This window comes from Brevundimonas sp. GW822-FHT03E11 (genome assembly GCF_058801445.1).
In genome coordinates this window covers 333,800-390,376 of the sequence record NZ_JBXANG010000004.1, presented here as the reverse complement: position 1 = coordinate 390,376, position 56,577 = coordinate 333,800, and the positions used below count along the sequence as shown (strand labels likewise).

The following is a 56,577-nucleotide window of genomic DNA, read 5'->3' as shown; positions in this document are numbered from 1 at the left end:
TTAGTGCACATTTTGGCGGGAGCTCCCCGAGGCGCTGAATTGTCGAAGACCTGTTCACGACCTTACCACGCCAGTGGAAAGCGCCGGGTTCAGGGTGGTTTGACGCTCTCAACAGGCTGAAAAGGCGGGCGTCTTCCGTCAAGATTACGAGCGTCGGCCAAGCGTCGCATGATTCAGCCGAACAGCTCCAACTGTGGCCGGGCGTCGGCGGGGATGCGGAACTGGGTTTCGTCGAGCGGTCGCAGCGGCGCATCCAGGCCGTAGCGTTTGACGGCGGCTTTGAAGCGGGCGCCGATCAGTTCGGCGACGGGGCCGGTTCCCTTCATCCGCTGGGACCAGTCGGCGTCATAATCCCTGCCCCCGCGCGTCTGGCGGATCAGGGACATGACGCGGGCGGCGCGGTCCGGGCGGGCGTCGGCCAGCCATTCGCGAAACAGATCCTTGATCTCCAGCGGCAGGCGCAGGGTGACATACATGGCCCGGGTCGCTCCGGCCTTGGCCGCCGCCTCGAGCACCGACTCCAACTCGTGGTCGTTCAGGCCGGGAATGACCGGGGCGAAGCCGACCCCGACGGGACAGCCGGCGTCGGCGAGACGACGGATCGCCTCCAGCCGTTTGGCGGGGGTCGAGGCGCGGGGCTCCATGGCGCGGGCCAGACCCCGATCCAGGGTGGTGATGGAGACGAAGGCCGAGGCCAGGCCGGCCTGACCCATGGGCCCCAGGATGTCGGCGTCGCGCGCGATCAGTACCGACTTGGTGATGATGCAGAAGGGGTGGTTGAAACGCCGCATGACCTCCAGGATCGAGCGGGTCGATTTCAGCTCGCGCTCGACCGGCTGATAGGGGTCGGTATTGCCGCCTATGTGGATGCGTTTGCACCGGTATCGGGGGGCGAGGAAGGCCTGTTCCAGCAGACGTGCGCCCTCGGGCTTGAAGAAGATCCGGCTCTCGAAATCCAGGCCCGGGGATAGGCCCATCCAGGCATGGGACGGACGGGCGTAGCAGTAGATACAGCCATGTTCGCAACCTTTGTACGGGTTGATGGAGCGGTCGAAACCGATGTCGGGACTGTCGTTCCGGGCGATGATGGTGCGGGCGTGTTCGGGCGTGAGGGTGGTGCGCAGCGGCGCGGCCTGGGCGTCGTCGGTCGTCCAGCCGTCGTCGAACGACTCATGCTGCTCGGGCTCGTAACGGCCTGTCGCATTCGAACGCGCGCCTCTTCCCTTGGCGGTTTGCATGAAAGGGAAGGTGGATCAAAAAAGAGAACATAGCAAGAACATTTGTTCTCCATCTTCGAGGCTCCGCTCACGATGAGATCTAAACGATACAGTGTCTGTTGCGAAAGCCGCCGTTGCGGGTGTAGACGGCTGTTTTGCTTCATCGCACGGCGATGACCGAGGCGGCGGGGGCTGCTTGCGTCCTAATCCGGAGAGCCCGATGGCCGCCCGCCGCTATTCAGCCGTCGCCGTCGCCCTACACTGGGCGATCGCGCTCTGCATCCTGTCCATGATCCCGATGGGTTGGTGGATGACCGCCGCTATCGAACAGCCGGGGAGCCAGGCCGCAGCCTACCGCGTGTTCCAGCTCCACAAGTCGATCGGCTTTCTGATTCTGGCCCTGACCCTGGTGCGGATCGTCTGGCGACTGACGCATCGGCCGCCGGCCCAGCCTGCGGCGATGAAGCGATGGGAGGTCTTCGCCGCCCATGCGACCCATGCGGCCTTCTACGCCCTGATGCTGGGGCTGCCGCTGACGGGGTGGCTGTATGTTTCGGTCGGTTGGGCCGTGTCGCAGGACCGGGCGCTGGAGGTGGCGACCCGCTGGTTCGGCCTGTTTCCCGTCCCGCACCTGCCGGGGGTGGCCGGACTGGCGACGGAGGCGCGGCGGGCAATGGCCTTTTCGGCCATGGGCGCGCACGCCGCCATGGCCTGGGGCGCGGTCGTCCTGATGATCCTGCACGTCGGGGCGGCGCTGAAACACCAGTTTCTCGACCGCGACAGCGTCCTGGCGCGCATGGTTCCAGGTCTGAGGCCGGGCGGGGAGGATTCCGAGGAAGGCGTGGAGCCGGACGCGCGCGCGGCCTGGGCGGAACGCGGTCTCGGCCTGGCCCTGATCCTCGTCGTGGCGACGGCCGGGGCGATAGCCGCGCAGCCTGCCCCCAGGACTGAACCGACGCCTCGACCTGAAATCGCGCCCGTTCCGGCGCCCGAGCCCGATATCCCGGCCGAACCGACGGACGTCCAGGCGGCGGAGGTCGAAGTCGCCGAACCGGCTGCGGCGGCGGAGGCGTCGCAAAAGGCCGTCGACTGGACCATAGACCGCGAGGCCTCCGAGATCGCCTTCGCCGGGAGCCAGTCGGGCGCCGCCTTAAACGGCCGGTTCGAACGCTGGAGCGGCCAGATCCGGTTCGACCCTGCCGATCTGGCGGGGTCGAAGGCGGTGATCACCGTCCAGACCGGCTCGGCGCGGACAGTGGACTCGACGCAGGAGGCTTCGATCCAGGGGGCTGAATGGTTCGACGTCGGCCAATATCCGACCGCCCGGTTCGAGACGACGGGCTTCCGGTCGCTCGGCGGGGATCGATACCAGGCGACGGGCCGCTTGCGGATCAAGACGACCAGTCTGCGAGTTGTCCTGCCCTTCACCTATCGTGAGGCCGGCGGCGTCGCGACGGTGGAGGGTCGGCTGCAACTGGACCGGACCGCGTTGAACCTGGGCCTGGAATCCGACGCGACCGGCGACTGGGTCTCTAAGATGGTCGATGTCCGGATCAAGGTCAGAGCGCGGCGGGCCGAATAGGCGCCGACTTGCCCTGACGGAAGTCTGGCCTTAGGGGTCCGCGCTCTTGATCAATGATTCAGGGAGCGGTCGATGACCCTCGCACTTCTGTTTCCGGGACAGGGCAGCCAGGCCGTCGGCATGGGCGCGCAACTGGCCGACGCCTTCGCCTCCGCCCGCGACGTCTTCGCCGAGGTGGACGAGGCCCTGGGCCAGAAGCTGTCGGTGCTGATGCGCGAAGGCCCCGAGGATCAGCTGACCCTGACCGAGAACGCCCAGCCGGCCCTGATGGCGGTGTCGGTCGCGGTCATCCGGGCGCTGAAGGTCGAGTTTGATTTCGACGTGGCCAAGGCGGCCTATGTGGCCGGTCACTCTCTGGGCGAATATTCGGCCCTGGCGGCGGCCGGGGCGATCTCGCTGTCGGATACGGCGCGGCTGCTGAAACTGCGCGGCCAGGCCATGCAGCGGGCGGTTCCGGTCGGGCAGGGGGCGATGGCTTCGCTGATCGGGCCCAAGACCGATCTGGCCCTGGCCGAGGCCGCAGCGGCGGCCGGCGCTGAAGTCGGCGTCTGCGTGGTCGCCAATGACAACAACGCCGGCAACATCGTCATCTCGGGCGAGAAGGCGGCTGTGGACCGGGCCATCGAAAAGGCCAAGGAACTGGGGGCGCGGGCGATTCCGCTGAACGTCTCGGCGCCCTTCCACTGCCCGCTGATGCAGCCGGCGGCGGACGAGATGGCGGCGGCCCTGGCCTCGGCGACCATTCTGGCGCCGGCGGTTCCCGTGGTGGCCAATGTGCTGGCGCGGCCGGAGAACGATCCTGAAGTCATCCGGCGCCTGCTGGTCGAGCAGGTGACCGGCCGGGTGCGCTGGCGCGAGAGCATGGAGTGGATGGCGAGCGAAGGGCGGGTGACCCGCTTCGTCGAGGTCGGTTCCGGCAAGGTGCTGACCGGCATGGCCAAGCGGATCGCGCCTGACGCCGAGAGTCTGCCTCTGAACACGCCGGAAGAGCTGGAAGCCTTTGCGAGGGGAGTGACGAGTGGCGAGTGACGAGTGGCGAGACTATCGCCGCCCCACTTTGCTTTTCCTCGTCACTCGCCACTAATCACTCGCCACTTCGGAGAGACATAAATGTTCAATCTTGCAGGCAAGACCGCGCTGGTGACCGGCGCGACGGGCGGGATCGGCGGCGCGGTGGCGCGGGCGCTGCACGCCCAGGGCGCGACCGTGGTGCTGTCGGGCACACGCGAGGCGGTGCTGGCGGATCTGGCCAAAGAACTGGGCGAGCGGGCGCATTTCGCGACGGCGAACCTGTCGGACCCCGAGTCGGTCGATAATCTGGTGAACGCGGCCGAGACGGCGGCGGGCTCAGCCCTGGACATCCTGGTGGCCAACGCCGGCATCACCAAGGACGGCCTCCTGATGCGGATGAAGGACGAGGATTTCCAGTCGGTCATCCAGATCAATCTGGAGAGCTATTTCCGCCTGACCCGCGCGGCGGTGAAGGGGATGATGAAGCGCCGGTCGGGCCGGATCATCGGCGTGACCTCGGTCGTCGGCGTCACCGGCAATCCGGGCCAGACCAATTATTCGGCGTCCAAGGCCGGGATGATCGGCTTTTCCAAGTCGCTGGCGCAGGAGGTCGGATCGCGCGGGATCACAGTCAATTGCATCGCGCCGGGCTTCATCGCCTCGCCCATGACCGACGTGCTGAACGACCAGCAACGCGAGACCATTCTGGGCCGGATTCCGGCGGGCCGGCTGGGCACGGGCGACGAGATCGCGGCCGCCGCCGTCTATCTGTCGTCGGACGAGGCGGCCTATGTCACGGGCCAGACGCTGCACGTGAACGGCGGCATGGCGATGATCTGATCACGATCACGACACGCTACACCCTATTTCCTGCCCGAAAGCCTGTGCTAAAGGGCAGGAACGCATCGGCGGTTCAGGCTTTCGGGCTTGCATCGCCTTCGCTGCCGTGAGACGGCGATTTCTGAAGCTACCCCCGCCTCTACGGCGATTTTAAACAGGCAGAGAGACACTCATGTCCGACACCCTCGAGCGCGTTCGCAAGATCGTCATCGACCACCTGGACGCCGATCCGGACAAGGTCACGGAAAAGGCCAGCTTCATCGACGACCTGGGCGCCGACTCGCTCGACAACGTCGAGCTGGTGATGGCCTTCGAAGAAGAATTCGACATCGAGATCCCGGATGACGCCGCCGAGCACATCCAGACGGTCGGCGATGCGGTCAAGTTCATCGACGAAAAGTCGGCGGGCTGATCCAGCCCCGACTGGCGGCCGACAGGCTGACAGATCACAGGGCCGCCCGGCGCTCCTAGCGGAGACGCCCGGCGGCCTTTACTGTTTCTGACCCACGCGAATCCGCAGTGATTCCCCGGGACAGGATTGGAGTTGAAGGAGCACGCACCATGCGCCGCGTCGTCGTTACGGGCATCGGTCTGCTGACCCCCCTGGGCTGGGGCGTCGACAAGAGCTGGAAGGGCATCGTCGAGGGACGGTCGGGCATCGGTCCGATCACGGCCTTCGACACCGAGGGCTATGGCTGCACCATCGCCGGCGAGGTGCCGAGCGTCGATGGGCGCGGCGGCGGCGGCGAAGGCGACTTCGACCCCGAGAAAATCATGTCCGCCAAGGATCGCAAGCGCGTCGACGACTTCATCCTGTACGCCATAGCGGCGGCGGACGAGGCCCTGCACGACGCCGGTTGGAAGCCCGAGACGGACGAGGACAAGGAGCGGACCGGGGTCATGGTCGGCTCCGGCATCGGCGGCCTGGGTCCCATCGCCGAGACGGCCCTGGTGCTGAAGGAACAGGGGCCGCGCCGCGTCAGCCCCTTCTTCATCCCCAGCGCCCTGATCAATTTGGCCGGCGGGCAGATTTCGATCCGCCACGGACTGAAGGGGCCGAACCATGCGGCGGTGACCGCCTGCGCTACCGGCGCCCACGCCATCGGCGATGCGGCCCGGATGATCGCCCTGGATGACGCCGACGTCATGGTGGCGGGCGGGGCCGAAAGCTCGATCGTGCCGATCGGCATCGCCGGCTTTTTGGCCTGCAAGGCGCTTTGCACCGCCTATAACGATACGCCGGAGAAGGCTTCGCGTCCCTATGACCGCGGCCACGCCGGCTTCGTCATGGGCGAGGGCGCAGGGATCCTGGTGCTGGAGGAGTACGAACACGCCAAGGCGCGCGGCGCCAAGATCTACGCCGAGATCGTCGGCTACGGCATGAGCGGCGACGCCTATCACATCACCGCCCCGTCCGAGGACGGCGAGGGCGGGGCGCGCGCCATGAAGGCGGCGCTGAAGCGGGCGGGCCTGCAACCGTCCGACCTGGACTACGTCAACGCCCACGGCACCTCGACCATGGCTGACTGGATCGAGCTGAAGGCCATCGAAGGCCTGGTCGGAGACCATGCGAAGAACCTGGCCGTCAGTTCGACAAAGTCGATGACGGGCCACCTGCTGGGCGCTGCAGGCGCCATCGAAGCGGCCTTCTGCGTCCTGGCCATCCGGGATCAGGTCGCGCCGCCGACGATCAATCTGGACGATCCGGAGATGGAGACCCCGATCGACCTGGTGCCGAACAAGGCCAAGCCGATGAAGATCGACGTCGCCATGTCCAACAGTTTCGGCTTCGGGGGCACCAACGCCTCGGTGATCTTCAAGAAGGTCGACTGACATGTTCGGACGGGGGCGGGGTGACAGGCGTGTGGAGAAGCAGTCGGGGCTGACGGTCAGTCTGCTGACCGCCTCAGCGACCTTCAGCCTGTTCCTGATCGCCGCCCTCGCCATCGTCTGGGGCGTCTATTATGGGCCGGGCCCGGGCGCACGGCAGGGGGACCGGACGGTCGTGACCCTGGCCAGCGGCTCGGGCGTCTCCGCCATCGCCGCCCAGTTGAAGGCGGCGGGGGTGATCCGTTCGACCGACCTGTTCAAGGCGGCGGCCACCTTCACCGGGGCGGACCGCAAGCTGCGGGCCGGCGAATATGAGGTGCCGTCGGGGACCTCGCTGGCCGGAGTGCTGAACCTGCTGGTCGAGGGGCGGGTGGTGCGCCATTTCGTGACCTTGCCGGAAGGCTGGTCCTCGGCCCAGGCGCTGGACATCCTGGCCAAGGAGCCGGTGCTGACCGGAACCGTCGAGGCGACGCCTGAGGAAGGCAGTCTGTGGCCCGACACCTATGAGGTGTCACGCGGCGACACCCGCCAGTCGGTCATCGACCGGATGCAGCGCGCCGCCAAGGAGAACCTGCGGCTGCTGTGGGCCCGGCGCGGACCGGGAACCGTGGTGCGCAACCCCGAAGAGGCGGTGATCCTGGCCTCCATCGTCGAGAAGGAGACCGGGCTGGCGGCTGAGCGGCCGCGCGTGGCGGCGGTCTTCTCCAATCGACTGCGTCAGGGGATGCGGCTGGAGAGCGATCCGACCATCGTCTACGGCCTGACCCAGGGGCGGCCGCTGGGGCGCGGCATCCGTCGATCCGAGCTGCAGCGCCAGACGCCCTGGAACACCTATCAGATCGACGGCCTGCCGCCGACGCCCATCGCCAATCCGGGCAAGGAGGCGCTGAAGGCCGTGCTGAACCCGCCGGCGGATCCGGCCCTGTTCTTCGTCGCCGACGGATCAGGCGGCCACGTCTTCGCCGTCACCTATGAAGAGCATCTGCGCAATGTGGCGCGCTGGCGTCAGATCGAGCGACAGAAGGCCGGCCTGCCGCCCGAGACGCAGGCGCCGGTCGCGCCTGAGGCCAGCCCTGCGCCCATGACCGATCCGAACGCGGAGGGCGGACAGGCCACCCTCACCCTGCCTGCCGGCGCGACCCAGGGTCTGAGATGAGCCTGATTTCTGGAATGACGGGCTTTGGCCGGGCCGAGGGCGCCGGTGAGGGCTGGACCTGGGCGGTCGAGGTGCGGTCGGTCAATGGGCGCAATCTGGAGGTTCGGTATCGAGGGCCGAACGGATTCGACACCTTGGAGAGGGCTGCGAAGACAGCCGCCCAGGCGCGATTCGTCCGCGGACAGATCTCCGTCGGCGTACAGGCCAAACGAACGGTGGGGGCGGAGGCGGCCGTTACGATCAATGCGCCCTTGCTGGCCCGCTATTTGACCCTGGCCAATGAGTTGGCCGAGGACGGGGCGACGCCGCCGTCCGCCGACGGCCTCCTGGCCCTGCGCGGCGTCATAGAGGCGCCGGAGGAGGTGGAGGATCCGCAGGCGCGCGCCGCGCTGGAGGTCGAGATGGCGCGAACAGTCGAGGCCGCCCTGGACGCCTTGAAGGGCGCGCGAAACGCCGAAGGCGCCCAGCTGGCGCCGCTACTGGCGGACTTCATCGCCCGGATCGAAGGGCTGGTCGCTTCGGCCGAAGGCGAGGCTCAAGCCCAGGTCGCGGCCATCCGCGACCGGTTCAGCCGCCGTATGGCCGAACTGGCGCCGGATGCGCCGGGCCTGGAAGAGCGAATCTTTCTGGAAGCTGCGTCGCTGGCGGCCAAGGCCGACGTGCGCGAGGAACTGGACCGGCTGTCGGCCCATGTCGCTGCGGCGCGCCAGCTGATGACCGCGCCGCCGGCCGGACGGAAACTGGACTTCCTGCTGCAGGAATTCATGCGCGAGGCCAACACCCTCTGCTCGAAATCGGCTACGACGGCGCTCACTGGAATCGGCCTCGAGCTGAAGGCCGTCATCGAACAGTTGCGTGAACAGGTTCAGAATGTCGAATGAACGCTCGCCCCGCCGGGGCGTCCTCCTCATCGTCGCCAGCCCGTCGGGCGCCGGCAAGACGTCGCTGTGCCGCCGGCTGATGGCGGACCACGGGGGGCTGGAACTGTCGGTGTCGATGACGACGCGGGGCATCCGTCCCGGCGAGGTCGACGGTCGCGACTATAATTTCGTGGATCGCGAGCGGTTCCAGAAGCTGATCGACGCCGACGCCTTCCTAGAATGGGCCGATGTCCACGGCAATCTGTACGGCAGCCCACGCGGGCCGGTCGATCGGGCCCTCGCTGAGGGACGTGACGTCCTGTTCGACATCGACTGGCAGGGCGCGCGCGACGTAGCCGAGAAATGCCCGGAGGACGCGGTGCGGGTCTTCATCCTGCCGCCCAGCCTGGAAGAGCTGCGCCGACGACTGGTCACCCGGTCGCAGGACTCGGACGATGTCATTGAGCGCCGCGTCGCCAACGCCAAGGGTGAGATCGAACACTGCGACGCCTTCGACTATGTGATCGTCAACGAGGATTTTGACCGGTCCTACGCCGAGCTGGCGCACATCTATCACGCCGAGCGATCGCGCCGGTTCCGCAATCTGTGGGTGGGGGATTACAAGGCCGCCCTGCTACGCGAGCCTGTCTGAACGAACAACGACACCGCGGCTGGCGGGAGGGGGGAGAGGCCGCCGCAGTGTCGTCTTCGGCTGTGAAGCGGCGACGACATCGCGCCGGCGGGGGCGTCCTACGCGATGTCGTCCTATGCGCTACGCAACTGCACTCCTTTTCCCACAAGGCAGGTTCCAGAGGGTAAATATCGGCCTAGGGGCGATTGCTTAGGTACGACCCACCATGGGCCTGCCGCCTTTTTGCGGATCGGCTCAGCCTGGATTTCGAGCGGCGAACCAGGGCGTGATTCGTTCCAACGCGGCCTTGATCTCTCCTGTCGAGACCGCGAAGCTGAAGCGGATGTAGCGTCTACCATCGACGGGGTCGAAATCCACGCCCGGCGCGGTGGCCACGCCGGTATCGCGCAGCAGTTGTTCGCAGAAGGCCACGCTGTCGCCCGTCAGGTGGCCGATGTCGGCCCAGATGTAGAAGGCGCCGTCAGGCGGCGCGATCTTCCTCAATCCAAGCGCCGGCAGGGCCGCCAGCATCAGCTCGCGATTGCGGGCGTAGGTCTGGATATGGCCCTCAAGCTCTTCGATCGCGTCCATGGCGACCAGGCCCGCGTGCTGGCTGAGGCTGGGCGGGGTCAGGAACATGTTCCCGATATAGGCGCGAGCGGCGTCGATCAGGGCCTCGGGGACCAGCAACCAGCCCAGCCGCCAGCCGGCCATGCTCCAGTATTTGGAGAAGCTGTTGATCACCAGGGCGTCGGGGGCGAACTGCAGCATCGACGGGGTCGGGCCCACGTAGGACAGGCCGTGATAGATTTCGTCCGAAAGGATGGCGATGTTTCGCGCGCGGCAGACCTCGGCGATGGCGGCGAGTTCGGCCTCTGGGATGATGGTCCCGGTCGGATTGGCCGGGCTGGCGATGATGACGCCGGCCGGAGCGGGATCGAGCGCCTCCAGCTGAGCGGCGGTCAGCTGGAAACGGGTCTCGGGACCGCAGGCGATCTCCACCGGCTCCAGATGCAGGGCGCGCAGGCTGTTGCGATAGGCGACATAGCCGGGACGGGCCAGGGCGATGCGCTCGCCCGGCTTGAACCGGACGCTGAGCGCCAGGACCAGGGCGGGCGAGGCCCCGCAGGTCAGCAGGATGTTGGCGGGATCGACCGTTACGCCGTACCGATCCTGGTACAGGCGAGCGATGCGGGCGCGCAGGTCGGGGCTTTCCCAATAGCCCATGGCGTCGGCGTCCAGCACCTGATGCGCGCGGGCGACGGCGGCGGCGGGGGCGCCGGTGGAGGGCTGGCCGAACTCCATATGGATGATCGACCGGCCTTCGGCTTTCAGCTGGTGCGCCAGACGGCTGACGGTGATGGCGCGGAAGGGTTCGACGGTCATAGGAAATCTTTATCCATGCGCTCATCCCGGCGAAAGCCGGGACCCAGCGCTTTCGCATCACCAGCGCGTTGGATGAGCACCTGTGCGCGCCTTACCTAGCTTGCGCCCAAAGATCTGGGTCCCGGCTTTCGCCGGGATGAGCGGATCCTATTAGGCCAGGGCGTCCGCAAGGCGTAGAAAACCCTCAACATCCACCGTCTCAGCCCGCACGTCGGGTTCGATGCCGGCGGCCTCGCACAGGGCGGCGCCGCCCAGCTGTTTCAGGCTGGAGCGGAGCATCTTGCGGCGCTGGCCGAAGGCGGCGGCGGTGATGCGTTCCAGCTTCTTCAGGCGTTCAGGCGACGGGCGCTCGTCCAGCGGGACCAGATGGACCACGGCGGAGGCCACTTTAGGCGGCGGAGTGAAGGCGGCGGCGGGGAGGTGCATGACGATGCGGGCGGTGCAGACGGCCTGGGCGATGACGGCGAGGCGGCCGTAGGCGTCCTCGCCGGGCCCTGCGGCCACCCGCTCGGCGACTTCCTTCTGGAACATCAGGGTCAGGCTGTGGGGCAACCAGGGGCCGGTCAGCCATTTGATCAGCAGGGCGGTGCCGACGTTGTAGGGCAGGTTGGAGACCAGGTGGGCGGGGCCGGAGACCAAGTCCGCCTCCTTCACCTTCAGGGCGTCGGCCTCAACGATGGTCAGCCGGCCCGAGCCGTCGTCCAGTTCTGACAGCAGGGGAATGAAGCGCGGGTCCTTCTCGACGAGGACCACGGGGCCGGCGTCGGAGTCCACCAGGGCGCGGGTCAGGCCGCCGGGGCCGGGGCCGACCTCGATCACGGCGCGGCCCTCGAACGGGCCGGCCAGGCGGACGATCTTGCGCGTCACATTGAGATCCAGCAGGAAATGCTGGCCGAAGCTCTTCTTCGCCGACAGGCCGTGGGCGTCGAGGGTTTCGCGGAGGGAGGGAAGGTCGGTCACACGCCCTGTTAGCGCGCGGCGCGGGCCGCCGCCATCTCCGATGCCAGACGAACGGCGGCGATCAGACTGTCGGGGCGCGCGATCCCCTTGCCGGCGATGTCGAAACCCGTGCCGTGATCGGGCGAGGTGCGGATGACGGGCAGGCCCAGGGAGACATTGACCCCGCCCCAGAAGTACAGGGTCTTGACCGGGATCAGGGCCTGGTCGTGGTACATGCAGATCACCGCATCATAGGTTGCGCGGGCGTCGTCGTGGAACAGGGTGTCGGCGGGTTTGGGGTCGGTGATGTCGATCCCTTCGCCGCGCAGCTGTTCTGCGACGGGGATCAGGGTCTCGATCTCCTGCAGCCCCAGGGCGCCGCCTTCGCCCGCGTGGGGGTTCAGGGCGGCCATGGCCAGGCGCGGGCGGGCGATGGCGAAGTCGCGCTTCAGGCTTTCGTGGACGACGCGGGCGGTGCGGGCGACCCGCTCGGCCGTGATCAGCTCGGGAACCTGATCCAGGGCGACGTGGATGGTGACCAGACAGGCGCGCAGGTCGCGGGCGGCCAGCATCATCACGGGCCCCCGCGTGCCGGCGTAGGGGGCGTCGGCGGTCAGTTCGGCGATGAACTCGGTGTGACCCGGAAAGCGGAAACCCGAGGCGTACATGGGCGCCTTGGCGATGGGGGCGGTGACCAGACCCGAGGCTTCGCCCGACAGAGCGAAACTGACGGCTTCTTCGATGCCGTCGGCGACCGAGGGCGCATTGACCGGGTCGGGAAGGCCGACTGTCACCGGCGCAGGCAGGGCGCGGTGAATGACCGGGAGGGCCCGCTCGAAATGCTGGGCGGCCTCGCCGGGCGTGAAGACGTCGGCGACGGCTATGCCTTGCGCCTCAAGCAGGGCGGCGTCGCCGATTACGGCGAACGGCAGCATGTCGGCCGAGCGCGCCCGCCAGGCGGCGGCTACGATCTCCGGCCCGACGCCGGCGGGTTCGCCCAGCGTCAGGACCAGAGGCCGGGTCATTTGAACTCGATCAGGGCGTCGTTGCGCAGATCGCGGATATAGCGACGCTCCAGCACCGCCAGGTTCTGGCCGCGCAGGCGGTTCTCGACCTGCTGACGATTGGGGGCCTCAGGACCGCCGACGCGACGGCCGCAGACGGCGACCAGATGCAGGCCGAGCGGCGTACGAATCGGGGTCGAGACCGAGCCGATCTCTCCGGTGCGGGCGAACTGCTGGAACTGGGGCGCCAGATTGGCCACGTCCGATTCGCCCAGGTCGGCGCCGATTACGCCCTGGGTCGCTCGCGCCTGGGACAGGATGTTGTCGCAGTTCAGTCCCTGGCGCAGGCCTTCCAAAGTCCGGGTGGCCGCTGCGAGCTCGGCCTCGGACGCCGATTCCGGCAGTTCGACCATCATCTGTTTCAACGAAACCAGGCTGGTCGCCGCGCCGTCACGCTTGTCTCGCATATAGATGATGTACACGCCGCCATCGACCGGGACGGGGTTCGACAGCTGGCCGGGCTGGAGCTGGTCGAAGATGGTCTGAAGGGCCGGCTGCACCGTGCCCTTGACCACCCAGCCTGCGTCGCCGGGGACGCGGGCCGAGGCGGACGGGGCGGAGGAGAACTGTTGGGCGACCGCCTGGAAGGGCGCGCCCTGAATGATCTGCTGCACCAGCTGGCGGGCGCCGTTCATCGCAGCCTCTTGGCCGCCGACCCGTGCCGCTTCGATGTAGATCTCACCGATCAGATACTGGGGCTGGGCCGCCGCCTCGTTCAGGCGGCGCAGTTCCTGCTCGACTTGAAGCGTGCTGGGCCGGGCGCGGCTGTTGAAGCGGCCGGGCACCAGCTGGCTCCAGCCGATTTCCGTGCGCAGGTTTTCGCGGAAGGCGCTGGGCTGAATGCCGCCTTGCTGGAGAAACTCCATATAGGCGGCGGGCGTGACGCCGGCCTGGCGCGCCATCTGGGCGATTTCCTCGTCGATCTCCTGGTCGGTGACCTTCAAGGTCTCGAACTTGGTGATTTCCTGGGCCTTCAGCCGTTCTTCGATCAGACGGTTCAGCGCCGCCTGCTGAATCGCCGGCAGATTCTGTTCGGTCGGCTGAACCTGGGACGAGGCGATCAGCATCAGCATCTGCTGGCGCAGGTCATAGCCGGTGATGATCTTGTCATTGACCGTAGCGACAATGCCGTCGGCCAGTTCGAACTGAGGCGCGGCGCGGGCCGCAACCGGTCCGTCTCCGGCCGCCGGGTTAGGCGCGCCTGCGGCCGTCGGCTGCTGGGCGGCCGGAGCGGGCGCCGTCTGACCATAGGCCGAACCGGCGAGGAGGAGCGCCGCGAGCGCAGCCCCCGTCGAATAACGCATCAAACCCATTGGTCGTCCTGATTCCTCACAGCGGTCCACCGGCCGGGCCGGCAGGCGGTCGCGCCCCGTACAGCGTCATGCTCAACGCAATCCGCCCTGTCCATAACCTGAACCTCCGAAAGTGGCGAGGTTTAGGCGTAGATACACCCCGTCCGACGGACCACTGGCCCGAACCCGCGTATTGTCGCGGCGATAACCGATCTCGACCCTAAAACAATCGTCGTCGAACAGGAGGCCGACCTCCTGGCGGGTGATGACGTTGCGCTCCAGATCGGCGATGCCGGCTACGGCCACGCCCCAGTGGCCGTAGACGAACTGCTGACCCGCCAGCTGGACGAATTCATAGTTCCGATTGAGCGGCCCTGACAGCGGATTGGACCGATCGACGATGTAGCTGAAGCTGGCGAGGTTGCGCCGGCCCCAGCGTCCGTCCAGCGCGGCCTCGGCGCGCCGGATGTCGCCGGATCCGTCAAAGGTGGCGTGGCCCCAGCTGCGGATACGGTCCGACGGTGAGAAGCTGCCTTGAACCACCCAGTCTGAGGCGGAGGACGCCAGGCCGGTGGGGTCGTAAAGGGCGCCGGTCGTGCTGTCCGGTATGGTGGTGCGGAAGGCGTCTTCGTCGTCGGCGCGGTAGCTGCGGCCCACGAAAAGGCTGGCGCTGCGGCCTTCGGACCAGCGGATCGTAGCCCGGGCGCCGGCGGTGAAACGGGCGCCGCCTTCCACCAGGTCATAGCCCGAGAAGCGGTCTGTGCGGAACAGGGAGGATTCATCCAATTCGATGACCTGTGAATCCTCATTGGGAATGCGGGGGTCGATGTCGGACTTGTTGGAGACCGACAGCTGGGCGACCGGCTCCAGAATGATGTCGCCGCGCGGCGTGCGACGCACCAGGGGGTAACTGAGGTCCACCCCGGCGCTCGCGCGCGTGCGGCTCAGCGTCTCGTCGCTTTCGACGCCCATCATCGGCGGCAGGTCGAACAAGGCGTAGAAGTCCACGCGGCCGTCGACGAAAGGCTCGATACGCAGGCCGTTGGACGTGATGAAGACGCGACGCCACTCCACCTGACCTGTGATCCGTCGGCTGTCCACGCCCGAAAGCCCCGCTGGGTCCCCCGGCACGATGTCCGGATTGAGCACCGGCGCGCCGACGAAAACGTCGCGATACAGGGATACGGCGGACCCCTTCAGCCGCAGCCGGCCGCCGCCGATCAGGCCCGACGGCTCCCAGCGGGCGTCGATCAGGGGGGCGACGATCGGCAGGGCGCCGTCGTTTTCAAAGACCTTGAACCCTTCCGCGTCGCGGAAATCGGTGTCGGCGAAGCGGTTGTCCAGTCTCAGGCTCTGGATCGAAAAGGCTGCGATCGAAACATAGGAGCGGTCGGTCTGCCGCTCGGCGTAGACCTGACTGATCAGACGGCGACGGTCGCCGTAATAGAGGCCGTTGTCCTGATAGGGGTTCTGAACGTCGTAGCGGTCGAACAGGGTCTTGTCGGACGTCCGCTCGGCCGTGAAGCCGAGGCGCCAGGGGCCCGACAGATCGAACGCGCCATGGGACAGCAGATAGCTGCGGTGCTCCTTGTCCCCAAAGCGGACATTGCTTTCGTAATCCCCGTCGCCGTTCCTGTCGAAGTCGCCGAAGGTGCGCTCATAGGTGTAGCCGCCGCGGGCGACGATCGCTCCGTTGACGAAGCGGCGGCGCCACTGAAGGTTCAGCAGGGGCGACACCCGCGTGTTGAACTGCGGGCTGATCAGCCAGTCTTCCGACGGCGAAACGACATGCAGATAGGGGGTTTCGATCGAGACGCCGCGGCCTTCGTCATAGTTGACGATCGGCACCAGGAAGCCGGACGCGCGTTCGACGGTGGGATCCGGGTGGGCGAAAAAGGGGGTGTAGAAGACGGGCACCCCGCCGATGCGGAACATCGCATTGCGGTAGATGACGGCGCGCAGGGCCTCATCCTGAACCACCTTCTCGGCCTGGATCGAGAGGCTTGGGGTCTTGGGGCCCTTGTCGTCGCAGATGGGGCAGGGGGTGAAGACGGCGTAGTTCAGCTCATTGACCCGTTCGCTGCGGCGAACCGCCGTCGCGGCCATCAGGCTGGCGCCGTTGCTGAAACGGGTGGCGAAATCGACGGCCACCGCCGCCTTCAACTCGCCGTCGGCCTCCAGATGGCTGGCGTAGACGACCGTGCCGTCCGGCGCGACGGCCTCGACGCGGCCGTCGGCCGTGGCCGCGCCGGTGGACAGATCATAGGTCAGGTTCTCGCCCCGAAGCACATGACCGTCAGCACGCAGATAGACCCGGCGCGCGCCGTCGCTCTGGGCGACGATCGTGTCGCCGACACGGCCGGCGCTGTCGGCGTCCACATAGACGGCGCCCTGGGGCAGGACGTCGGGAACCGCCGATTGATCCGGCACTGGCTGTGCCTGGGCAAGCGCCTCGTCCGCGAAGGGCAGACACGCCAGGAGCGCCGCGCCAGCCAGAAGCCTGGCCCGCAAGGCCCTTGAACCCCGATCGCGATCACCTTGCATGAAGCATCCGTCTGTCTTGAGCGAGGCGCTCGCTTAGCCGTCTTCGGTATAGAACAGCAAGGTGAAGGCGGCGAGGGCCGTCAACAAGGGCGGCAGCCATGCCGCCACCAGGGGCGGCACCACCTCGGCCGAACCCATGGCCGAGCTGAATTGGTTCAGGAAGAAGAAGGCGAAGCCCAGCACGACCGCTGCCACGCTCATCCTCGCCAGGTCCCCAAGACGCATCAGACGTAGAGAGAAAGCCGCCGCCAGTATGGACATGGCCGCAAAGACCAGGGGCGTCGCCAGCAGCTGCTGAAGCCGAAGGCGATAGGCGGTTGAGGCGAAGCCGGCGTCCTCGATCCGCTGGATCTGATTCGGCAGGGACCAGAAGGGCGTCGATTGGGGACGGGCGAATCGCTCGAACGCCTCTTCGTCCGCCAGGCTGGAGAGCAGATCGAGGCTTGAATAGGCGACAGCCCTCTGGCCGATGCTGGCGCCGACGGCGTTGGTCAGACGCCAGCGGCCGGCGCTGAGCGCGGCCGACTGGGCGTCGATCCGTTCGGAAAAGTCGCGATTTCCTTCCGCATCCGTGACGTAGATGAAGAAGGTGACGTCCAGAAGCCGGGCGTTGGCGCGGTCCTGACGTCCCGCTCGGATGATCATCTGACGCTGATCGTCGCCTTCGCGCAGCCAAATGGGGGCGTCCGTCCGGTCATCGTTGGCGGCGCCGGAAATGCGGGCGCGTTCGCGCTGCCACAGACCGTCGCCGGCTGAGGCCAAGGGCCCCAGAACGGTCACGGTAAGAACGCCCAGGGCGAAGGCCATCCCGGCCGCCGGAAGGACGAAACGCCAGGCCGACACCCCCGCCGCCCGCATGGCGACCAGTTCGCTACGTCGGTTCAGGCCGATATAGGCGCCCAAGGTGCCGAACAGGAAGACGAAGGGCAGCAGCTGGACGATCACCGCCGGCGACTTCAGCGCCACCAGACCCAGGATGCGCAGGGCCGAGAGATCCTGATCCGATCCTACGCCGCGCGACACCTCGACGAAGTCGATCAGCATGACCAGGGCGGAGATCACCGCCAGGGCCACGCCCAAGGCGCGCAACTGTTGAATCAGTACATAGATTTCGATGCGGCCCAGACGGGGAAGGCGCGAACGCAAGGACCGGGCGGGAAGGGACAGAGACCTCATGGTCACCCCGTCCTAGCCGGAGACAGGGGCCGCAGCCGCTCAACGATCGCCCAGGACCGGCGCTTTCGCGGCTTAAGTGCGCGAAACAGAAGCCGGAGCGCCAAGGCGGTCGCGGCGAGGGGCGCGATATATTGGAGCAGGTTCATCCAGGGGTTCCAGGCGCTGGCCGCGACCAGGCCATAGCCGATCACCCGCACGAGCAGAAACAGACCGGCCGCCTTAGCGATGCGAAGCGAATAGCCGGTGCGGCTGAAGGCGCCGCCCAGGATCGCCGCCAGGGCCATGGCCATGGCGGTCAAGGCGTAAAGCGGCGCTGATATCCGCGCATGGGCCTCCGCCAGAAGTTCTCCCCGCGAGCCCGCCGTTTCGAGCACGCGCGGGGTCGGGTTGAGCAGTTGACGCAGATAGAGGTCGGCCGGCTTGTAGCGAATCTGCTCGGTCACGGCCGAGAACTGTCCCAGCGGAAAGTCGTAGCGGTCGAAAGACAGGGTTTCGAGTACGCCGCGCGAGGAATATTTCTGCCAGGAGCCGTCGATCATGGTCAGGACTGGCTCATTGGCGGCGTCACGCCCGAAGCGGGCCTCGGCCGCGCTCCAGTTCTGGCTGGACTTGCCGTCGTCCAGATAGACGAAAAGGTTCTTCAGAAGACCGTTCTGCTCAATCTGCTGGACATAGACGGTCAGCCCGTCCGGCCCCTGAACGAACTGGCCTTCCTCGACAAGCAGGGCCGCCAGATCGGTGCGGATGGCGAAGGCCTGGTTGCGGGCCTCCCGCTGGGCCCAGGGCTGGGCGAACAGAGTCATGATCAGGTTCAGGATCAGCACGAGGACCGCGAGCCGAGCCGCCGGCGATATGACCTGCCAACGGGTCATGCCTCCGGCGAAGGCGGCGGTCAGTTCCTGCTCGCGCTGCATCCGGGTCAGGGCGATCAGGGCGCCGACGAACAGGCCTATGGGCAGGATGACGGCCAGCAACTGAGGCAGGGCCAGAAGCGTCAGCTTGACCATCACCCATACGCTCTGACCCCGTTCCACGATGACCTCGAGCTGGTCGAGGCTCTGACTCAAAATTCCGATTCCAGCCAGGGACGCGCACGCCGCGACCACGGGTAGGGAGAGCTGGCGAAAAAGGTATCTTTGGATCAGGGTCATGGGCGGATGGACTTCGCCCGGTTGCAGGCGGCGGCGATGAGGCGCATCTAGTAGCACAGGAGGGCGCGTCCGCGACATGCAGACGCGCCGTTTGTCTTTTTCTTCTGTTGTGAGCGCCGGGTGGGGCCCGGCTGGAGTCGTTGAATGAAGATCGAGTTCGTCGCTGCCGTTGACGCCGCTGAAATCCTGGCCGTGCCTGTTCATGAAGATCGCGTCCTCGCCGGCTCCGGGTCGGAGCTGGACGAACAGTCCGGCGGCGCCCTGACCCGCGCGATGAGCAAGGGGCGGTTCGTCGGCAAGGCTGGCCAGACCCTGATGGTTGCGGCCGTCTCGGGCGCAAAGGCGGAGTCCATCCTGCTGGTCGGCGCTGGGTCGGCGGACAAAATCGACGACCTGGCGGTCGAGGCGTTCGGCGGCAACGCCTATGCGGCGGTGAAACTGTCGGGCGCCGAGGTTCTGACCATCGACGCCTCCAACCTGAGCCCTGAACAGGCCGCGCGCGTCGGCTTCGCGGTGCGACTGGCCGCCTACCGGTTCGACAAATACCGGACGACCCAGAAGCCGGACAAGATTCCGTCGATCAACACGGTGCGCGTCGTGACGTCCGACCTGCGCGCCGCCGAGGCCGCCCTGGAGCCGCTGACCGCTGTGGCTGACGGCGTGATCTTCGCCCGCGATCTGGTGTCCGAGCCCGCCAACGTCCTCTATCCCGCCGAGTTCGCGCGCCGCGTCAAGGCGCTCGAGAGCCTGGGCCTGGAGGTCGAAATCCTCGGCGAGGCCGAGATGGAGAAGCTGGGCATGCGCACCCTGCTGGGCGTCGGCCAGGGCAGCCGTCGCGAAAGCCAGCTGGCGATCATGAAGTGGAACGGCGGCGAGGCGGGCGCCCAACCCCTGGCCTTCGTCGGCAAGGGCGTCTGCTTCGACACCGGCGGCATCTCGATCAAGCCGGCCGAAGGCATGGAGGACATGAAGTGGGACATGGGCGGCGCCGCCGCCGTGACCGGAACCATGATCGCCCTGGCCGGCCGCAAGGCCAAGGTCAACGCCGTGGGCGTGCTGGGCCTGGTCGAGAACATGCCGGACGGCAACGCCCAGCGTCCGGGCGACGTGGTCGTGTCCATGTCGGGCCAGACGGTCGAGGTGATCAACACCGACGCCGAGGGCCGCCTCGTCCTGGCTGACGCCCTTTGGTACACGCAGGAGCGGTTCAAGCCGAAGTTCATGATCGACCTGGCCACCCTCACCGGCGCCATGATCGTGGCGCTGGGCCTGGACTACGCCGGCGTCTTCTCGAACTCGGACGAGGTCGCCGAGCCGATCCTGGCCGCCTCAAAGAAGGTCGGCGAGAACTTCTGGCGCATGCCGATCCCGGCCATCTACGAGCAGCACATCGATTCGAAGATCGCCGATGTGAAGAACACCGGCAACGGCCGCGCCGGCGGCTCGATCACCGCCGCCCTGTTCCTGCAGCGCTTCACCAACGGCGTGCCGTGGGCGCACCTGGACATCGCCCCGACCGCCTGGGCCAATAAGAGCCCCAGCCCCACCGTGCCGGAAGGCGGCGTCGGCTTCGCCGTGCGCACCCTGGACCGGATGGTGGCCGACACCTACGAAGCCTGAGCCCTGGACGGTAGAGCCGGATGAGCGGCAAGCCCGAAATCTGGTTCTACCACCTGGAACGGTCCTCCCTGGACCAGGTGCTGCCGACCCTGCTCGAGAAGACCCTCGAGCGGGGCTGGCGCGCCCTGATCAAATCGTCTCATGCCCATCGGCTGGATGATCTGGACGAGCGGCTGTGGACCTTCCACGAAGAGAGTTTTCTGCCGCACGGTCGGGCGGATCAGCCCCATGCCGATCGCCAGCCGGTGCTTCTCAGCGAATCGGGAGAGAACCTGAACGGCGCTCAGGCGCTGTTCATCGTCGATGACGCAGAACTGGGCGCCACGGAAGGGATCGAAAGATGCTTCATCATTTTCGACGGTCGGGACGCAACGGCGCTTCAGCAGGCGCGCGGCCGCTGGAAGGCGCTGAAGGCCCAGGGCGCGGAGCTGGCCTATTGGCGGCAGACGGACGCAGGGCGCTGGGAAAAGGCGGCCTGATCGTCTTGGCGGCCTTAGCCGGCTGTTCCACGCCCGTCGCAGAAAAGCCGGCCCCGCGAACCGTGGAACAGGCGCAGGTCACGCCGCCCGTAGGCAGCCGCATGCCGACCGCCCAGACGACCGATGTCTGCAAGGCGGGGGAACTTCAGTATCTGGTGGGGCGGCCCAAGACCGAAATCCCGGTGCCTGTGGATGTCGTCAACCGGCGCGTGACCTGCACCACCTGCCCGGTCACCCATGATTTTTCGGCCTACCGGCTGAACATATTCTACGACGCCCAGACAGGGATCATCGAACAGGTCCGCTGCGGCTGACGCTGGCTTTTGGAGAGACGACCATGAAGACCGCCTTCATCCTGACGACCCTGATGTCGGCGGGCCTGGCCCTGTCGGCCTGCGCCCCGACCGAGACGCCCGCCGCCGGCGCCGCCCCGGGGGGCGACACCGCGTTCAAAGCCTGCAAGGTCGAGGACTATCAGGCCTATGTTGGCCGGAACCGTTCGACGGTGCCCAGCGCGCCGGAAGGTCAGACCTTCCGCGTCCTGTGCACGACCTGCGCGGCGACCATGGACTATCGCGAGAACCGGGTGAACTTCGTCTATGACGAGGCGACCGGCGTGATCCAGCAGGTCAAGTGCGGCTGAGGCTCAGCGACCGACCGTGTCGCCGGGCCAGAGCGGGGCGCTGAAGGTCTTCGCCAGATAATCCATCAGAGCCGACACGCGCGCCGGGCGCGGTCCGCCGCTGGGCGCAACCAGATGCAGGGCGATGGGGGGCAGGCGCCAGTCGGTCATGACCGTTTCCAGCCGCCCTTCGGCGACGTCCCTCCAATAGATGAAGTCCGGCTGGGGGAAGAGGCCCAGGCCCGCGCAGAGGGAGGCGGTCAGGGCGTCGGAATTGTTGGCTCGCAACGGCCCGCGCGGCCGCACCACGACCTCTTCGCCGGCGTCATTGATGAAGCGCCAGGCGTCCGGGGTCGGCATATAGGCGTAGCCGAGGCAGGAATGCCGCTCCAGATCGTTCGGATGGATCGGCCGCCCGCGCTGGGCCAGATAGTCAGGCGAGGCCACGAGGAACCGCTCAACCGGCCGCAGACGACGCGCCGTGAGCGATGAGTCGGGCAGGGCGGCGATGCGCAGGGCGCAGTCGAAGCCGCCGCCCACCAGATCGACCACCTCGTCCGACAGATGCAGATCGACGGAAACATCCGGATGGGTCGCCAGGAACTGCGGCAGGGCCGGGGCGACATAGGCCATGCCGAACGACATGGGCGCGGCCAGCCGCACGAGGCCGCGCGGCGTCACGGACATGTCCAGGGCCTCGGACACCGCCCCTTCCGCCTCAGCCAACATCTGGCCCGCGCGCGCCGCCAGATTGCGCCCCGCGTCGGTCAGGGCGAAACGGCGCGAGGTCCGATGGAGCAGGGTGGTCTTCAGTTGTTGTTCCAGCCGCGTCACCGCCTTGGACACCGTCGCCTTGGACAGGCCCAGGGCGTCAGCCGCGCCGGAGAAAGACTGGGCCTCCGCCACCTTGGCGAAGATGGCCATGGCCTCGAGGTCAGGCAGGCGGGACATGGCGACCTCCAAGTCGGAAACGATGAGTTTCAGGGGTTTCTATTTCTGTTCGGTCGTCGATCTCTATCTTGGCGTCAAGTCAATGACGCCGGGACGGCCCGGCCTGAGGACAGACCGATGATTGAACGCAGACCCTTTGAATCTCTCGGCGGCGCCAACCATGGTTGGCTGAACGCCAAACATCACTTCTCCTTCGCCAACTACTATGATCCCAAGCGGATGAGCTGGGGCAATCTTCGGGTCTGGAACGACGACGAGATCGCCGCCGGAACGGGCTTCCCGCCTCACCCGCACGCCGACATGGAGATCATCACCTATGTCCGCGACGGGGCCATCACCCATGAGGACAGTCTGGGCAACAAGGGCCGCACTGTCGCCGGCGATGTTCAGGTCATGAGCGCCGGCACGGGCATTCGTCACGCCGAATATAACGCCGAGCCGGAACTGACCCGGATCTTCCAGATCTGGATCGAGCCGACCCGGCGGGGCGAGGCGCCCAGCTGGGGCTCCAAACCCTTCCCCAAGGGCGAGCGCGCGGGGCAATTCGTCGTCCTCGCTTCCGGCTTCGACGGCGATAAGGACGCCCTGCCGATCCGCACCGATGCACGGATCGTCGCTGCGACCCTGAAGGCCGGCGACAGCGCCGACTATGCTCTGGGCGCCGCGCGACGCGGGTATTTGGTCCCCGCCAAGGGGGAGATTGAGGTCAATGGAGTGCGGTTGAACGCCCGTGACGGCGCCGCCATTGCCCAGGAGGACATCGTGACGGTGAAGGCCCTTTCGGACGCCGAGGTGGTCTTGGTGGACGCGGCCTGACGGCCAAAAGGCGCCGGGCGGGACCGATCCCGCCCGGCGTCGCTTCAGAGATTCGCCGCCCAGTCCGTTGCGCGGATCAGGCTGTCGACGACGCCAGGTTCGGACGAGGCGTGGCCGGCGTCACCGACGATGTCCAGCTTCGCCTCGGGCCAGGCGCGGTGCAGGGCCCAGGCGCCGGCGATCGGCGTCACGACGTCAAACCGGCCTTGGGCGATCCAGCAGGGAATGTGGCGCATCCGGTCCACATTCTTCAGAATCCAGCCGTCTTCAGGAAAGAAGCCGGCGTTGGTGAAGAACCAGTTTTCAATCCGCGCGAAGGCGACCGCGAAGGTCGGGTCGGCGAACTTGTCCGGCTTGGCGCTGGGCCCTTCCACGCTGACGGTCTCGCCTTCCCAGCAGGACCAGGCGACGGCGCAGCGCTCCCGCTCGCCCTGATCCTCGCCGATCAGCCGCTTGTGATAGGCCCCCATCAGATCGTCGCGCTCAGCGACGGGAATCGGCTCGACAAAGCGTTCCCAGGCGTCGGGGAAGATCATCGAGGCGCCGTCCTGATAGAACCAGTGCAACTCCTTCTTGGTCAGAAGGAAGATGCCGCGCAGCACCAGGGCCATGACCCGTTCAGGATGGGTGATGGCGTAGGCCATCGAGAGGGTGGAGCCCCACGATCCCCCGAACACCACCCATTTGTCGACGCCGCAGCGCTCGCGCAGCCGTTCGATGTCCTCGATCAGGGTCCATGTGGTGTTGTTCTCTAGGGACGCATGCGGTCGGGACTGGCCGCACCCCCTCTGGTCGAACAGGATGATCCGGTACCGCGCCGGGTCGAAATAGCGCCGCATGCCCGGATTGACCGCCCCGCCGGGGCCGCCGTGCAGGACCAGGACCGGCCGGCCCTGGGGATTGCCGCATTCCTCATAATAGATCTCATGGACCCCGTCGGTCTGCATCCAGCCGGAGGCGAAGGGCTCGATCTCGGGATAAAGGTCTCGACGCGGCTCAGAAGGCGCAGGGAAGGCCATGGGGAGGTCTTTCGGAGAGGCTGCAAGCGCGGCCGTACTGGAAACTAGGGTCGCAATGCCGCAACAGCGAGGCAAAACCAAGCCGAGATCATCAGCAGACCGCCGATTGGAGCCACCATTCCCATGGTCGACAGGCTGAGCACGCCAAGAAGGGCCAGGGCGAGCCCGAACACCAGCCCGCCCGCCGCGCCCAGCCATCCGGCGAGCCGCGCCAGCCGCCCCCCTCCGGTCCAGACAGCGCAAGCCAGGGCGAAGACGGCATGGGTCAGTTGATAGGCCGCACCGGTCGACAGCAGCGTCCGGACCTGCGGCGCCGCACCATGAGCGGCGAAGGCGCCGAGCGCCACGGCCATGGCGCCGTTGAACGCGGCGAAGACGATCAGATTGCGGTTCACCATCATGGATCGACCCTAGGGCATGATCGTTTCGGGCGGAACCGGGGAGTTATTCCTCTTCAGCCGATCCGGCTCTGCCGGTTGATCCGCCGAGCGCAAACGTCAGAAGCGCGGCAGAAGCGCCATCTGCCCCGCCATTACAGAGGCGGCGGTCTTCACCGCCTTCTTCACCGCCGCCTCGTCAGCGCCCGGCGGCGCGCGCAGCAGGCCCACGGCCGGGGTATGCGCTTCGTCGGGCAGATCGGCCAAAACCCGATAAAGGAGATAGGAGCCCACATCATCGACAGAGTCCGATGAAGCATCGGCCGCCAAACCGATTTCGTTCAGGGCGCGGACGATATCCGCCACAGGAGCCGTCGTCCGGGCGACGGCGGGGCCGGTGTCTGAGAGGCGGGATTTGCGATCGAGCGCCCGATTTTCGGCGCGCATCTGCATGCGGAAGCCGCTCCCCTTTGGATTACGTCCGACAAGAAGAACGGCGCGGCAGTCGCCGCTGTCCAGGACGCCCCCGATCATCCGAGCCAGATGATCCGGGTCCTCGGCCGGAATGCGCAGGGTGCGGGCGCCGGCCGGGCTCCAGACCTCGCCCGAAAGATCCTCGACCAGATCCCAGCCGGGCGCGTCCGCCTCATAGGCGCATATGGCGATGCCGGGTCGACGGTCGGATCGCCCCGGCGTTTCGGTCTCAATGATCATGCCGGCCCCGATCCCCACGAATTCCATGAAGTTTCCGTGACGAAGACACGTGAAGGAAACAGGGGGCCGACGTCAAGCCTCATCCCAGATCGCCGACCGCTGCGTCCAACAACATAAAGGCGCGGCCGCCGTCGGACGCCAGGCGGGTCTGGATGGCCTGAAGATCCCGCATGCGCGCCGCGCTCGCCAATTCCTGGGCGAAGACCCGGACATAGCGTTCCGCGTCTGCGCGGAGTTCGGGGTCGCTCAGCACGCGCCGAGACACGCTGCGGACGGCGGCCGGGGCGACGCGCCGGACGATGTGACGGGCGCCGTCAGGGTCGCCTTCGCCCAGCAGGCGCGCCGCCTCTTCCACGCGCGAGCGCGGCAACAGGGCGTTGGGATCGACACCCATGCGGCGGATGGCGGCCGAGACGCGGTCCGACAGGGCCGCCGTGTCCGGCGCGGCGGCGGTCGGGGTGTCCAGGTCCAGCGGCGGCGCTTCCGGGCCGCCCGCGACCAGTTCGGCCCAGCCCAGGCCGGCGCCGGGCGACTTGGCCTTGTCCGGCTCGGTCGGCGCCAGACGCAGGCGGCCCCGCAGGCCGAAGCCCTTGTCCTCTTCGCGCTCCGGCGGCGAGGCGGGCAGGCGAGACGAAGGCCGGGGCTCCGGCTCAAAATCAGGGTCTCGGCGGCGGCCGGTCGGGGCGTCGCCTGAGACCACGCCCATCAGGCGCACCGCCTCCGTCAACATGTCGTAGTTTCGGCGAACCCTTTCCTGGAAGCCGACATCCAGCGCCTCGGTGTCCTCGGCCGCCTTGCGTGAGGCGGCGGCCAGGGCGTGCAGCCCTTCTTCCACACTGGCGCGAACGGCGTCGACGCGCGCGCGCGCCTGTTCGGGCAGGCGGGCGGCCCTTTCATCGACATCCGCTACGGCCGTGTCGATCTCGGAGAGGGCGGCGTTGAGGCGATCGATCAGGCTTTCCAGCCGCTGGACCATCCGTTCGCCGGCCTGTTCCAGCAGGCCGGAGGTTTCACCGACGATGCGTCGGGCGTCTTCGATCCGGGCGTCAGCGGCTTGGTCGGCCTTCTGAGCGGCCTCGAACAGGGCTTCGCCGAGGCGGTCGGCGCGCAGCCGGGCCTGTTCGGAGGCGTCGGCGGCGGCGGCGCGGGAATCCTCGGCCGTGGCGCGCATCTGCTCCAGGGCGCGGCGGGTCTCCTCCATCAGGGTGTCGCGCGCATCGGCGGCCAAGGCTTCGAACCGATCGAGCGAGACCTTTGTGGCGGCGTCGAAGCCGTCCGCCTCGCGCTGAGACATGTCGATGAGAGCGCGGAACTGATCGCCGGCGGCTTCCAGAATTTCCCGCAAGGCCTGGATCGAGGCCTCGGAGGTCTGTCCCATTTCGTTATGGGCGGCGCGTGTCGCCGACAGATGTTCGACGAACTGGGCCCGTTGGCTCTCGACCTGGGCGGAGAAGTCCTCCTGATCGGTGCGCAGGGCGTAGGCGGCGGTAACCAGGGCTGCGCGCTGCTGGCTGAGCCCTTCCTCGACCGACTGAATCTGTTCGGCGACCCCCGAGCCCGCATTCTCCAGGCGGATCGTCTGGCGCGCCAAATCATCGGCGGCGACGCGAGCGGCGTCCTGAGCCTCTCCCGCAGCCGCCGCCATGTCGGCGGCTCGGGCGGCCAAGGCGGCTTCCGCCTCGCGAAGCTGGGCTTGAGCCAGGTCGGAGGCGTCGGCGACCATGCGCGACTGGCGCTCGACCGCGTCGAGGACCCCTGCGGCCTGGCTGTCCAGATGAAGGCCCAGGGCCTGCATCTGATCCCGCTCCCGCCCGAGGTTCTCGACCAGGCGTCGGGCCGTGCGGCCGGCGGCTTCCGCCGCCTCGTTCAGACGCTCGGTCTCCTCGGCCAGGGCCTGCCGAAGCAGGGCCATGTCGCTGCGGGCGCGCTCGGCCGCAAGGGCGGCGTGGTCGATGTCGGTCCGAAGCGAGGTCAGGACCTGCCCCGCCTGATCTGCGGCGAAAGCCGTGGGAGCCACCAGCGATTCAGCCATTCTGCGCGCGCGCCGCGTCTCGGCCGCCAGTCCGGCGCCCTGGAGAATGGCGTTGGCCAGGACCAGCGTCAGGCTGGCGGGCGCCAGGGCGAGCAGGACGTAGACGGCGATCCTGAGCGGATCCAGGTCCGTCCCGCCTGCGCCGACCTCATAGGCCGCCCATGAGGCGACCCCTCCGATCCACACGGCCGAGGCCAGGCCGGCGAACAGATAGGCGTTGCGGCCGCTTGGGGCCGGCGTCGAGCTCCCGGGCGAGGCTGGGACGGGCGGGGAGCGTTCGAAGGGCGCCGGCGGCTGGCCCTGGGCGACCGCCATTTCCAGCGGAGCCGCTGCGGCGTCGGCGATCGTCGGTTCGTCGATGGGAGCCGACGCGGCCTCCGACGCCTGTTGCGAAACCGGCTGGTCTTGATCCGGCGTTCTGATCCGGAAACGGGAGGGGGGGCGACGCTGGGGGGCGGGCTCCGGCTCAGGCTCGGCAGGCGCGTGATCCGCGATCTGGGCTTCGGCGTTCAGGCGCTCCGCCTCTTCTTGGGCGCGCCGCGCCTCTTCCGCCAGTCGACGGCGGCGACGCTCAGAGATCGGACGTTCCGGCGGCGGCGGCGGAAGGGGCGCGAGCTCGGCCTGCGGCAGACTTTCGCCGCGGGGTTCGTCCGCGACGTGGCCGGGCTCGCCGTCAAATCGCTCGGTGGCGGGCAGGGCGATGTCCGGCGTCTCCTCAGGCAGGACGGCGTCTTCGTTCGTCAGGGTCAGCGGCGGCCGGTTACGGGATTTCATCAGGCGTCGAGCTCGATTCATGCGCGGGCGCGCGAGCACGCGCCGATTCGACCCTAGCGAGTTGAAACCCAAGGTCCAAGTCGAACCGGTTCAACAGGAGTGGACGGTTCGAAATCAGCAGTCCGGCCGGGCGTCTGTCTTGAGCGCGCCGGCGTCGTCCGTGCGGCAGTCCTGGACGCGGTGAACTTCGCGCTTGCCAGTCGCCGGGGCGTGGATGTCCACCCCGAATTGCGAGAGGACGAGGGCGGCCAGCAGGGCGACAAGGCCGGCGATCAGTTCGACCAGCACCTGCATTGAAAACTCCTCCCCGCCCGCTCGGCTGCGCACTTATGCGCCTTTTTGGCGAACGTCACAATCCTGCCGCCAAAGATTGACCGCGCCGAGGGTCCATGGAACGGAGACGGCAAGGGTCCCATCGCGGTGTCACGCGAATCGGGCAGGCAGGCGGAATGACCCAAGTCGCTGACGGCTATGAAGGAAGTCTGTTGGGCCCCGGCGCCGGGGTGTGGCGCAGCGCGCCCGCCGGCCGCTTCTCGATTCTGATGGAGAATGAGGCCTATTTCGACGCCCTCTCGTCCGCCCTGCAAAAGGCGGAGCGGTCGATCGTCATCCTGGGTTGGCAGTTCGACCCCCGCACCCACCTGGACCCCGAAACCCGGCCCGGTGAGAAACAGCATGAGATCGGCCATCAGCTGCGGATGCTGGTGAAGCGCAAGCCCGAACTCGACGTTCGGCTTCTGATCTGGAAATCACCGCTGCTGATCGCCGCATCCCAAGGCTTTTATCCGCACCGGGCCCAGCGCTGGTTCCGCAAACGTATGGTCGAGTTCCGCATGGACGCGCCGGGCCCGATCGGCGCCTGCCATCATCAGAAGGTGATCGTGATCGATGACCGGGTCGCCTTCTGCGGCGGGGGCGACATCTCGACCGACCGCTGGGACTCAGACGAGCATCTGGACGGGGATCCGCGGCGAGCCCTGCCCAGCGGGCTCATCTGCAAGGCGCGTCACGAGGTGATGTGCGTCATGGACGGCGAAGCGGCGCGCGCCCTAGGCGACCTGGCGCGCGAGCGCTGGTTCCGTGCGACCTGGGAAAGGACTGCGCCGGACGAGGTGGACAACGACCCCTGGCCGGACGGCGTGCCGGTTCAGATGACCAATGTCCCGATCGGCATCGCCCGGACCGAGCCGAAATGGTCAGGCCGTCACGAGGTGCGGGAAAACGAGACCCTGCATCTGGAGTCGATCCGACGCGCCAAACGGCTGATCTATTTGGAGAACCAATATTTCACCTCGCCCGTGATCGCCGCCGCCTTGGCCGAACGGCTGGCGGAGGTGGACGGGCCGGAAGTGGTGGTGGTGTCCACCGGCAAGAGCCCCAGCTGGTTCGACAGCATCACCATGGACACCGCCCGCGCCGAGGTCCTGTACCGGCTGGAGCAGGCGGACCGTTACAACCGCTTCTTCGCCTTTTCCCCCCTGACCAGAAGAGGCGACCGGATCATCGTCCACGCCAAGGTGTCCATCATTGACGATCAGCTGCTGCGGATCGGCTCCACCAATCTGAACAATCGGTCGATGGGGCTGGACACGGAATGCGACGTGGCCGCCGAACCCCGGGACGACGCCGGGCGCGCAGTAATTCGCGCCCACCGCCATCGCACGATCGCGCACTGGATCGGCGTCGCCGCCGAAGAGTTCGCCGCCGTGGAGGGGCTAATGGGGTCCACCGGGGCGGCCATCTGCAGCTTCGAAAGCGAGCGGCTGCGACCCCTGGGCGCCGAACCCCCGACGCCTATCGAGCGCCTTATCGCCGAATGGCAGTTGGGCGACCCCACCTCCACGGGCGACGCCTGGCGGCCGTGGAAACGGCTGAATCGATCCCATCGAACGCGGCCCGCCTCCGAAGGCGGCCTGGCGCCGGGCTGAGGCTCCGCGCAGCGGTTCCGTCCGGAAGGCCCCGGCTCTAAGCCGGATCAGCGTCCGGAACGATGTCGAAGTCGATGATCAGAGGCAGGTGATCCGACGCCACCCTCGCCAAGGGAGAAAAGTCGGATCTTACGCCCGTGACGCGGATCTCGGAGCTGACGAAGCAATGGTCGATTCGGATGGCCGGAAAGCTGGACGGGAAGGTTTTCACCGAGGGCTTCAGATCGAGGCGACGCTGACAGTCGTCGAGACGCCGCGCCAAGGTCTGATAGGGGCGGGTGATCGATGTGGCGTTGAAGTCCCCGGCCAACAGGGCCGGACCCTGACATCCGCCCAGCCAGCCTGACCCCACCAGGGCGGCGGCCTGCAGTCTTTGCTCTCGAGGCACCAGGCCCAGATGGGTGTTCAGAACATTGACGGCCGCGCCGTCGATCATGATCTCGGACCAGAGGGCGCCGCGCGGCTCCAATCCCGGAATGCCGCGGACGGTAGGCAGGGCGTCGGCTCGGATCAACCGCTCGGGGTGGGGGGTCAGGATGGCGTCGCCGTAAAGCTCGGCCTCCACTCGCATGGCGGGGTGAAAGCGCGAGGTCATGGCCAGGCCCTCGGCGATCGCCTCGGCCTGATCCACCTTGCCCGTCCGCAGCCGGCCGACGTCCAGCTCCTGAAGGCAGACGACGTCCGGCTCATGCTGGCCTATGACGGCGACGATGCGATCGACGTCCAGTCGCTTGTCCGTGCCGACACAGCGGTGAACATTATAGGTCAGTAGGCGAGGCATGATTTCCCGGTAAGCGGGGCAGGGACGCAGGATTAGGCATTCTGGGCGCGGATTACGACCGCGGTGCGACGATCACAGCACGATCAGCCGGTCAGAAAGCTCATTGGGGTTGTCTGGGCGGGGTGGAAAATGCGCAGCCAGCACATCGCCGCACTGTCGAACTGCAGCCTCGAAACCGGCCGCAGGCGACCCGGCTTTTAGCCCCCGCACCAGGGCGGCCACGGCGTCGGCCCAAACGCCCGCATCCACCTTCTGAAGGATCAGCTCGTCCGTGATCAGCTCGACCTGATGTTCGGCCAGGGCGGCGAAGATCAAAACGCCGGTCCGTTCGCGCGTGACATGGACGCCGTGGGCGAGGAACTGCTGCAAGGCGGCGGCCCGAACCCGCGTACGCCGGATCGAGCGCGGCGTGACCCAACGCAGCACCGGCGGAATGCGCGTCAGCACGAAGACGAGGGCGAAGAGAAGGACCTGGATCAGGGCATAGACGGCCAAGGTCTGGCCCGCGACCGCTGATGTCGATGCATGCGCAGCCTGCCAGCCGCTCGTCGGCCAACCTTCGGGCCAACTCAGACCGACGCCGAAGGGAATGAACAGGGCCGGGACCGCCAGAGCCGCCAATGCAGCCCAGACCAGGCTGACATCGACATAGGACGAAACGCGCCCCGCCAGGACGCAGAAGATCTCGCCTGAGGTGGCTTGTTCGGCCTTGGCCACCGCATCGGCGATACGGTTCCGATCGTCTTCGGTCAGTCGCATCACCACCCTCCCGAGGCGCCGCCGCCGCCGAACCCGCCGCCGCCGCCCCTGAATCCGCCGAAGCCCCCTCCACCAAAACCCCCGCCGCCGCGTCCGGCGTTCTTCAAGGCCTCGGACGCGGCCCAGATCAGAATGGGCGACACGCCGTCGCGTCGATGGCGACGACCGCCGTTCGCCAGGCTGACGCCGACGATGAAGAGGCCGAAACCGATCAGGGCGATGACAATCAAGGGCACGGCGGGTCCAGCCTCGGCCTCTTCCGTCTGGGCCGCCGCCGCCCGCGCCTCCGCCTCGGCCGGGTCAAGCCGAAGCTGTTCGATCAGGCCGTCCACGCCGTTGACGATCCCGCCCGAATAGTCGCCCTCGCGGAACGCCGGCAGGATTCGGTTGCGAATGAGCTGGGACGAGAAGGCGTCGGTCAAGATCGGCTCCAACCCATAGCCGACCTCGATCCGGACCTTGCGTTCCGTTGGGGCCACGATCAGCAGGGCGCCGTTGTCCTGATCCTTTTGCCCGATCCCCCAGGCGCGCCCCAGTTGATAGCCGTAGTCCTCGATCTCCAGCCCATCCAGACTCGGCACCGTAACCACGACCAGCTGATCGCTGGACTGAGCCTCCAGCGCCGCCAGCTTTTCCGTAAGGGCCTGCTCCGTCGCCGCGTCCAGAAGATCCGCCTGATCGACGACACGGCCGGAAAGGGGCGGAAAAGCCGGCTCCGCCAAGGCCGCCGACGCAACTGCCAGGGCGATGATCAAGGTCGTGAGAAGGCCCGCCAGACCGGCCGCGACCGTGCGATGTTTCACCAGGGCGAGAAAACCGCTCACGAGGACGTCACTGCGCGGGCGGGGCGGATCCCGGCGTCACCGGCGCCGCTCCGCCGCCCGGGGCAGCGGCCGGCGCTCCGAGGTTGAACTCCACCTTGGGCGCCGACTGGGCTTCGGCCGTCGCGGTGAACAGCTGCATCGGCTGCGAGCCGGAATGGACCGTCTTGGCCCAGATCACATTGGGGAAGGTCCGCAGGGTGGTGTTGTAGTCCCGCACGGCCTCATTGTAGTCGCGGCGGGCGATGGTGATCCGGTTTTCCGTCCCCTCCAGCTGAGACTGCAGGGTCAGGAAGTTCTGATTGGCCTGGAGCTGGGGATAGGCTTCGACAGAGACCAGAAGGCGCGACAGAGCGCCGGAAAGCTGCCCCTGGGCCTGCTGGTACTGCTGGAAGGCCTGGGGATTGCTGAGGTCGGCGGCCGAGACATTGACCGATGTCGCGCGAGCGCGGGCGTTGATCACCTCCGTCAGGGTGGTGCGTTCCTGGATCGCCGCGCCCTGAACGGTGGCGACCAGATTGGGCACCAGATCCGCCCGGCGCTGATACTGGGCCTGGACGTCGGCCCAGGCGGCTTCAGCCCGTTCCTGTTTGGTCGGGATCGTATTGTAGCCGCAGGCGGACACCGCCGGAACGGCGACGAGCGTTGCGGCCAAGGCCAGAGCGCGAGCATTGGAACGAGCCATGGTTTCTCCCCTCTCGGCGATCAGCGCCGTGGCGGCGACTATCGCCCCACGGCTGCAACGCTTCAAGCGTCCAATGGCTCCGGTTCGACGCCGATGGAGCGACAGGCGGCCGAATAGGTGTTGGCCAGCAGACAGGCGATGGTCATGGGGCCGACGCCGCCGGGAACCGGGGTGATGCGACCCGCGATCTCCACCGCTTCCTTGAAGGCGACATCGCCGACCACGCGGGTCTTGCCCTCGGCCGCCTTGACCGGATCGGCGGACGGCACGCGATTGATGCCGACGTCGATCACGGTCGCGCCCGGCTTGATCCAGTCGCCCTTGATCATCTCGGGCCGGCCGACGGCGGCCACCAGTATATCGGCCGTGCGGCAAAGGGCGGCCAGGTCGCGGGTCTTGGAATGGGCTACGGTGACGGTGCAGTTTTCGGCCAGCAGCAGCTGCGCCATCGGCTTGCCCACGATGTTCGACCGGCCCACGATGACGGCGTTCAGACCCGTCAGGTCGCCCAGCTGATCCTTCAACAGCATCAGACTGCCCAGGGGGGTGCAGGGGACCATGCCGGGCAGTCCGACCGCCAACCGTCCCGCATTGACCACATGAAAGCCGTCGACGTCCTTGTCGGGATCAATGGCGTCCAGCACGACCGAGGAGTCGATGTGTTTCGGCAGCGGCAACTGCACCAGAATGCCGTGAATGTCGGCATCGGCGTTCAAGGTCGCGATAAGGGCGAGCAGATCTTCCTGGCTGATCGTGTCGGGCAGGCGGTGGGTGTCGGACCGCATGCCGGCGCGCAGCGTGGTCTCGCCCTTGTTGCGGACGTAGATCTGGCTGGCCGGATCTTCGCCGACGATGACGACGGCCAGGCCCGGCTTCACCCCCTCATTGGCCTCCAGGCGGGCGGCGGCGGCGGCGGCCCGGTCCACCAGGGCGGCCGCATAGGCCTTGCCGTCGATCAGTATGGCGTGCGCGGGCTCGGGCGACATGAGAGCTCCTGGGCGAGAAGGGACGGAAAGGGGATGGCGCGATTTACAGCCGTCCCCGTTCTGCGTCTATGATCGGGCGCAAACTCTTGGAGTGTTCTTCATGAAGCCCTCGCTTCTCGCCGCCGCCGGCGCCCTGGCCCTGATCTGGAGCGTCTCGCCCGCCCTGGCGCAGGAGGCTGCCAGCCTGAGGATCGGCGCGACCGTTGACGGCGCCCTGGGGGACGGCGACGCCCGGGACACCGACGGCGACTATGTCTATGACGACTATCGATTCGCCGCGCGCGCGGGCCAGCGGCTGGAGGCGGTGCTGAGATCCGACTCCTTTGACGCCTATTTGGCCCTTTACGCCGAAGGATCGGACGAGTCCTTGGCGGAAGACGACGACGGTCTGGGTGAGGGCACGGACGCGCGGCTGCGCTTTACGCCCGAAGAGGACGGAACCTATGTGCTGCGGGCGCGGACCCTGTCGGGAACGGACGGCGGGGGCTACAGCCTGTCGCTCCGCGAACGGCCCGCCCCGGCCCGAGCGCCCCGGCCCGCGCGGATCCGACTGGGCGCCGAGGAGGCCGGAGAACTGACCGATCGCGACCCCCAACAGGAGGACGGCGGCTCCTATGACGCCTACAGCTTCCGGGCGGAACAGGGCCAGAGAGTCATCATCACCCTGAACTCCGACGACTTCGATCCTCTGGTGCGGGTCGGGCGAATGGCGGGCGGCGACTTCGTCGAACTGGCTCACAATGACGACGGCCCCGATCAGGGGCTGAACTCCCGCCTCGTCTTCACGGCGCCGACGGCGGGCGACTATGTGATCCGCGCCACGGCCGTGCAGGACGGAACCGGCGCCTATACGATCGGACTGGCGCCCGCCCCTGACGCCCCGCCGGCGAAACCCCTCGCGATCGGCGATAAGGTCGAGGGCGAACTGAATGCCGACACGGGGGCCAATGACGACGGTCAACGCGCCCAGCTGTATCGCTTCAGCGCTGAGGCGGGTCAGCGGGTCGCCATTGAACTGTCGTCAAAGGATTTCGACACCTATCTGGTCCTGCGAAACGGTGTTGATGGCAGTGTGATCGCCCAGGACGACGACGGCGCAGGCGTGGGTACGAATTCGCGCCTGACGGCGACCCTCGATACGTCGGGAGACTATGTGGTCGAGGCGCGGGCCTTCAGCGGCGACGGGGAGGGACGATTCACCCTGACCGTCAGCGAGGTCGCGCCGCCGCCGCCGCCGACGCCGATCCAGTTCGGCGAAACGGTCGAAGGCGAGATCAAGACCGAAGATCCCCAGTCGGATGAGGGCAAACACTATCACGCCTACGCCTTCTCCGGCGCGGAGGGACAGCGTATCCAGGCGATCCTTCGATCCGGCGACTTCGACGCCTATCTGGAGGTCGGCGCCGCCGAAGGCGATTTCACCGCCTTGGCCAGCGACGACGACGGCCTGGCCCAGGGCACGGATTCGCGGCTGAACTTCACCCTGCCGGAGACCGGCGACTACGTCATCCGGGTCATGCCCCTGTCGACGGAAGAGGACGGGCTCTACGCCCTCGAACTGACCGAGCGCGGCCCGGAGCCGGAACCCGGCAGCATCCTGGTCGGCGCCACGGCGCGCGGAACCCTGAGTTCCACCGACGCCATGACCGAAGAGGGCGCCTATTACGACGCCTATCGCTTCCAGGCCAAGAAGGACGAGAAGCTGCGCATCACCCTGGTCTCGAACGCCTTTGACGCCTTCCTGGATCTGGGCGAAGGCGGCGAAGCCTTCACCAGTCTGGCGACGGACGATGACGGGCTGTCGGACACCCACGCCAAGCTGGAATGGACCGCGCCGGAAGACGGCTGGTACGTCGTGCGCGCCCGGGCCCTGGCCCCCAATGAGACCGGCGCCTATGCGCTGGCGGTGGAGCGCCAGCCCTGATCAGGGGCTGGCTCCGTCTCAGGCGGAGGGCAGCAGGTCGAGGGCGAAGGGGCGGTACCGCCCCGCCCGCACCCCGTCGGTCGCGCGGGCGATGTCGGGCGCGAAATAGTGGTCGCTGGCGTAGGGGGCGGCGGCTTCGCGGACGAGGGCGTAGACCCGTTCCAAGTCCTGGGAACTCGTCAGAGGACGGTGGAACTCCACCCCCTGGGCCGCCGCCAGCAGTTCGATTGCGACCACAGTGGCGGCGTTCTCCGCCATGTCCAGCAGGCGTCGCGCGCCATGGGTCGCCATGCTGACGTGGTCTTCCTGGTTGGCGCTGGTCGGCACGGTGTCGATGCTGCACGGGTGGGCCATCATCCGGTTCTCGGCCACAAGGGCCGCAGCCGTCACCTGGGCGATCATGAAGCCGGAGTTCAGCCCGCTTTCACGAACCAGGAAGGCCGGCAGTTCGCTCATCTTCGGATCGACCAGAATGGCCGTTCGCCGCTCGGAGACATTGCCGATTTCGCACAGGGCCATTGCGATCTGGTCCGCTGCAAAAGCAACGGGTTCAGCGTGGAAGTTGCCGCCTGAAATCACATCCCCGTCGTCAATGAAGACCAGGGGGTTGTCAGTCACTGCATTGGCCTCGCGTTCGAGGGCGTCGGCCGCCGTGGTCAGGACGTCAAGCACGGCGCCCATGACCTGGGGCTGGCAACGCAGGGAGTAGGGATCCTGAACCTTGGCGCAGTCGTCTCTATGGCTGTCGCGTATGGCCGAGCCCTGCATCAGCGCTCTCAGCCGGCCCGCGACGGCGATCTGGCCGGGCTGGCCGCGCAGGGCGTGGATGCGCGGATCGAACGGGGCGTCCGACCCTTTCAGGGCGTCCACGGACAGGGCGCCGGCCGCGATCCCTGCGGCGAACACCGCCTCTGCGGCGAACAAACCCGCCAAGGCCAGGGCGGTCGAGCATTGAGTGCCGTTCAGAAGCGCCAGGCCTTCCTTCGGCCCCAGAACCAGCGGCTCCAACCCGATCTTGGCCAGGGCCGCCTGGGCGTCCAGAACCGCGCCGCCCTGACGAGCCTCGCCGACGCCGATCAGTGCGCTGCTCATATGGGCGAGGGGCGCAAGGTCGCCCGAGGCGCCCACCGATCCCTTGGATGGGATACAGGGCAGGATGTCGGCCTCGACCAGGGCGATAAGGGCCTCCAGCGTCTGACGGCGAACGCCCGAGGCGCCGCGGGCCAGGCTGGCGATCTTCAGCACCATCATCAGCCGCGTCACTGGGTCGGGCAGGAGAGGGCCGACGCCGCAGGCATGGCTCAGCACCAGATTGCGTTGCAGGGTCTCAAGATCTTGAGGCGCGATGGAGGTGTTGGCCAGGAGACCGAAGCCGGTGTTGATCCCATAGACCGTTCGCCCTTCAGCGACGATGGCGGCCACCGTCTCGGCGCCGCGCTCGACGTCGGACCAAGCCTGGGGCGTCAGGGCTACCGTCACCGGCCCCTCCAGGACGGCGCGCAACTGGGGCAAGGTCAGGCGCGCAGCGCCGATGATCAGTTCTGTCATGATCAAGCCTCAAGGCTGGGAAGATTCAGACCGTGGGCCCGCGCCGCCGCACGGGCGATCTCGTAACCGGCGTCCGCATGGCGCATGACGCCTGTCGCGGGGTCGTTCCACAGGACCCGCTCAAGCCGACGGGCCGCCTCCGGCGTGCCGTCGGCGACGATGACCACGCCGGAATGCTGCGAATAGCCCATGCCGACCCCGCCGCCGTGATGCAGCGACACCCAGCTGGCGCCGGAGGCCGTGTTCAGAAGGGCGTTCAGCAGGGGCCAGTCCGATACGGCGTCGGACCCGTCCGCCATGGCCTCAGTCTCGCGGTTGGGACTGGCGACGGAGCCGGAATCCAGATGATCCCGCCCAATCACGATCGGCCCCGACAACTCGCCCGAGGCGACCATGTCGTTGAACATCAGCCCCGCGCGATGACGGTCGCCTAGTCCGATCCAGCAGATTCGGGCCGGAAGTCCCTGAAAAGCGATTCTTTCCTGCGCCATGTCCAGCCAGCGGTGCAAGCCCGCATTGTCAGGAAACAGCCGTTTCATGGCCGCATCGGTCTTGCGGATGTCCTCTGGATCTCCAGTCAGGGCCGCCCAGCGGAACGGCCCCACCCCCCGACAGAACAGGGGGCGGATATAGGCGGGCACAAAGCCGGGGAAGTCGAACGCGCGCGCCACACCCTGATCCAGGGCGACCTGGCGGATGTTGTTGCCGTAATCGACCACGGGCGCGCCGGACGCCTGGAAATCAAGCATGGCCTGGACATGGCGGGCGATGGAGGCGGCGGCGGCGGCAGAGACGGCGCCGGGATCGGACTGGCGACGGTCCTCCCATTCCGCCACAGACCAGCCGGAAGGCAGATAGCCGTTCACCAGATCGTGGGCGCTGGTCTGGTCCGTCACCAAATCCGGCTTCACCCCACGCTTGACAAGTTCAGGCAGAAGTTCGGCTGCATTGCCCAACAGGCCGACCGAGATAGGTTTTTTACCGATCTTGGCCTGCTCGATCAGGTCGAGAGCCTCGTCCAGGCTTTCCGACATGACGTCGAGATAGCGGGTCTTCAGCCGCATCTCGATACGGCTGCGCTGGCATTCGACGGCCAGACAGGAGGCCCCTGCCATGGTGGCCGCCAGCGGCTGGGCCCCGCCCATCCCGCCCAGGCCCGCCGTCAGGATCCATCGCCCGGACCAGTCGCCGCCGTAATGCTGACGACCGGCTTCCATGAAGGTCTCATAGGTGCCCTGAACAATGCCCTGGGTGCCGATGTAGATCCATGACCCGGCGGTCATTTGTCCATACATCATAAGCCCTTTACGGTCGAGTTCTGAGAAATGATCCCAGGTCGCCCACTTCGGCACGAGGTTGGAGTTGGCGATCAGCACGCGTGGCGCATCCGCATGGGTGCGAAACACGCCCACCGGCTTGCCTGACTGGACCAGAAGCGTCTCATCGGGGGCCAGATCGGTCAGGGTTTGGACGATCCGGTCGAAGGCCGGCCAATCCCGCGCCGCCTTGCCGATCCCGCCATAAACCACCAAATCCTGCGGTCGTTCAGCGACTTCCGGGTCGAGATTGTTCATCAACATCCGGATTGCGGCCTCGGCGGCCCAGGTCTTGGCGGTCCTTTCAGGACCGCGCGGGCTGCGGATCTCGCGCATATTGGTCTTCATGTCCGGCTCTCGGCGAAGGTGATGCAGGCGTTCAGGATGCGGCGCAGATGACGACGCATCGTCTCGGCCCGGTCCGGCTCATAGGGGCTGGGCCAGTTTTCGGGCGTCAGACCCTCGGCCGGTTCGCGCATATAGCCTCGGTCCGCCAACTCCATCTGGATGGCGTGCACGCCGACTTGGGGACGGCCGTAGCGGCGCGTGGTCCAACCGCCCTTGAACCGCCCATTGACGACCAGACCGTCGCCGCTGACGGCGCAGGCGGCCTCGACCGCCTGGGTCAGCTGCGGCGCACAGGTGGCGCCGTCATTGTCGCCGATGTTGAACTGGGGCAGTTCGCCGGCGAACAGCCGGGGCGCCACCGATCGGATCGAGTGGGCGTCATAGACGACCAGGGGGCCCTTCGCCTGCAACCGGTCGATCTGGGCCTGAAGCGCCGCATGATAGGGATCGAACCAGGCCGCCCGCCTTTCCTCGATCTCGGCAGCGTCGGGCGCCTGGCCGGGCCGGTAAAGAGGCTCGCCGTCGAAGGTTTCGAGCGGACAGAGGCCGGTCGTGATTTGGCCGGGATAGAGGGATGCGCCGGACGGGTCGCGGTTCACGTCGATCACACTGCGCGACAGGGCGGTGCGAACCGTGGTGGCGCCCATGTCCCGGGCGAAGTCGTAAAGCCGATCCACCCACCAGTCGGCGTCCTTGCGCGCCAGCCAGGGCGAGGTCATTCGCGCCTCGATCGCTGCAGGAATGGTCGTTCCCGTGTGGGGCAGGCCGATGATCAGGGGGGCGGCGCCCTCGTGCACGGTCAGCCAGTCGGACGTCATCTCGGCCTCCCTCGCCAAATCGGATCGTCGTGGTATGTCTAGACATATTGATCGCAACCCGATGGACCTGTCCAGTGACGCCTGAGCCCACGCCCGTCGATCTGTCGCTCTGGTTCGAAGCGGCCCTGCTGCCGCAAGGCTGGGCGCGCGGGGTCAGGGTCCGGGTCCGCGAAGGCCGCATATCCCGTCTGGAGACGGAGGTCTTACGGTCGCCGCAAGACCAGGGCGGCGGCGTGGCCCTGCCGGGCGTCGCCAATCTGCACAGCCACGCCTTTCAGCGCGCCATGGCCGGTTTGACCGAGGCGCGGGGGCCGACCGATGACGACTTCTGGACGTGGCGGCGTCTGATGTACCGGTTTCTGGATCGGGGCGGCCCTGACGAGATCGAGGCCATCACGGCCCTGGCCTTCGCCGAAATGCTGGAGGGCGGCTTCACCCGGGTGGCGGAGTTCCACTACCTCCACAACGACCCGACCGGCGCGCCTTACGCCGACCGGGCGGAGATTGCGACCCGGATCGCGGCGGCGGCCGAGGCGACGGGCATCGGCCTGACCCTGCTGCCGGTCTTTTACGCCCATTCCGGCTTCGGCGGCCTGGCGCCGACCGAAGGTCAGAGACGGTTCATCACCGACCTCGACGGCTATGCGGCCCTTGTCGCCGATTGCCGCGCCCTGACCGCCGGACTGGCGGACGCCAGGGTGGGGGTGGCGCCTCACAGCCTGCGCGCCGTCACGCCGGAACAGTTGCAGGCGCTGCTTGCCATGGCCGGACAGGGGCCGATCCATATACATGTGGCGGAACAGACCAAGGAGGTTGAGGACTGTCTGGCCTGGTCCGGGGCGCGCCCCGTGGAATGGCTGTTGGCCAACGCTCCGGTCGATCCACGCTGGTGCCTGATCCACGCCACCCATGTGGCGGAGACCGAATGGCGGGGAGTCGCCGCGCGCGGGAGCGTGGTTGGCCTGTGTCCGATCACAGAGGCCAATCTGGGCGACGGAATCTTCCCGGCGGCAGCCTATCATCACGCCGACGGCCGCATCGGCGTAGGCACGGATTCCAATGTACAGATCGGCCTGGCCGACGAATTGCGGATGCTGGAATACAGCCAGCGGCTGGCCCTCAGAGGCCGGGCCGTCATGGCTGACCCGGGTCGTTCGACCGGACGGCTCCTCTTTGATCAGGCCCTGGCCGGGGGCGCTCAGGCGACCGGCGTGTCCTGCGGTTTGAGCGTGGGCGCTGCGGCGGACATCGTCGCCCTAGACGGCGGCCATATCAGTTTCGAGGGCCGGTTCGGAGACGCGGTGCTGGACAGCTGGATTTTCGGGGCGCCCAGAGGGGGCGTCGCCTCGGTCTGGCGCGCGGGACGGCTGGTGGTCCGGCAGGGGCGCCATGTCGCGCGCGACGCCATTGAGGCGCGCTATCGCCAGGCCTTGAAGGCGGTGCTAGCGTGAGCGCGGGGCCGCTGCATCGCCGCATCTATTCCGATCTTGAGGATCGCATCCTTTCGGGCGCCCTCGCGCCGGGGCGGCGGCTGCCGTTCGAACATGAGCTCATGCAGGACTACGGCTGTTCGCGGGCGACCGTGTCCAAAGCCCTGTCGGAACTGGCGGCCCGAGGCTTGGTGGTGCGCCGACGCCGCGCCGGCACCTTTGTGGCCCAGCCCAAGGCCCACGCCGCCTTCCTGGCCATCCCCGATCTCGGGGCCGAGGTGACGGAGCGGGGACAGGTCTACGGCTATCGGCTTCTGACGCAGATCGAGCGCGGGCCGACGGACGCCGCCGAAGCGGAACTTGCAGCCGGCGCGCGCCTTTTGGACCTGACCTGTCTTCACAGCGCCGATTCAATTCCCCTGGCCCTCGAGCGGCGACTGATCGGGCTGAAGGCTGCGCCCCAGGCGATCGCCGTCGATTTTAAACGGGTTTCGCCCGGAAGCTGGCTCCTGGAATCAGAACCCTGGACCGAGGCTGAAAATCGCATCGGCGCGATGGGGGCGGACGCCCAATCGGCGCGCCTCCTGCAGATCAAGAGGGGCGCCGCCTGCCTTTGCGTGGAACGACGGACCTGGCGCGACGGTTTGGGCGTGACCCAGGTGCGCCAGATCTTTCCGGGCGACCGCTATGATCTGGTCGCGCTTTTTTCCTCCGCCCGTTCCGGCGGCCGCGGCGGGGAGCCCAGACGATGAAGATCGACCTGCTTCTGACCGACTGCCACGCCGCAACCCTGTCCGAAGGCGAGGGGGGCTATGGGGTGATCGAGGACGCCGCTGTGGCGGCGGCGGACGGACGCATCGTCTGGATCGGACCTCGGGCGGACCTGCCGACTGTCTCGGCCCGCAGGACGGAGCGGCTCGACGGGCGCTGGATCACGCCCGGCCTGATCGACTGCCATACCCATCTGATCTTCGGCGGCGATCGAGCGGCCGAGTTCGAACAGAGGCTGGGCGGCGCGACCTATGAGGCGATCGCACGGGCCGGCGGAGGGATTCTGTCTTCGGTCCGGGCCACCCGCGCGGCGTCGGAAGCCGAACTGTTCGCCTCGGCCATGGAACGGCTGGAGGGGCTGAAGGCGACGGGGGTCACCACCGTCGAGATCAAGTCCGGCTATGGTCTGGACCGAGACAGCGAGTTGAAGATGCTGCGCGTCGCCCGCCGCATCGGTCGAGAGGGCGGGGTGCGGGTTCGCACCACCCATCTGGGTCTGCACGCCACGCCGCCGGAGCATCGCGCGAACCCCGAAGCCTATGTCGATGAGGCCGTCGAAAACATACTTCCCGCCGCCTGCGCCGAGGGACTGGTCGATGCGGTGGACGCCTATTGCGAGCCGATCGCCTTTTCCCCCGATCAGGTGTCGCGCCTGTTCGACAAGGCGAGAGGGCTGGGTCTGCCGGTCAAACTGCATGCGGACCAGTTGTCCGACAGCGGCGGGGCGGCCTTGGCGGCGCGTTACGGCGCCCTGTCCGCCGATCATATCGAATATGCGACCCAGGCCGGGGTGGCGGCCATGGCCCAGGCGGGGGTCGTCGCGGTGCTGCTGCCGGGCGCCTTTCTGATGCTGCGCGAGACCCGGATTCCGCCGATCGACGCCTTGCGGCGGCACGGCGTGCGAATGGCGGTGGCTACAGATTGCAATCCGGGAACCTCTCCGCTCGCCTCCATGACGGCGGCGATGAATCTGGCCTGCGTTCAGTTTCGACTGACTCCCCAGGAATCTTTGGCTGCGGCGACGCGAGAGGCGGCCCACGCCCTGGGTCTCGGCGCCGACCTGGGGCGGTTGGAGGTCGGTCTCAGGGCCGATCTGGCTGCCTGGGACATCCAAAATCCCGCAGAACTGGCCTATTGGCTAGGCAAGCCTGTGCTGCACGCCCGCTGGCTGGACGGCGTGCGCTCTTAGGTTGCAGGAGCGCGAAATTTAACTATAGGTTGCTTCCGTAGCCGGGGAGCAATCTGTGGATGTCGACGCCTTTATCGCGCATTGGGCCCATGCCCCGATCGGGGAACGGTCGCATTATCAGACCTTCATCATTCAGCTGTGCCGTCTGATCGGGGTCCCGGCGCCCGACGACGAGCGAACCGGCGACCTGGACTATTGTTTCGAGCGGCCGGTCCGCTTCCGGCATGACGACGGCCGCGCGACCCAGGGCTGGATCGACTGCGCCAAGCGCGGCTGTTTCGTGCTGGAGGCCAAACAGTCGTCGAAGCGGCGCGACGGCGGCCCCCTTGATCCGGCGGTCCAACTGTCGCTTTTCCTCAAACACAGCGCCAGACCCCGCGCGCCTTCGCCTGAGGCGGTGGATCGCCTGATGCGCGCGGCGAAGCGCCAGGCTGAGAACTACGCCAAGGCGCTGGATGAATGGCCGCCCTTCCTGATCATCGTCGACGTGGGCCGGTGCATCGAGGTCTGGTCGGATTTCGATCGTCAGGGGAAGGCCTATATCCCTTACCCGGATCGCGCCACCTACCGCATCGAGCTGGAGCATCTTCGCGCGCCCGAGGTCCGCGACAGGCTGCGCCGGATCTGGCTCGACCCCCTGTCCTTGGATCCCGCCGCTGCGGTCGCAGAGGCGACGACGGACATCGCCCGACGTCTGGCCTGGCTGGTGCGCTCGATCGGCCAGAGGCGATCGACGGCGGGCGAGGACCGGGTTCAGCGGGCGGCCCGCGCCAACCAGACCGCGCTCTTCGTGATGCAGTGCATCTTCGCCATGTTCGCCGACAGCGTCGGCCTGATCGAGGAGCGGGGATTTCTGCGGTTTCTCGAAGCCTATCGGGGCAAGGCGGATCGGTTCCACGAAGGGGCGCGGGTCTTCTTCGGCCTTATGGATCAGGGGGGGCATTGTCTGGCGATTCAGCAGCGTCTTCGCCGCTTCAACGGCGGCCTGTTCCGATCCGCCGTCCCCTTGCCGATCACGGAAGAGGAGCTTGAGGCCCTGATCGCGGCGGCGCGGTGCGACTGGGCCCTGGTCGAGCCGGCCATATTCGGCGCTCTTTTGGAACAGGCCCTGGACCCGCAAGAGCGCGCGGAACTGGGGGCGCACTACACCCCCAGGGCCTATGTCGAACGCCTGATCGAGCCGACCATCATGGAGCCCCTGAGAGCGGACTGGGAGGCGGTCGAGGCCCAGGCCCTGGGGCTCTATCTCGAAGGCGACGTCCAGGGCGCAAGGCGGATGATCCGCACCTTTCACGACCAGCTTTGCCGGGTGCGGGTGCTGGATCCGGCCTGTGGGACGGGGAACTTCCTCTATGTCGCCATGCATATGATGAAGGCGCTTGAGGGAGAGGTTCTGGGCGTTCTGGCGGAAATGGGGGAGGAGCAGGGCCGCCTGGGTCTGGACGGCCATGTCGTCAGTCCCGAACAATTCCATGGGTTGGAGAAGAACGCCTATGCCGCCTGGATCGCCGAGATGGTGATGTGGATCGGCCATCTGCAATGGCATTTTCGCCTGTTCGGCGACGCCGCCCCCTCTGAACCGATTTTGAAGGACTTTCGCCGGGTCGTGCATGCCGACGCCCTGGTCAGTTGTTCGCGGATCGCTGGGCGGCTGGGCGAAACGGGCGGGGATCGTGCGGTCGAACACTATGTCGATCCACGGCCGACGCCCTGGCCGGAGGCGCATTTCATCATCGGCAATCCGCCGTTCATGGGCGGCAAGGATCTGCGTGCGGCCTTCGGCGACGGCTATGTGGCCGCCCTGGACCAGGTGCGCGGCGGTCGGTTTCGCTCCGCCGATCTGGTGACCGTCTGGTGGGATCGTGCGGCCGAGATTCTGACCCGGCCGGGCTCGATCCTGCGCCGCTTCGGCTTCATCACCACCAATTCCGTCACCCAGACCTTTTCGCGCCGTGTCATCGCGCATCATCTCAACCGCCGCCCGGCGGTTCGATTGGTATTCGCCATCCCCGACCATCCGTGGGTCGTCGGCGTCGGCCGCGCCGACGTCCGCATCGCCATGTCGGTGGCGGAAAGGGGGGAGGCGGACGGCCAGGGCCGGTGGCTGGGCGTGACCGACGAGGCCGACCTCGACACCGATCTTCTCCGTCTGACCTTTCAGGAAAGGCGAGGGGTCATCGGCGCAGACCTCATGATCGACGAGGGTCTGGGCCGGGCGGTCGATCTAAGGGCCAATGCGCACCTGGCCTATCGCGGCGTCCAGCTGATGGGCGCCGGATTCCTGGTGACGCCGGAGCAGGGGCGCGCCCTGCTGGGCGGTTCAGAGGTCGGAGCGCCGTCGCCGATCCGCGCCTATCGGAATGGTCGTGATCTGGCTGATCGCAGCCGAAATCTTGAGGTGATCGACCTGTTCGGGTGGGACGAGGCCGACGTGCGGCGGCGCCATCCTCTGATTTATCAGCATCTGCTTGAGACGGTGAAGCCCGAACGGGAGCGCAACAACCGCGCCGCCTACAGGGACAGTTGGTGGCTCTTCGGCGAGCCGCGCCGCGAGCTTCGCGCGGCCCTGACGGGTCTTGATCGCTATATAGTTACGGTCGAAACCGCCAAACACCGCTGGTTCCGCTTTCTGGACAAGGACGTCCTGCCCGACAACAAGCTCGTCGTCATCGCCAGTGACGATCCGGCCGTGCTGGCGGTGCTGTCGTCCCGCGTCCATCGGGCCTGGTTCGCCGCGAACGGTGGAAGGATCGGCGAGTATCAGCGCGAGGCCGTCTATGTGAAAGGCGTCTGTTTCGACCGCTTTCCCTTTCCCGAACTGGACCCGGCCCAGGCGGCTGAACTGGCGGCCCTGGGGGAGGAGTTGGACCAGACGCGGGCGCGCGTCCTGGCTGAGAATCCCGACCTGACCATGACGGCGCTTTATAACGCGATGGCCCGCGCGGCCGAGGCCCGTCCCCTCGAGACGTCCGAACGGGACAGACATGACCGCGGCCGCATCGGCATCCTCGATCATCTTCATCGCCGGCTGGATGAGCGGGTGACCAAGGCCTACGGCTGGCCGGCCGAGGCGGATGAGGCGACGATCGTCTCGGGACTGACGCAGCTGAATCCAAGGAGGGCGGAGGAGGAGACCCAGGGAAGGGTGCGCTTCGTCCGTCCCGCCTATCAGAGCGGCAAGGTACGGATCATCGCGCCCCAGCCCGTCCAGACCGAGGCGGTCCTGGTATCGCCGCCCAGCCGGCCGCAGCTTCCGGAGGAGCCGGGCCCCTTGGCCTCAGCCCTGCTGTTCCGTCTGAGACGCGCCGGCGTCCCCATGCAGCCTGAGCATCTGGCGGCGGCGTTTGAAGGCGGCGGACGGCGTAAGACCCGCACGATCGAACATACGCTGGCGGTCTTGGCCGTTTCAGGGGCGGTTCAACATTCGGAGACAGGCTGGTTCGCCCCCCATCGAGCTTGAAACCCGAATCAGACCTCGGCCACGCCCATAGCCTTCAGCAAGGCGTCGCGCACCGCCGCCTCTGTGAAGGGCTTCTGGATGGTCGGCGACCCGCGCCATTCGTCCGGCAGACCGCCTTCGCCATAGCCGGTCGAGAAGACGAAGGGCACGCCGCGGGCTTTCAGGGCCTCCGCTACGGGAAAGACCTGCCGGCCGGCGACATTGACGTCCAACAGGGCTGCGTCCAGCTCGACCGTGTCGCGGGCCAGGGTCTCGCCCTCGTCGATATTGGACGCGGGACCGATGGGCACGCACTCCATGTCCTCCAGAATGGTCTCGAGCAACATGGCGACGAGGGACTCGTCCTCCACAACCAAGACACGGCGTCCACTCAGCGGCTGGTTCATAGGGGTGTCCTGTCGAGGGGAACCATGAGTTCCGCAATCAATCCGTCTTTGCCGTAAACCAGATCGATCTCACCCGCCAGATCGTGGCGAATGTTTCGTTCAATCAATCGGCTACCAAAGCCCCTTGTGTCCGGTGGCGCAACTTTTGGCCCGTCCAACTCTCGCCAGGTCAGCTTTAGTTTCGGCGCGGTATGATCCGCCAAGCCCCAATCGACCAGAACCCGTCCGTCGGGCGTGGACAGGGCGCCGTATTTGCCGGCGTTCGTCGCCAGCTCATGGAAGATCATGCCCAGAGACAGGGCTGTAGCCGGCGCCAGGGCGACGGCGGGACCGTTCAGGTGGAAGCGCGTCGGACCGAACGCTTCGGTCTCGTGTTCCAGAATGGCGCGCAGATCGGCGCCCTCCCAATGGGTCCGCGTCAGAAGATCATGGGTGTGGGAGAGTGCCAGGATTCGCGCCTGGAAGGCCTGGGCGAAGGTGGAGGGGTCGCGGTGGGACCGCGCCGTCTGGATCGCGATGGACTGGACCGTCGCCAGGGTGTTCTTCACCCTGTGGTTCAGTTCGTCGATCATCGACTTCTGACGGCGGGCGGCCAGGACGTTCTCGGTCACGTCGTGACCCTGTACGAAGATGCCGACCACCTGGCCGGCCTCGTCGCGAATGGGCTGATAGATGAAGTCGAGATAGTGGTTTTCCAGCGGCGCTCCCGGCCGCCGCTGAAGTTGCGCCAGGCTTTCGCGCCCCTCATAGGCTTCGCCTGTAGCGAAGACGGAATCGAGAAACTCGTAATAGCCTTGGCCGGCCAGCTCAGGCAGCGCCTCTCGGATCGGCTTGCCGGCGATGTCGCGGTGGCCGATCAACTGCCCATAGGCGGCGTTGTACATCTGAAAACAGTGGTCCGGGCCCGACAGAATGGCGACGAAGCCCGGCGCCTGCATGAACATCTCGACCAGGCGGTTGCGTTCCTTCTCCAGGCGACGGTTGTCCTCCTGCACCGACTGAGCGCGCCGCAGAACGGAACCGCCGACGATGGCATCGAGGGCCGTGGTCGGTTCGTCGCGCGGGGCGGCCGGGAACAGGTCCGTGATATCCATCGTGTGCTGAAGCAGAAGGACGACCTCGCCCTCGGCGTTGAGCAGCGGCGTATGGGTGGCGCTCCAGATCCGCTCCTCGAACACCTCCCGGCGATCATCCAGGCGTCGTGGGAGCGAATAGCGGACGAGGGCCAGATGGTCGCGCTGTCGGGTGTCGCGCGCCTTTTCAAGTGAGGCCCTGACCTGCCGGACGTTTTCGGGCGCCTCCTGCCCCGGCCCGGAATCGAAGGCCTGAAACAGCGGTCGACCCAGGAGATCGGGCCGATTCGAACGGGTGACGTCCAAATAGGCCTGATTGACGTCGAAGATCCGCAAATCCGGGGTGAGCAACAGATAGGGATTGGGCGAAGCCGCAAACGCGGTCGCCAAATCGGCGATCGACGCGCCCTGTGTCAGAAGTTCAGTCAAGCCACGCCCCAGTCGAACCGGGCATAAACGCCGACCTGACGAAAAGGTTCACGCCAGCACAAATCATTTTCGGATCGTCATTGGCCCGTCGAGGGAATTTGCTAAGGACAGGGCATGACAATCGCCGGCGCCTTGGCCACCCTCTCCCTGATGATCGCTCAACCCACAGACCGGCCCGCCAACGATCCGCCTCTGATCCGGATCGACCAAGGCGAGTTGACGGGCGTGGCGGACGGCGACATCGCCGCCTTCAAGAACATTCCCTACGCCGCCCCGCCGGTCGCAGAGATGCGGTGGCGGCCGCCGGGGACAGCCCCGCGATGGGAAGGCCGTCGCGACGCCTCGACCTATGGGCCGATCTGTATCCAGGCCACGCCGCAGGGCGATCCCGGCGTCGGCCCTCTGCCGATGAGCGAGGATTGCCTGAACCTGAACGTCTGGCGCCCTCTTGATACGGCTGAGCCGGCGCCGGTGATGGTGTGGATCCATGGCGGCGGACTGGTGAACGGCTCGGGCACGGCCGCGCTCTACGACGGGTCGCACCTGGCGCGTCAGGGCATGGTGGTGGTCACGCTCAACTATCGCCTGGGACGGCTGGGGTTCTTTGATCACCCCGCCCTGGCGGCCGAACGGCCGGCCGATGAGCCGGCGGGCAACTATGGCGTCATGGACGTCATCGCCGCCCTGAGGTGGGTAAAGGCCAATATCGCCGCCTTCGGCGGCGACCCCGACAACGTCACCATATTCGGGGAATCCGCCGGCGGCGCCATGGTGACCCGCCTGATGATCTCGCCTCCGGCGCGTGATCTGTTCGCCCGGGCCGTCGTTCAGTCCGGGCTGGGTCGTGAGTTGCAGACGCCCCTGGATCGACGCGGCGCCTTTGACCTGCCGTCCGCCCGCGAACGGGGCGAGGTTTGGGCGCACGGTCATAATCTGATGACGGCGGCTGATCTGCGGTCGGCGCCGGTCGAACTGCTGCTGACGCCTGCGCCCGTCTTCGCCAACGGCGACCTGACTCTGATCGACGGCAGGATCGTGCCTTCGACCGTCGAGGCGGCCTTCCGCGCCGGGCGGCAGTCGCCGGCGCCCTTGATCATCGGGACCAACAGCGCCGAATTCTGGTGGATGAAGCCCACCGACCGCAACGGCTACGGCATGATCGACGACGACATGACCTGGCTGGAACGTGCCCAGATCATCCAGGCCTATGGCGGAGAGGCCGGGTTTGACCGCGGTTTCATCACCGACGCCGTATTCTCCGAACCCGCACGGCTGCTGGCGCGGCTGCACGCCGCCGCAGGACGACCCGCCTATCTCTATCGGTTCGACATTTCCTCGCCGGACAATCCCGAACCGCACGGCGGCGCCACCCATGCGATCGAGCGGCCCTATGTCTTTGGAACGCTGTCGCTTCTGCCCTATCCGGTGCGGCCGGTGGATCAGGTCGCCTCCCAGGCCATGATGGGCTACTGGACCAGCTTCGCCCGCTCCGGCGATCCGAACGGAGTAGGCCGGCCCGACTGGCCGATGGCGGCCGGAAGAGGCAATCCGACGCTGCTGCTGATCCGGAACGACGGTCCCGTCGCCGTTTCGACCCCGGACGCGGGGCGTCTGGACCTGATCGAACAGTTCCGTGAGCGCCCGCGCGGGCGTCCCCTGGCGCATCGGCCAGATGAAGACATGGCTAGGCCCTATCAACACTGAGGACCCGGCCTGGGTTGCGGAAGGTTCAGCCCGCCGAGGTGCTGCTGGACTGCTTTTCTTTCAACGTCACCAACTCCTCCGCCATGGTCGGGTGGACGGCGCAGGTTGCATCCCATTGGGCCTTGGTGAGGCCGGCCTTAACGGCGATGGCGGCGAGCTGGATCATCTCCGGACTGTCCGGCCCGACGATGTGGACGCCGACCACCCTCTGGCTGTCGGCGTCGACGACCAGCTTCATCAGAACCCGCTCCTCAGAGCCGGTGAAGGCGTATTTCATCGGCCGAAAGCGGGTGACATAGACATCGACGCCGGCCGAACAGGACCGGCGCGCCTCGGCCTCCGACAGGCCGACCACGCCGACGGGCGGCTGGCTGAACACCGCCGTCGCCACGGCCTCATAGTCGAAATGCTGAGGATTGTTCCTGAAGACGGTCTGGTGAAACGCCACCGCTTCGCGAATGGCCACCGGAGTCAGGTTCATCCGGTCGGTGACGTCGCCGATGGCCCAGATGTTTTCGGCCGTCGTCTTTGACCAGCGGTCCACCTTGATCGCCCCGGCCTCGTTCAACTCGACCCCGGCGGCGTCCAGCCCCAAGCCCTTCACATGCGGAACCCGGCCGGTGGCGAACATGACCACGTCCGTTTCCAGCTTCATGCCGTTTTCGAGGTGGTTGATCAGTCCGGTCGGCGTCTTCTCGATCTTCTCATGCTGGCAGCCCAGGATCACCTTGACGCCGCGCTTTTCGATCTCGCCGGCCAGATGGGCGCGCACATCGTCATCGAAGCCGCGCAGGATGTTCGGCCCGCGATAGATCAGGGTCGTCTCGACGCCCAGGCCGGCGAAGATTCCCGCAAACTCCACCGCAATATAGCCGCCGCCCGCAATCAGGATGCGTTTGGGCAGTTCGGGCAGGTGGAAGGCCTCTTCCGAGGTGATGGCGTGCTCGATCCCGGTCAAGCCGTCCGGCTTCCACGGGCGGCCGCCGGTGGCGATCAGGATCTTTTCAGCGGTGAAAACCTGATCCTTTCCGACGATTTCGACCGTATGGGCGTCCTTCAACACCGCCCGACCATGGACCAGCTCCACGCCGGCCTTGCCCAGATTGGCGGCGTAGATGCCCGAAAGACGCGCGATTTCGACATCCTTGGCCTCGAGAAATGTCGGCCAGTCGAACCGGGCCTGGTCGAACGACCAGCCGTAGCCCTCGGCGATCTCCAAGGCGTGGCTGACTTCGGAGGCCATGACCATGAATTTCTTGGGCACGCATCCCCGGATGACGCAGGTGCCGCCGACCCGGTATTCCTCGGCCACAGCGACCCGCTTTCCGTCCAGGGCGGTCAGCCGCGCTGCACGCACGCCTCCTGAGCCGGCGCCGATGACGAAGAGGTCGTAGTCATATTCAGCCATCTGGCGCTCCGGCGTCCCGACGCTGCACAGAGCCGGACTCATTTAAATTCGGCGGCAGACGCCGCAGCCTGAGGTTCGAATTAGGAGGGGGCGCTCGGCACGGCAAGGCTTGCGCCTTCAGCCGGCGGGGCGCCCCTTTACGATTCGGGCGTTGGCTGCGCGTGTCTTCGGTCCCTGTTCGCTCATCACTTCCGTTCGATACGGGCGATTGGTCTTGTCGCCGCCTTGCTGGAAGGGCTCGTCCAGCGCTTCGCCGTCGTCCGCATAATCGGTGACTTCTCCAGCGGCCGGAGGGGCGAGCGCTGCGTCGCGATAGTCGTCGGCGGCATAGGATTTCGCCTCGGGATGAGTTGAGACGTGCTGCTCGCGCGCCTCATCGTTCGGGACTTGCGGCTCGTTGACGGCGTTCTGCGCCGTTGCGGTCGGAGACTCAGAGTTCTGGTGCGGCATGGTTCGCGTCCTTTTCGGGTGAAAAGGGATAGCGGCTAGGGCGCCGGGTCGTTCCGAGACTCCTAGGGCAGAAGCGTGTCCACGCCCTTGTCCGTGCCGATGATGGCGAGGTCGGCCAGGTCGAGGAACAGGCCGTGTTCGACCACGCCGGTGATCAGCTTCAGGTCGTCGGCCAGGCGCACCGGGTCGTGGATAGCCTTGCAAGCCGCGTCATAGATCAGATTGCCGCCGTCGGTGCGAACCAGACCGCGATCCGCCTGGCGCACGCGCGCCGGCGCATGGATCTCATGATCGACCAGGACGTCGGCGATGCGATTGGCCGTGGTCTTGTGCCCGAAGGCGACGACCTCGATCGGCAGGGGAAAGGCGCCGAGCACCGGAACCACCTTGGCGGCGTCGGCGATGACGATGCAGCGGCTGGACGCCTCCCACACCAGTTTCTCACGCAACAGGGCGGCGCCGCCCCCCTTGATCAGGGCCAGGCCGGGACCGACCTCGTCCGCGCCGTCGACGGTCAGGTCGATGCGCGGCGTGTCTTCCAGCGTCGATAGGGTCAGGCCCAGCTCGCGCGCCAGATCGGCTGTCTTTTCGGATGTGGGGACGCACCGCAGACCGGACAGATTGCGGGCGGCCAGAGCCTTGACGAACCAGGCGGCCGTCGAGCCGGTGCCCAGGCCCACCACCATGCCGGGCTCGACATGCTGGGCGGCGGCTTCGCCGGCGTTCTTCTTTTGCAGATCGCTCATTTCAGCTTAGCGGCCTTGGCCGCCTCCTTCTTGGCCTTGGCCTTTTCACGGAAGTCGGCGGCGGCTTGCGGCCTGTTCGTCTGGCGGGCCCGGCCGAAGGCGAGGGCGTCGGCCGGCACGTCCTCGGTGATGACGGAGCCGGAGGCGACCAGGGCGCCCGCGCCGACCGTCACGGGGGCGACGAGACTGGAATTGGAGCCGACGAAGGCGCCGGCACCGACCTCGGTCTGCGCCTTGTTGAAGCCGTCATAGTTGCAGAAGATTGTTCCCGCCCCGATGTTGGCGCCGGCGCCGACCGATCCGTCGCCCAGATAGGCCAGGTGATTGGCCTTGGCGCCCTCGGCCATACGGACGTTCTTGACCTCGACGAAGTTGCCGACCTTGGCGCCCCTGCCCAGGTCCGCGCCTGGCCGCAGCCGGGCGTAGGGGCCGACCTCCGACCCGGCCGCGACGCGCGCGCCCTCGATATGGCTGAAGCTGCGGATGCGCGCCCCGCCCTCGATCACCGCGCCCGGCCCGAAGACCACATAGGGTTCGATCACCGTTCCGCCTCCGACCTGGGTGTCCCAGGCGAAGTGGACGGTATCCGGCGCGCTCATGGTCACGCCGGCGGCTAAGAAGGTCTCGCGCTGAACCTTCTGGAACAGGGCCTCGGCCTGGGCCAGTTCCGCCTGGGCGTTGACGCCCATGACCGCGTCCTCGTCGGCGAAGACGGCGCGGGTGGGATGGCCGGCCTTGCGCGCCAGTTCGACGACGTCAGTCAGATAGTATTCGCCCTTGGCGTTGTCGTTGCGGACCTGGGCCAACAGGAAAAAAAGCAGGGCGGCCGGCGCGGCCATGACGCCCGAGTTGCAGGCCGTGACGGCCAGCACCTCGGGCGAGGCCTCCTTGGCCTCCGTGATGGCGGTCAGGATGTCGCCCTCGAGGATCAGACGGCCATAGGCGCCCGGGTCGCGGGCTTCGAAACCGATCACGGTGACCCCCGACGCGCCGAAGACAGGCGCGATGTCGGCGGCCTTCAGCAGGGGGACGTCGCCATAGGTGACGACCACGTCTCCTTCGAACCCGGCCAGAGCCTGTTCGGCGGCGCGCACGGCGTGACCGGTGCCCAGGGGCGGGTCCTGGACAGCGATCGCAGCCTCGCCCAGGCGGTTGACGACGTGGGCCCGGACCTCCGGCGAATGCTCGCCCACCACCACGACCACCCGCTCGCAGCCTAGGGCCTCGGCGGCGTCAATGGCGTGATCCAGCATGGCGCGCCCGCCGACCGGATGCAGCACCTTGGGCAGGGGCGATTTCATCCGCGTGCCCTGGCCGGCGGCGAGGATGATGGCGGCGCGGGGCGGCGTCTGGGTCATGGATCGATCCGGCTGTCGGTCTTGGTCTGTCGCCCTCTAGCGCGCCTGGGTCCAGGCGTCACGGGGGCGTGGCGGGCGGGATCAGACGTCCAGCTCTTCCTTCACGAACTGGGCGTTTTCCTGGATAAACTGGAAACGGGCCTCAGCCCGCTTGCCCATCAGCCGTTCGACCAAATCCTCGATGCTCGCCTCGGCGTCCGGCACTGTGATCCGGGCCAGGGTGCGCTTCTTCGGGTCCATGGTGGTCTCCTTCAGCTGGGAGGCCATCATTTCGCCCAGGCCCTTGAACCGGCCGATCTCGGTCTTCTTGCCCTTGAAGACGGTGGCCAGAAGCTCGTCGCGGTGGGCGTCGTCGCGGGCGTATTCGCTCAAGGGGCCGGCCGAGATCCGGTACAGCGGCGGCAGGGCCATGAAGACCCGGCCCTGACGGATGGTCTCAGGCATGACGCGATAGAAGAAGGTGATCAGCAGGGCCGCGATATGGGCGCCGTCCACGTCGGCGTCGGTCATGATGATGATCCGCTCGTAGCGGAGGTCGTCGATGTTGAAGCGATTGCCGGGCTGGACGCCGAGCGCCAGGGCCAGATCGGACAGTTCGACGTTCTGGCGCAGCTTGTCCGCCGTGGCCGACGCGACGTTCAGGATTTTGCCGCGCAGGGGCAGGATGGCCTGGGTGGTGCGGTCGCGCGCCTGTTTGGCCGAGCCGCCGGCTGAATCGCCTTCGACGATGAAGAGTTCGGTGCCCTCGGCGGCCTGACGCGAGCAGTCGGAGAGTTTACCGGGCAGGCGCAGCTTGCGGGTGGCGGCGGCGCGCTGGACCTCCTTGTCCTTGCGGCGGCGCAGCCGGTCTTCGGCCCGGTCGATGACGAAGCCGAGCAGGGCGTTGGCCTGTTTGGGGCTTTCGGTCAGCCAGTGGTCCAGCGGGTCGCGCAGCAGCTGTTCGACGATCCGCGCCCCCTCGGGCGAGGACAGACGGTCCTTGGTCTGGCCCTGGAACTCGGGATTGCGGATGAAGACGCTGATCAGGGCGCCGGCGTTGGCGATGACGTCCTCGGCCGTGATGATGGCGGCGCGTTTCTCATTGGTCAGTTCGCCATAGGCCTTGAGCCCCTTGACCAGGGCCGCGCGGAAGCCGGCTTCGTGCGTGCCGCCGTCGGGGGTGGAGACGGTGTTGCAGTAGGACTGGATGAAGCCGTCCGCCTCGCCGAAACCGGCGGGCGACCAGGTGACCGCCCATTCGAAGGCGCCCGCCTCGCCCTGACGCTCGGCGCGGCCGGCGAAGGTGGGGGTGACGGTTTCCAGCTCACCGATGCGGTCGGCCAGGGCGTCGGCCAGGCCGCCGGGGAAGTGGAGCAGGGCCTGTGCCGGGGTGGCGTCGGTGATCCGTTCGGGGGCGCAGGTCCATTTGATCTCGACGCCGCGGAACAGATAGGCCTTGGAGCGCGCCATACGGAACAGGCGGGCGGGCTTGAAGGCCGCGCCGACACCGAAGATCTGCTCGTCCGGCTTGAAGCGGATCAGGGTGCCGCGCTTCTTGGACGGGCCGACCTGCTGGATCGGGGCCAGGACATGGCCGCGCGAGAAGGCCTGCCTCCACTCGAAACCGTCGCGCCAGACCGTGACCTCGACGCTTTCGCTGAGGGCGTTGACGACCGAGACGCCGACGCCGTGCAGGCCGCCCGAGGTCTCATAGGCCTTTCCCGAGAATTTGCCGCCCGAGTGGAGGACGGTCATGACCACCTCCAGCGCCGACTTGCCGGGGTGTTTGGGGTGCGGGTCGACGGGGATGCCGCGGCCGTCGTCGCGGACGGACAGATAGCCTTCGGCGTCCAGATCGACGGTGATCAGCCGTGCGTGGCGGGCCACCGCCTCGTCCATGGCGTTGTCGAGGACTTCGGCGAACAGGTGGTGCAGGGCGCGTTCGTCGGTGCCGCCGATATACATGCCGGGGCGTTTGCGGACGGGCTCCAGGCCTTCCAGCACCTCGATCGAGGAGGCGGAATAGCCGCCGGGGACCGCAGCGGCCGGGGTCGGTGCGGGCGCAGGGGCGGGCGCCGCCGCAGCGCCCGGCGTCGGGACAGGCTTGGGCGCCTCCGGCTTGGGAGGCTGGGGCGTGTCATCAAAAGCGAAGAGGTCGGCGGCCATTCACATAGTCTGAGGCGATTCGGAGCCGGTT

Annotated in this window: 50 protein-coding genes (1 of these 50 running past the window's edge); 20 read left to right on the top strand and 30 right to left on the bottom strand. The window is 67.2% G+C overall.

The window, feature by feature from the left end:
* Window positions 1-173 precede the first annotated feature (173 nt).
* Window positions 174-1,238 (bottom strand): PA0069 family radical SAM protein, encoded by a 1,065-nt coding sequence (locus AC1RKE_RS09540; RefSeq protein WP_395942092.1) that lies wholly within the window; start codon window positions 1,236-1,238, stop codon window positions 174-176.
* Between the two features lie 199 nt (window positions 1,239-1,437).
* Between AC1RKE_RS09540 and AC1RKE_RS09535 the strand changes: the two genes are divergently transcribed.
* The 8 genes from AC1RKE_RS09535 to gmk all read left to right on the top strand — a co-directional run bounded on the left by AC1RKE_RS09535 (window position 1,438) and on the right by gmk (window position 9,148).
* A complete protein-coding gene (locus AC1RKE_RS09535; protein ID WP_348684413.1) occupies window positions 1,438-2,799 on the top strand; it encodes a cytochrome b/b6 domain-containing protein in 1,362 nt (453 codons plus the stop codon).
* A 72-nt stretch (window positions 2,800-2,871) separates the two neighbouring features.
* The gene (gene fabD, locus AC1RKE_RS09530) at window positions 2,872-3,828 is read left to right on the top strand and encodes an ACP S-malonyltransferase (RefSeq protein WP_152950298.1); all 957 of its coding nucleotides are present in this window, start codon (window positions 2,872-2,874) and stop codon (window positions 3,826-3,828) included.
* 81 nt (window positions 3,829-3,909) lie between these two features.
* On the top strand, window positions 3,910-4,650 hold the full coding sequence (fabG, locus tag AC1RKE_RS09525; RefSeq protein ID WP_152950297.1) for a 3-oxoacyl-[acyl-carrier-protein] reductase: 741 nt from the start codon (window positions 3,910-3,912) through the stop codon (window positions 4,648-4,650).
* A 172-nt stretch (window positions 4,651-4,822) separates the two neighbouring features.
* Complete coding sequence (locus AC1RKE_RS09520) at window positions 4,823-5,062, top strand: acyl carrier protein (protein WP_008264317.1); 240 nt, start codon at window positions 4,823-4,825, stop codon at window positions 5,060-5,062.
* A 149-nt stretch (window positions 5,063-5,211) separates the two neighbouring features.
* Window positions 5,212-6,483 carry a beta-ketoacyl-ACP synthase II gene (gene fabF, locus AC1RKE_RS09515; protein WP_348684414.1) on the top strand — a complete coding sequence of 424 codons (1,272 nt, stop codon included), beginning with the start codon at window positions 5,212-5,214 and terminating at the stop codon, window positions 6,481-6,483.
* A gap of 1 nt (window position 6,484) precedes the next feature.
* Window positions 6,485-7,636 carry an endolytic transglycosylase MltG gene (gene mltG / locus AC1RKE_RS09510; RefSeq protein WP_395942093.1) on the top strand — a complete coding sequence of 384 codons (1,152 nt, stop codon included), beginning with the start codon at window positions 6,485-6,487 and terminating at the stop codon, window positions 7,634-7,636.
* Window positions 7,633-8,517, top strand: coding sequence for a YicC/YloC family endoribonuclease (locus tag AC1RKE_RS09505; RefSeq protein ID WP_054765817.1), 885 nt, complete (start codon window positions 7,633-7,635; stop codon window positions 8,515-8,517). Before mltG ends, AC1RKE_RS09505 begins: the two co-directional genes overlap by 4 nt.
* Window positions 8,507-9,148 (top strand): guanylate kinase, encoded by a 642-nt coding sequence (gene gmk / locus AC1RKE_RS09500; protein WP_152950293.1) that lies wholly within the window; start codon window positions 8,507-8,509, stop codon window positions 9,146-9,148. The genes AC1RKE_RS09505 and gmk overlap by 11 nt, the downstream gene beginning before the upstream one ends.
* 234 nt (window positions 9,149-9,382) lie before the next feature.
* On the opposite strand, the gene AC1RKE_RS09495 is transcribed toward gmk, so the two are convergent.
* The 7 genes from AC1RKE_RS09495 to AC1RKE_RS09465 all read right to left on the bottom strand — a co-directional run bounded on the left by AC1RKE_RS09495 (window position 9,383) and on the right by AC1RKE_RS09465 (window position 18,679).
* A complete protein-coding gene (locus AC1RKE_RS09495) occupies window positions 9,383-10,513 on the bottom strand; it encodes a pyridoxal phosphate-dependent aminotransferase (RefSeq protein ID WP_348684096.1) in 1,131 nt (376 codons plus the stop codon).
* A gap of 150 nt (window positions 10,514-10,663) precedes the next feature.
* The gene (gene rsmA / locus AC1RKE_RS09490) at window positions 10,664-11,473 is read right to left on the bottom strand and encodes a 16S rRNA (adenine(1518)-N(6)/adenine(1519)-N(6))-dimethyltransferase RsmA (RefSeq protein ID WP_348684095.1); all 810 of its coding nucleotides are present in this window, start codon (window positions 11,471-11,473) and stop codon (window positions 10,664-10,666) included.
* 8 nt (window positions 11,474-11,481) lie between these two features.
* Window positions 11,482-12,477: a 4-hydroxythreonine-4-phosphate dehydrogenase PdxA gene (gene pdxA / locus AC1RKE_RS09485; protein WP_348684094.1), complete on the bottom strand. Its 996-nt coding sequence runs from the start codon at window positions 12,475-12,477 to the stop codon at window positions 11,482-11,484.
* Window positions 12,474-13,829 carry a peptidylprolyl isomerase gene (locus tag AC1RKE_RS09480; RefSeq protein WP_224760935.1) on the bottom strand — a complete coding sequence of 452 codons (1,356 nt, stop codon included), beginning with the start codon at window positions 13,827-13,829 and terminating at the stop codon, window positions 12,474-12,476. The genes pdxA and AC1RKE_RS09480 overlap by 4 nt, the downstream gene beginning before the upstream one ends.
* A gap of 72 nt (window positions 13,830-13,901) precedes the next feature.
* A complete protein-coding gene (locus tag AC1RKE_RS09475; protein WP_348684093.1) occupies window positions 13,902-16,238 on the bottom strand; it encodes an LPS-assembly protein LptD in 2,337 nt (778 codons plus the stop codon).
* Between the two features lie 147 nt (window positions 16,239-16,385).
* On the bottom strand, window positions 16,386-17,528 hold the full coding sequence (gene lptG / locus AC1RKE_RS09470; protein ID WP_152950288.1) for an LPS export ABC transporter permease LptG: 1,143 nt from the start codon (window positions 17,526-17,528) through the stop codon (window positions 16,386-16,388).
* Window positions 17,529-17,530: 2 nt separating this feature from the next.
* On the bottom strand, window positions 17,531-18,679 hold the full coding sequence (locus AC1RKE_RS09465; RefSeq protein WP_348684092.1) for an LptF/LptG family permease: 1,149 nt from the start codon (window positions 18,677-18,679) through the stop codon (window positions 17,531-17,533).
* Window positions 18,680-18,823: 144 nt separating this feature from the next.
* Between AC1RKE_RS09465 and AC1RKE_RS09460 the strand changes: the two genes are divergently transcribed.
* The 4 genes from AC1RKE_RS09460 (at window position 18,824) to AC1RKE_RS09445 (ending at window position 21,421) form a co-directional block, all read left to right on the top strand.
* Window positions 18,824-20,299 carry a leucyl aminopeptidase gene (locus AC1RKE_RS09460; protein ID WP_182714740.1) on the top strand — a complete coding sequence of 492 codons (1,476 nt, stop codon included), beginning with the start codon at window positions 18,824-18,826 and terminating at the stop codon, window positions 20,297-20,299.
* Window positions 20,300-20,319: 20 nt separating this feature from the next.
* Window positions 20,320-20,778, top strand: coding sequence for a DNA polymerase III subunit chi (locus tag AC1RKE_RS09455; RefSeq protein WP_054765808.1), 459 nt, complete (start codon window positions 20,320-20,322; stop codon window positions 20,776-20,778).
* Between the two features lie 101 nt (window positions 20,779-20,879).
* A complete protein-coding gene (locus tag AC1RKE_RS09450) occupies window positions 20,880-21,092 on the top strand; it encodes a hypothetical protein (RefSeq protein WP_054766951.1) in 213 nt (70 codons plus the stop codon).
* Window positions 21,093-21,115: 23 nt separating this feature from the next.
* Window positions 21,116-21,421, top strand: coding sequence for a hemolysin (locus AC1RKE_RS09445; protein ID WP_228184182.1), 306 nt, complete (start codon window positions 21,116-21,118; stop codon window positions 21,419-21,421).
* A 3-nt stretch (window positions 21,422-21,424) separates the two neighbouring features.
* On the opposite strand, the gene AC1RKE_RS09440 is transcribed toward AC1RKE_RS09445, so the two are convergent.
* Complete coding sequence (locus AC1RKE_RS09440) at window positions 21,425-22,351, bottom strand: LysR family transcriptional regulator (protein WP_348683775.1); 927 nt, start codon at window positions 22,349-22,351, stop codon at window positions 21,425-21,427.
* 117 nt (window positions 22,352-22,468) lie between these two features.
* Between AC1RKE_RS09440 and AC1RKE_RS09435 the strand changes: the two genes are divergently transcribed.
* A complete protein-coding gene (locus AC1RKE_RS09435) occupies window positions 22,469-23,167 on the top strand; it encodes a pirin family protein (RefSeq protein ID WP_348683776.1) in 699 nt (232 codons plus the stop codon).
* Window positions 23,168-23,211: 44 nt separating this feature from the next.
* On the opposite strand, the gene pip is transcribed toward AC1RKE_RS09435, so the two are convergent.
* From pip to AC1RKE_RS09410, 5 genes are all read right to left on the bottom strand, one after another.
* Window positions 23,212-24,186: a prolyl aminopeptidase gene (gene pip / locus AC1RKE_RS09430; RefSeq protein ID WP_348683778.1), complete on the bottom strand. Its 975-nt coding sequence runs from the start codon at window positions 24,184-24,186 to the stop codon at window positions 23,212-23,214.
* Between the two features lie 44 nt (window positions 24,187-24,230).
* Entirely contained in the window at window positions 24,231-24,587 is a 357-nt protein-coding gene (locus AC1RKE_RS09425) for a DUF423 domain-containing protein (protein ID WP_007445956.1), read from the bottom strand.
* Window positions 24,588-24,683: 96 nt separating this feature from the next.
* Window positions 24,684-25,304: a C15 family peptidase gene (locus tag AC1RKE_RS09420; RefSeq protein ID WP_348683779.1), complete on the bottom strand. Its 621-nt coding sequence runs from the start codon at window positions 25,302-25,304 to the stop codon at window positions 24,684-24,686.
* Window positions 25,305-25,356: 52 nt separating this feature from the next.
* Window positions 25,357-28,083, bottom strand: a complete 2,727-nt coding sequence (locus tag AC1RKE_RS09415) for a tipN (protein WP_348683781.1) — start codon at window positions 28,081-28,083, stop codon at window positions 25,357-25,359.
* A 114-nt stretch (window positions 28,084-28,197) separates the two neighbouring features.
* Complete coding sequence (locus AC1RKE_RS09410; RefSeq protein ID WP_054765804.1) at window positions 28,198-28,377, bottom strand: hypothetical protein; 180 nt, start codon at window positions 28,375-28,377, stop codon at window positions 28,198-28,200.
* Between the two features lie 155 nt (window positions 28,378-28,532).
* Between AC1RKE_RS09410 and AC1RKE_RS09405 the strand changes: the two genes are divergently transcribed.
* Window positions 28,533-30,011 carry a phospholipase D-like domain-containing protein gene (locus tag AC1RKE_RS09405; protein ID WP_054765803.1) on the top strand — a complete coding sequence of 493 codons (1,479 nt, stop codon included), beginning with the start codon at window positions 28,533-28,535 and terminating at the stop codon, window positions 30,009-30,011.
* A 37-nt stretch (window positions 30,012-30,048) separates the two neighbouring features.
* On the opposite strand, the gene AC1RKE_RS09400 is transcribed toward AC1RKE_RS09405, so the two are convergent.
* From AC1RKE_RS09400 to folD, 5 genes are all read right to left on the bottom strand, one after another.
* Window positions 30,049-30,792 (bottom strand): endonuclease/exonuclease/phosphatase family protein, encoded by a 744-nt coding sequence (locus AC1RKE_RS09400; RefSeq protein ID WP_054765802.1) that lies wholly within the window; start codon window positions 30,790-30,792, stop codon window positions 30,049-30,051.
* A 72-nt stretch (window positions 30,793-30,864) separates the two neighbouring features.
* Complete coding sequence (locus AC1RKE_RS09395; RefSeq protein WP_227975921.1) at window positions 30,865-31,551, bottom strand: TPM domain-containing protein; 687 nt, start codon at window positions 31,549-31,551, stop codon at window positions 30,865-30,867.
* Entirely contained in the window at window positions 31,551-32,375 is an 825-nt protein-coding gene (locus tag AC1RKE_RS09390; RefSeq protein WP_082382696.1) for a TPM domain-containing protein, read from the bottom strand. Before AC1RKE_RS09390 ends, AC1RKE_RS09395 begins: the two co-directional genes overlap by 1 nt.
* A 7-nt stretch (window positions 32,376-32,382) precedes the next feature.
* Window positions 32,383-33,057 (bottom strand): LemA family protein, encoded by a 675-nt coding sequence (locus tag AC1RKE_RS09385; protein ID WP_054765800.1) that lies wholly within the window; start codon window positions 33,055-33,057, stop codon window positions 32,383-32,385.
* A 62-nt stretch (window positions 33,058-33,119) separates the two neighbouring features.
* Window positions 33,120-34,043, bottom strand: coding sequence for a bifunctional methylenetetrahydrofolate dehydrogenase/methenyltetrahydrofolate cyclohydrolase FolD (folD, locus tag AC1RKE_RS09380; RefSeq protein WP_348683667.1), 924 nt, complete (start codon window positions 34,041-34,043; stop codon window positions 33,120-33,122).
* Between the two features lie 100 nt (window positions 34,044-34,143).
* Between folD and AC1RKE_RS09375 the strand changes: the two genes are divergently transcribed.
* Complete coding sequence (locus tag AC1RKE_RS09375) at window positions 34,144-35,967, top strand: PPC domain-containing protein (RefSeq protein ID WP_348683668.1); 1,824 nt, start codon at window positions 34,144-34,146, stop codon at window positions 35,965-35,967.
* Window positions 35,968-35,985: 18 nt separating this feature from the next.
* Here the strand turns inward: AC1RKE_RS09375 and hutH are convergent, their stop codons facing one another.
* From hutH to hutG, 3 genes are read right to left on the bottom strand one after another with little or no spacing between them, the layout of a single operon-like run.
* Window positions 35,986-37,515 carry a histidine ammonia-lyase gene (gene hutH, locus AC1RKE_RS09370; RefSeq protein ID WP_348683669.1) on the bottom strand — a complete coding sequence of 510 codons (1,530 nt, stop codon included), beginning with the start codon at window positions 37,513-37,515 and terminating at the stop codon, window positions 35,986-35,988.
* A 2-nt stretch (window positions 37,516-37,517) separates the two neighbouring features.
* Window positions 37,518-39,179, bottom strand: coding sequence for a urocanate hydratase (gene hutU, locus AC1RKE_RS09365; protein WP_348683670.1), 1,662 nt, complete (start codon window positions 39,177-39,179; stop codon window positions 37,518-37,520).
* Window positions 39,176-39,997: an N-formylglutamate deformylase gene (hutG, locus tag AC1RKE_RS09360; RefSeq protein WP_348683671.1), complete on the bottom strand. Its 822-nt coding sequence runs from the start codon at window positions 39,995-39,997 to the stop codon at window positions 39,176-39,178. Before hutG ends, hutU begins: the two co-directional genes overlap by 4 nt.
* A 74-nt stretch (window positions 39,998-40,071) precedes the next feature.
* On the opposite strand from hutG, the gene AC1RKE_RS09355 reads away from it, so the two are divergent.
* Genes AC1RKE_RS09355 through AC1RKE_RS09340 form a run of 4 tightly spaced genes read left to right on the top strand, consistent with a single transcriptional unit; the run spans window position 40,072 to window position 46,847 of the window.
* Window positions 40,072-41,448, top strand: a complete 1,377-nt coding sequence (locus tag AC1RKE_RS09355; RefSeq protein WP_348683672.1) for a formimidoylglutamate deiminase — start codon at window positions 40,072-40,074, stop codon at window positions 41,446-41,448.
* Window positions 41,445-42,179 carry a histidine utilization transcriptional repressor HutC gene (gene hutC, locus AC1RKE_RS09350; RefSeq protein ID WP_348683673.1) on the top strand — a complete coding sequence of 245 codons (735 nt, stop codon included), beginning with the start codon at window positions 41,445-41,447 and terminating at the stop codon, window positions 42,177-42,179. The genes AC1RKE_RS09355 and hutC overlap by 4 nt, the downstream gene beginning before the upstream one ends.
* Entirely contained in the window at window positions 42,176-43,387 is a 1,212-nt protein-coding gene (hutI, locus tag AC1RKE_RS09345; RefSeq protein ID WP_348683674.1) for an imidazolonepropionase, read from the top strand. Before hutC ends, hutI begins: the two co-directional genes overlap by 4 nt.
* 55 nt (window positions 43,388-43,442) lie before the next feature.
* Window positions 43,443-46,847, top strand: a complete 3,405-nt coding sequence (locus AC1RKE_RS09340) for a class I SAM-dependent DNA methyltransferase (RefSeq protein ID WP_492896895.1) — start codon at window positions 43,443-43,445, stop codon at window positions 46,845-46,847.
* Between the two features lie 8 nt (window positions 46,848-46,855).
* Here the strand turns inward: AC1RKE_RS09340 and AC1RKE_RS09335 are convergent, their stop codons facing one another.
* A complete protein-coding gene (locus tag AC1RKE_RS09335; protein WP_182714444.1) occupies window positions 46,856-47,233 on the bottom strand; it encodes a response regulator in 378 nt (125 codons plus the stop codon).
* Window positions 47,230-48,735, bottom strand: a complete 1,506-nt coding sequence (locus AC1RKE_RS09330; RefSeq protein ID WP_348682897.1) for a sensor histidine kinase — start codon at window positions 48,733-48,735, stop codon at window positions 47,230-47,232. Before AC1RKE_RS09330 ends, AC1RKE_RS09335 begins: the two co-directional genes overlap by 4 nt.
* Before the next feature lie 114 nt (window positions 48,736-48,849).
* Between AC1RKE_RS09330 and AC1RKE_RS09325 the strand changes: the two genes are divergently transcribed.
* Window positions 48,850-50,439 carry a carboxylesterase/lipase family protein gene (locus AC1RKE_RS09325; protein ID WP_348682896.1) on the top strand — a complete coding sequence of 530 codons (1,590 nt, stop codon included), beginning with the start codon at window positions 48,850-48,852 and terminating at the stop codon, window positions 50,437-50,439.
* 25 nt (window positions 50,440-50,464) lie between these two features.
* On the opposite strand, the gene gor is transcribed toward AC1RKE_RS09325, so the two are convergent.
* The 6 genes from gor to AC1RKE_RS09295 form a co-directional block, all read right to left on the bottom strand.
* Window positions 50,465-51,847 carry a glutathione-disulfide reductase gene (gene gor, locus AC1RKE_RS09320; protein WP_395941975.1) on the bottom strand — a complete coding sequence of 461 codons (1,383 nt, stop codon included), beginning with the start codon at window positions 51,845-51,847 and terminating at the stop codon, window positions 50,465-50,467.
* Window positions 51,848-51,964: 117 nt separating this feature from the next.
* A complete protein-coding gene (locus AC1RKE_RS09315; protein WP_348682893.1) occupies window positions 51,965-52,297 on the bottom strand; it encodes a hypothetical protein in 333 nt (110 codons plus the stop codon).
* Window positions 52,298-52,359: 62 nt separating this feature from the next.
* A complete protein-coding gene (gene rpiA, locus AC1RKE_RS09310; protein WP_287104083.1) occupies window positions 52,360-53,043 on the bottom strand; it encodes a ribose-5-phosphate isomerase RpiA in 684 nt (227 codons plus the stop codon).
* Complete coding sequence (glmU, locus tag AC1RKE_RS09305; RefSeq protein ID WP_348682891.1) at window positions 53,040-54,401, bottom strand: bifunctional UDP-N-acetylglucosamine diphosphorylase/glucosamine-1-phosphate N-acetyltransferase GlmU; 1,362 nt, start codon at window positions 54,399-54,401, stop codon at window positions 53,040-53,042. The genes rpiA and glmU overlap by 4 nt, the downstream gene beginning before the upstream one ends.
* 81 nt (window positions 54,402-54,482) lie before the next feature.
* On the bottom strand, window positions 54,483-56,546 hold the full coding sequence (locus AC1RKE_RS09300; RefSeq protein WP_348682889.1) for a DNA topoisomerase IV subunit B: 2,064 nt from the start codon (window positions 56,544-56,546) through the stop codon (window positions 54,483-54,485).
* A protein-coding gene (locus AC1RKE_RS09295; RefSeq protein WP_348682887.1) for an O-antigen ligase family protein crosses the window boundary here: on the bottom strand, window positions 56,521-56,577 show its end. 1,293 nt of this gene lie beyond the right edge of the window; only the last 57 of its 1,350 coding nucleotides appear in the window; its start codon lies off the right edge, out of view; the stop codon is at window positions 56,521-56,523. Before AC1RKE_RS09295 ends, AC1RKE_RS09300 begins: the two co-directional genes overlap by 26 nt.

Coding starts and splice junctions, on each gene's coding strand:
- AC1RKE_RS09540 (WP_395942092.1), bottom strand. CDS start 1,238: ATGCAAACCGCCAAGGGAAGAGGCGCGCGTTCGAATGCGACAGGCCGT.
- AC1RKE_RS09535 (WP_348684413.1), top strand. CDS start 1,438: ATGGCCGCCCGCCGCTATTCAGCCGTCGCCGTCGCCCTACACTGGGCG.
- fabD (WP_152950298.1), top strand. CDS start 2,872: ATGACCCTCGCACTTCTGTTTCCGGGACAGGGCAGCCAGGCCGTCGGC.
- fabG (WP_152950297.1), top strand. CDS start 3,910: ATGTTCAATCTTGCAGGCAAGACCGCGCTGGTGACCGGCGCGACGGGC.
- AC1RKE_RS09520 (WP_008264317.1), top strand. CDS start 4,823: ATGTCCGACACCCTCGAGCGCGTTCGCAAGATCGTCATCGACCACCTG.
- fabF (WP_348684414.1), top strand. CDS start 5,212: ATGCGCCGCGTCGTCGTTACGGGCATCGGTCTGCTGACCCCCCTGGGC.
- mltG (WP_395942093.1), top strand. CDS start 6,485: ATGTTCGGACGGGGGCGGGGTGACAGGCGTGTGGAGAAGCAGTCGGGG.
- AC1RKE_RS09505 (WP_054765817.1), top strand. CDS start 7,633: ATGAGCCTGATTTCTGGAATGACGGGCTTTGGCCGGGCCGAGGGCGCC.
- gmk (WP_152950293.1), top strand. CDS start 8,507: ATGTCGAATGAACGCTCGCCCCGCCGGGGCGTCCTCCTCATCGTCGCC.
- AC1RKE_RS09495 (WP_348684096.1), bottom strand. CDS start 10,513: ATGACCGTCGAACCCTTCCGCGCCATCACCGTCAGCCGTCTGGCGCAC.
- pdxA (WP_348684094.1), bottom strand. CDS start 12,477: ATGACCCGGCCTCTGGTCCTGACGCTGGGCGAACCCGCCGGCGTCGGG.
- AC1RKE_RS09480 (WP_224760935.1), bottom strand. CDS start 13,829: ATGGGTTTGATGCGTTATTCGACGGGGGCTGCGCTCGCGGCGCTCCTC.
- lptG (WP_152950288.1), bottom strand. CDS start 17,528: ATGAGGTCTCTGTCCCTTCCCGCCCGGTCCTTGCGTTCGCGCCTTCCC.
- AC1RKE_RS09465 (WP_348684092.1), bottom strand. CDS start 18,679: ATGACCCTGATCCAAAGATACCTTTTTCGCCAGCTCTCCCTACCCGTG.
- AC1RKE_RS09460 (WP_182714740.1), top strand. CDS start 18,824: ATGAAGATCGAGTTCGTCGCTGCCGTTGACGCCGCTGAAATCCTGGCC.
- AC1RKE_RS09455 (WP_054765808.1), top strand. CDS start 20,320: ATGAGCGGCAAGCCCGAAATCTGGTTCTACCACCTGGAACGGTCCTCC.
- AC1RKE_RS09450 (WP_054766951.1), top strand. CDS start 20,880: ATGCCGACCGCCCAGACGACCGATGTCTGCAAGGCGGGGGAACTTCAG.
- AC1RKE_RS09445 (WP_228184182.1), top strand. CDS start 21,116: ATGAAGACCGCCTTCATCCTGACGACCCTGATGTCGGCGGGCCTGGCC.
- AC1RKE_RS09440 (WP_348683775.1), bottom strand. CDS start 22,351: ATGTCCCGCCTGCCTGACCTCGAGGCCATGGCCATCTTCGCCAAGGTG.
- AC1RKE_RS09435 (WP_348683776.1), top strand. CDS start 22,469: ATGATTGAACGCAGACCCTTTGAATCTCTCGGCGGCGCCAACCATGGT.
- pip (WP_348683778.1), bottom strand. CDS start 24,186: ATGGCCTTCCCTGCGCCTTCTGAGCCGCGTCGAGACCTTTATCCCGAG.
- AC1RKE_RS09425 (WP_007445956.1), bottom strand. CDS start 24,587: ATGATGGTGAACCGCAATCTGATCGTCTTCGCCGCGTTCAACGGCGCC.
- AC1RKE_RS09420 (WP_348683779.1), bottom strand. CDS start 25,304: ATGGAATTCGTGGGGATCGGGGCCGGCATGATCATTGAGACCGAAACG.
- AC1RKE_RS09415 (WP_348683781.1), bottom strand. CDS start 28,083: ATGAAATCCCGTAACCGGCCGCCGCTGACCCTGACGAACGAAGACGCC.
- AC1RKE_RS09410 (WP_054765804.1), bottom strand. CDS start 28,377: ATGCAGGTGCTGGTCGAACTGATCGCCGGCCTTGTCGCCCTGCTGGCC.
- AC1RKE_RS09405 (WP_054765803.1), top strand. CDS start 28,533: ATGACCCAAGTCGCTGACGGCTATGAAGGAAGTCTGTTGGGCCCCGGC.
- AC1RKE_RS09400 (WP_054765802.1), bottom strand. CDS start 30,792: ATGCCTCGCCTACTGACCTATAATGTTCACCGCTGTGTCGGCACGGAC.
- AC1RKE_RS09395 (WP_227975921.1), bottom strand. CDS start 31,551: ATGCGACTGACCGAAGACGATCGGAACCGTATCGCCGATGCGGTGGCC.
- AC1RKE_RS09385 (WP_054765800.1), bottom strand. CDS start 33,057: ATGGCTCGTTCCAATGCTCGCGCTCTGGCCTTGGCCGCAACGCTCGTC.
- folD (WP_348683667.1), bottom strand. CDS start 34,043: ATGTCGCCCGAGCCCGCGCACGCCATACTGATCGACGGCAAGGCCTAT.
- AC1RKE_RS09375 (WP_348683668.1), top strand. CDS start 34,144: ATGAAGCCCTCGCTTCTCGCCGCCGCCGGCGCCCTGGCCCTGATCTGG.
- hutH (WP_348683669.1), bottom strand. CDS start 37,515: ATGACAGAACTGATCATCGGCGCTGCGCGCCTGACCTTGCCCCAGTTG.
- hutU (WP_348683670.1), bottom strand. CDS start 39,179: ATGAAGACCAATATGCGCGAGATCCGCAGCCCGCGCGGTCCTGAAAGG.
- hutG (WP_348683671.1), bottom strand. CDS start 39,997: ATGACGTCCGACTGGCTGACCGTGCACGAGGGCGCCGCCCCCCTGATC.
- hutI (WP_348683674.1), top strand. CDS start 42,176: ATGAAGATCGACCTGCTTCTGACCGACTGCCACGCCGCAACCCTGTCC.
- AC1RKE_RS09335 (WP_182714444.1), bottom strand. CDS start 47,233: ATGAACCAGCCGCTGAGTGGACGCCGTGTCTTGGTTGTGGAGGACGAG.
- AC1RKE_RS09325 (WP_348682896.1), top strand. CDS start 48,850: ATGACAATCGCCGGCGCCTTGGCCACCCTCTCCCTGATGATCGCTCAA.
- gor (WP_395941975.1), bottom strand. CDS start 51,847: ATGGCTGAATATGACTACGACCTCTTCGTCATCGGCGCCGGCTCAGGA.
- AC1RKE_RS09315 (WP_348682893.1), bottom strand. CDS start 52,297: ATGCCGCACCAGAACTCTGAGTCTCCGACCGCAACGGCGCAGAACGCC.
- rpiA (WP_287104083.1), bottom strand. CDS start 53,043: ATGAGCGATCTGCAAAAGAAGAACGCCGGCGAAGCCGCCGCCCAGCAT.
- glmU (WP_348682891.1), bottom strand. CDS start 54,401: ATGACCCAGACGCCGCCCCGCGCCGCCATCATCCTCGCCGCCGGCCAG.
- AC1RKE_RS09300 (WP_348682889.1), bottom strand. CDS start 56,546: ATGGCCGCCGACCTCTTCGCTTTTGATGACACGCCCCAGCCTCCCAAG.